Here is a 56879-nt window from a genome sequence, read left to right as displayed (position 1 = left end):
TTTTTTGGAGCTGACTGCGCCGATTGTCGTCAGAACGTATACTCCGTTTTCATTTAACTCCGCTGACAGCAATGGGGATGTTTTTGTCAGTTGCGAAATTTTTCAATGGGGAAAACTCGCATCCAGTGCTTTATTGAAAGGCAAGGCTTTCCCTGACAAGTCCAGATATGTCAATTACAGGATCAGGACTGAAAAAGTACAGGCTCGACACAAAAAACAGTACGATTCGAAAATCATGTCAGTGCAAAATACCGTGGGAGTTATCTGATGGCTGATATTGCTGTGATCGGGGGTGGGATATCTGGTATTGCGGCAGCATACTATTTGAATCAACAGAATATTGACGTTGATCTCATCGATGCTGCCCAATCAATCGGTGGGCGTATAGGTAGTGAAGTACTCGATGGGCGCATCGTTGATTTCGGGGGGAAAAACATCGGTAAAAATTACAGGCGATTTCGCTGTTTTGTGAAAGATTATGGTGATCTGCCTTTTGAACAGTTTGGCTTCAATACATCTCAAGTTGTCGGTGGGAGAGTGATCAAGATCAGTAAGGAAAAAGCCAAACTCCGTAATTTGATGCGCCTTGTTTATCTCAGTGGTTTGAAAGGTTTTTTCAAGTTGTCTCCACTTGTCAAGGCAGTTAAAAGTGATCATGAGCAAGGTGTTTTGAACAGTGACTTTTTCAACAGCATCGCCGAACAAAACGATCATGGTTCATTGTCGGTTTATTTTGGTGAGCGATGTTCACAGCATGTTATTCGTCCGGTTACCGTCAGGATGAATGGGGCTGAACCAGAAGAGTGCTACCCGGGGAATTTTGGCTCAAACCTTGCTTTGGCTCTTGATAGTTACGAGCAGCTGCAGGGAGGCATGTCAAGTCTTATACAAGCGTTTTATACCGGTACGCAGCGTACCCGTTTTTTTACCGGTTATGATGTAGAGCATCTCGCTTTTGAGCCTGCTTCTTCAAAGGTTATCATCAAAGGCTTCAATAAGGGTAAGTGCGAGGAGTTAACGTATAAGAAAGTTCTGCTCGCACTGCCCGCATCGAAAGCGGCTCCTCTTTTTGGGCACTCCAACCCGAAACTGTCAGAGTTACTTGAAAAGGTGACTTATTATCCGGTAGCGGTTGCGGTCGTTCAGTATCAGTACGACGTCTTCAAGCACGATCACCGTGCAATGGTTTTCGACCGAACTTCTCCACTGAGCAATGCCGGCGCTTACGGTATCAATGATCTGAGCCTTGTCCGGTATACGTTTAGTGGCGATAAAGCAAGAAAAATGATAGCACCGAGCACAAATCCTGAAAAAGTCATAGCAATTGCTGAAAAGACTATCGAAGACTATTTTAATGTAAAGGGAAATAGTAAACATAATTACGTTTATAAGTATCTTGATCCTGGATTATGTGCATATTCTCCTTATCATTATAAGCTTCTTCAAAAGATGCACGGTACCCTCGACGCATTTCATAACAGCATTGGTCTCACAGGTGATTACTGGAGAGGCGCTTCGATAGAGGCATGTTTCAGGTCTGCAGAGGAAGCGGTGCAAAAATTGATACACAAGTACCCCTAGTATGAATTTTGTCAGTTATATAAAATCTGCTGTTCATGAAGGAACACAGATTTCACGCTTTAACATTGTAACGGCAGTTTTTCTGGGAGCACCAGCACATTTTTTATACTATTTCCTTTTCAAATATGCATTTCATCTGCCATACGAGAGTTTCGCTCTTCGTATTACGGCGACACTGCTTTGCCTGATTGCGTTGGTGAAACTCAGATATCCGGATTTTCTCGGGGAGTATTTTGCTGTCTATTGGCATATCATGTTGATATTTGTGCTGCCGTTCATATTTACAGCATATCTGCTGAAAAATGATTTTCACGAGCTCTGGCTGTACTGGGAGATTTTCATGATTTTCATCCTCATCGCCTACGTTCCGAACTGGTTGGTTTTTTTGTTCGATCTTCTGGTTGGAGTTGTCGCAGCGGTTCTTTTTTTTCTCATAACATCTCCCGGTGTTCAACTCAATCCGGATTTCAATATCCCTCTCTACTCGATCGTAGTTTTTTTTACGATTGTGGCCGGATATGTTTTCAGTTACAGTAACAAGCAAGGGCAGATCGCTCAGGAAAAAAATTCCGCCACACAAGCACTTGCCGGTAGTATAGCCCATGAAATGCGCAATCCGCTCGGTCAGGTGAAATATAACCTCGAGGCTATTGAACAGAACCTGCCAGGTTATCAGCCTGGAAGACTTTCCGCCCCAATCAATGATTTTACCCTTGACAAGTTATATCGGCACGTTGCGCAAAGCAAGATGGCCGTGAAACGAGGGTCACAGGTCATCACCATGATTCTTGATGAAGTAAGGGAAAAACCCATAGATACAACCAGTTTCGTGTATGCTTCTGCGGCTGTGATAACCCAGAAAGCTATCGATGAGTATGGGTTTGAATCAATTGAGGAGCGGGAGAAGGTCGTCTTCGACAATAAAGAGGATTTTGTGTTCAAGGTTGGAGAGACCATGTATGTATTTGTTCTGTTCAATTTAATGATGAACGCATTATATTTTCTCAAGTCCTATCCGAAATCGAAGATTTACATTACTCTCGAGAAGGGGACACAGTTCAACAGGGTAAAAGTCATGGACACCGGTCCGGGAATCCCGCCTGAAAATCTTGACAAGCTTTTCAATGCCTATTTTACTTCAGGTAAAAAAGGTGGGACTGGACTTGGCCTTTCTTATTGCAAGCGGGTCATGCAGGCTTTTGGAGGTGATATCACCTGTAATTCCGTTGTGGGGCAGTACACCGAATTTGTTCTGGACTTTCCTGTGATTTCTACTGATGAATTGCAACGAAGGCGTGACGAACTTATCGCTGCGAACAAGTCGCTTTTCGAAAACAAGCGTATTCTCATAGTTGATGATGAACGCAAAGATAGAGAAGGGGTGAAAGAAATCCTCCTGGCACTTGGTGTTTTGGTGGAAGAAGCTGGCGATGGGGAAGAGGCTTTGCAAAAGCTATCGGAAAACCCGCATGATCTCGTTATCATGAATCTTAAGATGCCTTTGATGGATGGCTATAAGGCGGCTGAAATGATTAGAAGAGGGGAGGTGGGCAGCAAAAACGCCATTGTTCCGATAGTGGCCTACACGGCAATACCGTATTATATCGCACGTAGCAAGACAAAGAAAGCCGGGATGCAGGGGATTATTACAAAGCCTTGTTTGCAGTCGGAACTCATCAGGCAGCTTGCCGGTATTTTTCAACAGAAATTGTCTTTACAAAGTCTTAAGGGGAAATCACTGCTTATAGCAGATGATTCTTCTTTCAATCGAGTTGCACTGAAAACCGTTCTTGAGAAACAAGGTATTGTAATCGATGAAGCCGTCGATGGAATAGAAGCGCTGAAAAAACTCGAGAAAGGTTCTTTCGATCTTGTCTTGATGGATCTTAGAATGCCATTGTCTGATGGTATCAACGCAACAGCTCACATTCGTCAGTCTGAGAATCAGGAGCTGGCGTCTTTACCCGTAATCGGCCTCAGCGGTGACTCGGATGAGGCTTCGATAGAAGAAGCCATGCATGCGGGTATGAATGACTATCTCATCAAACCGGTTGATACGAGGGTGTTATTGATGAAAATCAGCCAATGGATTCGGTAGTCGGGGCCTGCCTTTGAAATGCTTTCCGTATATTGGAAAGAGTGGCTTTATTCGACCCTTTTCGGGAGTGACTGCTTATTTCGTTGCAGGTATAAAGAATAACACTGTTATACAATGGTAAAGGACCATAGTGGTATGACCGAAGACATGCAACTGGCTCTGAGGCTGGCGGAAGAAGCAGGGAATTTGACTCTCTCGTTCTACCGGAGCAAATCTCTCAAGGTCGATGCCAAAAGGGATGATTCTCCGGTCACCGAAGCGGATAGAAAAGCGGAGGAGCTGATAAGAGATGGAATTACCGATGTTTTTCCAGATGACGGGATATTCGGTGAAGAGTTTGAAGAGAAGATTTCCGCTAACGGGCGTCGTTGGATTCTCGACCCGATCGATGGTACACGATCCTTTATACATGGGGTGCCTCTTTATGGTGTCATGATAGGTCTGGAAATCGACCGTGAGATGAAGATAGGAGTTGTCAATTTTCCTGCTCTCGACGAGATGTATTACGCTGAAACAGGTTCGGGTGCGTTTTTGAACGGCGATTCAATACATGTTTCGGGAATATCGAATTATCGGGAGGCAACGGTGGTTTTTACCGAGAAAGAGTACCTCCTCGAGCCTGTTTCCGAGCATCCTGTAGACAGTCTTCGTCATGATGCCGGGCTGGTTCGGGGGTGGGGTGACTGTTACGGTCACATGCTTGTTGCGTCCGGAAGAGCCGAGGTGGCTGTCGACAAGATTATGAGTCCTTGGGATTGTGCCGCTCTTATTCCGATAGTGCAGGAGGCCGGGGGCTGTTGTTTTGACTATACCGGCCAAACTACAATTTACGGTCAGGGATTGGTAAGTGCCAACCGGTTAATCGGGAGCAAGCTCGTCGCTGCCATTGTCTGATTTCCCCTTTTGTCCCTTGATAAATGTTATTGTCCGTTTTTCGATATCGGAGATCGGATTTTGACCTATTCCGTTCATCATCCGCTTTGGATTCATTTTCATAATGAGGTGACTGTGCTTTATGACAATTTATTTTCTTATCGCTATTATCGTTCTTCTTTTCATCGTGTTGCTCATCCTTTTTTGGGGCAGTACAAGAGCTGCTTCAAAAGAGGCTGTGCAGCAAAGTGAGGCTATGCTGCGTACTGATTTGGATCGGGTACGCAATGATCAGAAAAACGAATTTCAGCGCAATAGGTTAGAGCTTGCACGATTGTTTCAAGAGGGACGTACCGAACAATCGGCGTCTTTGAAATCTTTTGAAGACAGCATGAGGATGCATGTTATGCAGCAGGATGAGCTGCAGCGGAGAAATTTCGGTGAACTTTTATCAAGGCAGGATGCGCTGAAAGATGAGACATCACGGACCTTGGATAGTATACGTGACACTGTGGAAAAACGGCTTCAGGTTTTACAGGAAAAAAATGAGGTAAAACTCGATGAGATGCGACGGATCGTGGATGAAAAGTTACAGTCGACCCTTGAAAAACGATTGACCGAATCTTTCAGTCAGGTCAGTGACCGGCTTCGTCAAGTACATGAAGGTTTGGGGGAAATGAAGACACTTGCAGCCGGTGTTGGAGATCTGAAAAAAGTGCTTGCAAACGTCAAAGTCAGAGGTGTTTTCGGTGAAATGCAGCTTGGGCATTTACTGGCGAATCTGCTTTCACCCGAACAATATGCGGAAAATGTCATGCTCGGAAAAAGGCAGCGCGAACAGGTGGAGTTTGCAGTGAAGCTTCCGGGGAAAAACGATGGGGAAGGTGTGGTATATCTTCCTGTAGACTCGAAATTTCCACTCGAAGCTTATTATCGACTTCTCGAAGCTGCGGAAACAGGTGACAAAAAGAAAATAGCGGTTGCAACAAAAGCAATTGAGGGAGAGATGCTGAGATGTGCCAAAGATATTAGTGATAAATACTTGAACCCTCCAGAAACTACCGATTTCGGGATATTGTTTCTCCCGACCGAAGGTCTTTTCGCCGAGGTTGTTCGTAATACGGTTCTTCTTGAAACCCTGCAAAACAAGTTCAATGTCATTGTCGCCGGCCCTACTACCTTTGCTGCTTTATTGAACAGTCTGCAGATGGGATTCAGAACGCTTGCGATACAGAAAAGGACCGGGGAAGTCTGGAGAGTTCTCGCTCAGGTCAAGAGTGAGTTTGCTTCTTTCGGAGAGGTTCTCGTTAAAGCCCAGAACAGGATCACGCAAGCTGGAACGGAACTGGATCGGCTTGTAGGTGTGAGAACTCGAGCTATTCAAAAACGGTTGCGCCAGGTGGAAGAAGCATCGGGCGGGAAACGTCCGCTAATTGACGAAAATACAACAGAAGGCAAGGATTCAGATATGGGAGGGAAGGGTTGAACCGATCATGACTCACTACTGTTCAATGCGTTCGCTATTGCTTTCGCAAAATGAGGACCGTCATAGTATTCAGGAACGATATCGACGGTTACTCCCAGTTCCTTTAGTGCGTTGGCCGTTGTATTACCGATTGCCGCTACCAGGACATCGGGAGGCAGGGTTGTCGAACCGATTGCCTTGAAATAGTTTTGAGCTGTAGACGGGCTGGTGAACGACAAACATGCGATGTCACCATCATTGACCATCTTTTTCACTTTTTCCGTGGCTCTGAGGTCCGGAGGGTGGTTTTCATAGACGGTTAAAGAATCACATGCCCCCCCTCGCTCGGCAATAGCTGCTGGTATGATGCCGAGTGAAAGACTGCCGCGAAGAAAAAGAAACGATTTCCCGAAGATTTCGTTTGCGTCGATTTCCTTCATTAGATTAACAGCATCTGCTACTTTTGGCACCGGCTCCGTTATGATATCGTAGCCTGCGAGATCCTTTGCCGTTGTTTTTCCTACTGCGAAAATCTTGATTTTCTTCAGTTCCTCGAGCTTTTCAGGTGCTTCGTCTTCGAGTCTTTCGAGAAAATAATGGACACTGTTCGGGCTGGTGAAAAAGGCACCGTTATATGCCGAAACATCGGGTATTGTCCACCCGAGAGTTGGCCTGATCTCGATTGTCGGAAAAACAACCGAGGTCAGGTTATATTTTTTCAGTTCCTCTACAAATGAGCCTGCCTGATGTTTGGGTCTTGTGACAAGAACGGATTTCATCAGCAGGTTTTTCTGATTTCAGCGAGGATTTCATTGGCACCGAGCTTGAGCAGTTCTTCTGCCAGGTTAATTCCGGCTTGCTCTGCCTGTTCTGGTTGTGTGCAGTTTTTCAGGGTGATTTCATCACGAATTGCTCGTTTGCCGTCAACCGATCCAACGTATGCAAACAGGTGAAGCGTTCCGTTTTTCAGGCTCGCGTAAGAGCCGATCGGGATTTGGCAACCACCCTGCAAGTGTCGGAGAAGTGCGCGTTCAGCCTTGGTACAGAACTCGGTGTTCGAGTTATTCATGACTTTCACGATTTCTTTCGTCTCCTCGTCATCGGAGCGTGTTTCAATTCCCAATGCACCTTGGCCGACTGCAGGCAACATGGTTTCATGAGGCAGGATTTCTGAAATGCGGTCGCCGAAATTGAGTCGGTGAACACCAGCGTATGCAAGTAACATGGCGTCGAAATCACTCTCATCGAACTTTTTGAACCGTGTGTTCAGATTGCCTCGTATGTCTCCGATTTGAAAATCAGGTCGCATGCTCAGAAGCTGAGATGTTCTGCGGAGGCTGCTGGTTGCTATTTTAGCGTCTTGACGGAGAGTCTTGAGACTTTCACCGTTTTTGGAAATGATCACGTCTCTGGTGTCTTCCCTTTCAGTGAAGGCAGAAAGCATGAGTCCTTCCGGTGTTTCGGTCGGAACGTCTTTCAGGCTGTGAACAGCGAGATCGATCTCGTTCGCTATAAGGTGCTTCTCGATGTCTTTTGTGAAAAGTCCCATATCGCCGATTTTGGAAAGCGGGGAGTCAAGCAATACATCTCCGGTTGTTTTAACCAGCTTGAGCTCTATGTCGAGTTCTGGATAATGCTTCGAAAGTTCGGCTTTGGTGAATTCGGCCTGCCACAAAGCCAGGGGGCTGGATCTGGTACCAATAATTAATTTCTTTTTCAATGCGATTACTGATTAACGTTTAACTGATTACTTTGTTCGTTGGTTTTGTTCTTCAAGGTCGAAAATGTTCCTTACAAGATTTACTCTGCTTGGGATTGTATCGGCTGTATCAACCGGTGCTTTAAGCATTTTAATTGGGTGGTGCAGGATCTTCTTGAGAATCCTGTCTGTCAAACGTTCCATTCGTTTAAGCTCTTCTTCGCTGACTTTATAACGGAACCGCTCAAGTTCTTTTTCTTTGATTTCAATGAACTTTGATTGCAGGTCTACAATGGTAGGACGAACTTTCAGGGTATTGATCCACTGTCCGAACCCGACAAGCTCCTCATCGATGATTTTTTGAACCTTTGGTAGTTCTGCTCTTCTCAGTTCGAGGTTTTTATCGATGATATGTTTCAGAGCATCGATATCCTTGAGGAACATGTTTTTGAGTTTGCCGATTTCAGGATCGACATTACGAGGGAGGCCAAGATCGAGGATTATAACAGGTTTGAGCCGCCTTTTCTGCATGCTCTGCTGCAGTTCCGGCTCGGTAAGCACATAGTCTTTTATACTTACCGCAGTGATGATAATATCGAATTCATGAAGGTGCTCCTTGTATGATTCATAAGGAAGTACCTGGTTGGTGCCGAGTTCTTCTGCAAGGGCTTCGGCTTTTGAAAGCGTTCTGTTCGTGATTACAATGTTCCGCGCATTTTTTTGGAACATATGTCTGGCTGCAAGTTCACCCGTTTCTCCTGCTCCAATCAGAAGTATCTTCTTCATGGAAAGATTGGAGAAAATTTTCTGAGCAAGTTCGACTGCGGCGTAGCTTACGGAAACTGCGCCTTCCATTATCTTGGTTTTGGTCTTGACTTTTTTTGCTACACTGAACGCAGTATGGCAGAGACGAGTGAGAAGAATGCCGGCTGATTGCACTTCGACGGCTATTCTGTAGCCGTCTTTTACCTGTCCGAGGATCTGGCCTTCACCGAGAATCAGCGAATCAATGGCACTGGCAACCTCGAAAAGGTGTCTTGCCGTGTTACAGTAGAAACGGTTGAAGAAGTGTTCGGGCCGAACCTCGTTATGAGCATTTCTGAACGCGATGAGGTATTCCTTCAGATATCTGCCATCAACCTCCGCCATGCCTGGGACAACATACAACTCCGTCCTGTTGCAGGTCGAAAGCACCATGGCTTCCAGCGCTATGTTATCGTCGATCAGGTTTGTCAGGAATTCTTTGGCTTGAACTTCCGAAAGAGAGACTCTTTCACGGATTTCAATAGGTGCAGTTTTGTGATTTACACCAACTGAAATAATGTTCATGATGTGATGATTTAGTTACTTGCCCGAAATCGATGTGATATTGCTGGCCTTTTATCAAAAGGTAATGACAATCAATATACCTCAAAGCTGAAAAATTATCAAGTTGGAAACGCTAAAAGCTCAGGCCGTGAAACGTTGGTGAAAAAATACTCATTAGCAGAATGAGCGTTGTCGTCAAAACGAAAAGAAAAATAAGCAAATACGCCATGTGAATTGTATCCCAGCCAAAAAGCTTTTTTATGAAAAGGCTGAAACCGTAAAACATCCATATTATGACGAGGGCTATAAGTCTTGTGTCGAAAAGGTTGATGATTTCCGACGTTTGAATCGAGCCTATGACGCCTGCGAGAAGTGTGATGGTAAGAAACAGGAAGCCGAATGCGACAGCATGTTTGATTAGTAGTTCAAGAACCTCGAGGTTCGGTAGATTCTCGAAAAGAAAGCCGAATTTGTTGTTTTTGATCTGGCGAAACAAAAGGAGATAAAGGAAGCTGTAAAGACCCGCTATGGCAATGGAGCTGAAACTGAATATCGCGGCAAGAAGGTGAATGCCTATTCCCAGACCACTGAAGCTCGGGCCATCTCCTGAGGATGTGAAAAGCAGTATCGAGGCGAGAATTTCTGCCCCTGCGGAAAAAGAGAGGATAAAAAAACCGGTTTTTTCTGTTTTCGTTGAGAACTCGATAAACATATAGATCACAGCGAGTGTCAGCGCAACCATGGTCATGAGCATCGAGATGGAATAATTCAGTCTGTAGCCTTCGGGTGCAGTGAGAAAACCTATATACGCGATGTGCGTGACAATGGTGACAATGAGTGCCGGCTGTTTATAGGTTTTTGCGAAAGTGTTTCCTTTGAAGAAATCAGAACCGTAAAGGCTTACCGATACGACGTAGAATAGTGATACCAGACTGGTAAGTACGACAAGTAGAGTATTGTTCAGTAGTTCGTTGTCCATAGATGTCAATGAGGGGTATTTATGAATATTCCGATAGTTTCCGGTGAAGTGACTGTTTGGAAAAGACCTTGTACAGAGTCAAGAAAAAAAGTGTATATTCGCCCGAATCGAAATAAAATATAAATATTTGCCTCGAAAAAGATGAGTATGAAACAGAATATTCGCAACATCGCCATAATCGCTCATGTTGATCACGGGAAGACAACCCTTGTTGATGCAATTTTTCGCCACACAGGAGCTTTTAGAGAAAACCAGCAAGTCGATGCACGTGTACTCGACTCCAATCCCCAGGAAAAAGAACGTGGTATCACCATTTTATCAAAAAATGCCGCAACGGTATACAATGGGTGTAAGATAAACATCGTCGATACACCCGGTCATGCTGATTTTGGCGGTGAAGTTGAACGAATATTGAAAATGGTCGATGGTGTACTGTTACTTGTCGACGCGTTCGAGGGACCTATGCCGCAGACAAAATTTGTTCTCCGCAAAGCTCTTGAGCTGAAACTCAAGCCGGTCGTCGTTATCAACAAGATAGATCGTCCTCAGGCCGATCCCGATAAGGTTCACGATCAGGTGCTCGACCTTTTCATCGCGCTCGGAGCCGATGAGGATCAGTTGGATTTCCCTTACATATTCACTTCGGCTAAATTCGGTATAGCGAAAGCCTCCATGCAGGATTCTGACGGTGACATGAGCCTGTTGCTCGATATGATTATCGGAGAAATACCGTCACCGGAAAACAGTGATGAAGATGATTTTCAGATGCTGGTGACCACTCTGGATTACAGCGACTATTTGGGGAAAATAGCTGTTGGAAGGATCCACAGAGGAAAGGTTCATCCCGGTGATTCTCTCGCTGTCGTTACCGATGAAGGTATTGTCGGCAAGGGTAGCGTCGCCAAACTCTTTACTTTTAATATGACGCAGCGAGTTGAGGTGAAAGAGGCGACTTCAGGTGATATCATAGCTATTTCGGGTATTGCTGGTGTCAATGTCGGTCAGACTCTTGCTTTCGAAACATGCCCTGAAGCGATCGAGTCGTTTGAAATCAGTAAACCGACCCTTTCCATGCTTTTTTCGGTGAATGATTCCCCCTTTGCCGGTCAGGAAGGCAAGGAAGTCACAAGCCGCAAAATACGCGAACGGCTCATGAAGGAGGTGATGACCAATGTCGCTCTGCAGGTCGAGGAGACTGACAGTGCCGATACGTTTCGTGTTTCGGGACGTGGAGAGCTGCATCTTTCCGTGTTGATAGAAAACATGCGTCGTGAAGGGTTCGAACTGGCTATTTCAAGGCCTCAGGTGATAACTCGGACAGCTGAGGACGGTACACTTCTCGAACCGGTCGAACATGTGACGATCGATGTGCCTGATGAATACAACGGTGTTGTCATCGAAAAAATGGGACGGCGTAAGGCTGAAATGAAACACATGGAGACTTTGAGAGGTGGTATGGTCAGACTCGAGTTTGAGATTCCTACCAGAGGATTGATAGGGTACAGCCAGGAGTTTACTACCGATACCAAGGGTGAAGGGATGCTTTCGCATGTGTTTCATGACTATCAACCGTTCAGAGGGAAGCTTCCTGCAAGAGAAACAGGGGCACTGGTCAGTGGGGAAAACGGTCAGTCGGTTGCCTATGCGATTGCCGGTCTCGAAGACCGAGGTACCTTTTTCATAGGACCGAATATCAGGGTTTATGAAGGTATGGTGGTCGGCGAGTCGACCAGAGAGTTCGATATTACCCTGAATGTATGCAAGACCAAGAAGCTCACCAATATGAGGTCTTCAGGTGCTGACGATGCGGTTCGTCTTACTCCACCTAAAAAAATGACACTCGAGCAGGCTCTTGATTTTATCAATGACGACGAGCTTGTCGAAGTGACGCCGGAAAATATCAGAATCCGTAAAAGAATTCTGGATTCGAATCAGAGAGCCAAGGCAGCCAAGCGGGCGAAAGTGGGATAGAGGGACAAGTAACGAGTGACGGGTTGTATATTACTTGCCACTCGTCACTGTTTATAGAGAGAAGAACAGTTTTCTCAGACGGGTTCTGGCGGCTGAAAGTGTTTTCTCGGTTTCCGATTCACTGATACCTTGCAGTCGGGCTGTTTCCGTGACGCTTTTTTTATCAATTTCAATCATGCGGTAGATTTCTCGTTCGGCATCAGGGAGTTTATCGACGCAGGATAACAGCTTTTCGTTGTCAGATGAGCCAGGATCATCGTATTCCTGTGCTGAAAGGTCGGGACTTGTTTGTGTTTGTTGTCCGATTAGCTCTGTTGCCGAGGCAGGGGTTGGATGAGCTTCGTTCACCTCTCCGAACAAGCGGACAAATGTTTGAAAATCAAGCCCGGCCGACTCACAGGATTCGATATTTCTTTCAATGATATCAGCGGCGAGTTTGCGAAACTTTTCTCCGATTTCAGGAACCTGAATTGCGAAATTGAAGCTGTCATCCTTATCCCTTGCCGCCGGATCGTATGGCAATTTCATGAGGATGTTTATCTCTGCACAAGCCGCATACTTTTCTGCAATACCGCTACCGTCATCTCGATTGATAATGAGTCCGAGGAGTTTTGATTGTCCTCCTACGGTTCGAAAATAGTTGTTTGCCTGGCAAATGTTGTTGGCAGTAAATATCGACTGGCGGTCATTGGTTGTCAAAAGAATGACTTCTTCACTCAAAGAGCGTGCCAAAGGTGTCGCGAACCCTCCGCAAACGACATCACCGAGAAAATCCATCAGAATGATATCGAGATCCCAGGTAAAGAGCCCCAGCTTTTCAAGTACATCAAAGCCGGAAATAATGCCTCTACCACCACACCCTCTGCCGACTTGTGGGCCGCCCAGCTCAACACCGTAAATTGGCTGTGGAAAATCAGGGACATCTCTTCTGAAAACGATATCGCTGATTTGCACTTTTTCATTGCAGGCATTTTTTTCTGCAAAAACTTCAGTCACGGTTGGCAATGATACTCCGCCGAAAAGCGATGTTGTCGAATCATGTTTCGGATCACAACCCAACTGCAGTACTTTTTTTCCCATAAGCGCAAACGTCGCGCTGAGGTTGGTTGTCGTGAAGCTTTTTCCAATGCCTCCTTTTCCGTATATGGCTATGGTACGTGGTGTCATACAGATATGATATTCCTATTCTGAAAGGGTTTCGGTATCTGGCTCTTTCCAGTTGAGAATCATCTTTAAACAGTCCGGGTCATTGAATGCTTGATGGTACGCTTCGGCAAGATCGGTATCAACGGAGTGGCTATGGGTGAATATCTTTTTTGCGTTCAGTTTGCCGGTTCTGAGAAGCTCTCTGACACGAAGCAGGTCTCCTTTGGCCCATTGACGTGCAGCGACAAATGACAGTTCCTTTTCGAAAGCCTGTGAGTAATCGATATTCATTCGTTGGTAGTAGCCCCCGAAAATTACTTTGCCGTGGAATTTCAGGAAGCGCAGGCCTGTTTCGATAGCGTTCATGACGCCGGTACTGTCTATCATGACATCGAATTCGTTTCCAGCGAGTGCTGCTGAAACATCCTGTGTTGATGGGTTAACTTTCAGGTCTGCAGAAGAGAAGTTAAGGCGGTTCTGGTATGGTTCTGTAGCCGCAACAAGTTTTGCCCCCATGTGTTTGGCAAGCTGGACGGCAAGAATGCCTACGGCACCCTGACCCAGAACAAGAACTTTCTTTCCTGTTATGTCTGCAAGATCCATAAAATGGAGAGCAGTTGCTCCAAGCGGTAAAGCAATGCCGCATTTCGGGTCGTCAATACCTTCAAGTACCGTAATACTCTCGACCGGACAGACTACAAACTGTGATGCTCCTCCAAAAGCGGCATTGACGTTTTCGTATCCGAAAGATCCGGCTATGTATGCATACTTGCCAATGAGGCTTTCATTGACATGGGCTCCGACCTTTGTGATTTTTCCTACGGTTTCATAGCCGGGGATAAACGGAAAGATGAACGGCGGTGAAGGAATAAGGCCGTCGAAAGCCATTTTTTCGGTACCTGTACTAATTGAAGACCAATAGGTTTCAATGAGTACATCGGTCGACGAGACCGGTTTGAGCGTTACGTTTTTAACTTCTATCTGGCGAACACCAGTAAAAACGATTGCTTTTGCTTTCATGGCGGTTCTGCTGGCTTCAGTTTGCTGTTTGAGTTTTTTTCGCATGCTGTTTTTCTATGATCAAGCGGAACAAAAACTGTGCGGCGTTGATCAAGTAACTCAGATAGGCGAGGAGAGCAGTCCAGATAAGGACATTTTCATCCAGGCCCATGTAAAATAAAATAAAGTAGGCAAGGTGAATGATTATTGCTATGGTGCTACCGATATCTTCCCAGAAAAACTCCGGTGCAAAAACGTATTTGTCGAAGACATCTTTTTCGAAAAACGCTCCTGTGATAAAAATGAGGAGAAAAATAGCGGTTTTCAGAATGATAAAAGCGGTTACCCATGTAAAGTTGTCGATACCCATGCCTAGTTTGTACAGAACGGTCACGGCAAAGCCGGCTATGAACGCAACGAACTGTATGGGCGCAAGGATGCCCTGCACTTTAGTCCAGACGGAGAGATTTCTTTTTTCAAGCTGTTCGGGAGTATAACGAGGCATACCTGTTGATCTTGACCTGTGGAAGATGATAGACGATCGCAACAAAAAGCTCAAGAATATAGCAAAAATACGGAATGCCCCAATGTGAGTATACGCTAATTCAGCTCCCATTCATATGCGTTATAAAGAGTCGAAAGGAGATTGACTTCCACGTTTTTAACCCTTTCGCTGAATCCCTCGAGTTCATCGTAGTAGTAAAGGAAGGTTCTCGGCTGCTCTTCATGGAGTATTGTTTGGTACTCTTGCCATAAGAGAATGCTCTCGTTTTCCCGAAGGGGAGTGCTGAGTCGGCTTATTACCCTGTCAAGCTTTGCATTCTGAAATGCCGAAGAGTTAAAAGGCCGGTTCTTGAAATCCGACCCCCAGATGATAAGCTGAAACGGCAGGGTTTCGGCAGCAAGGCCCGATAATGCGGCATCGTAGCGGAATTCGTTCTGGCTTTTGTTGAAAATAAGCTTTTCGTCGATTCTAAGCTCACACTCTATGCCGATCTCGCGGAGGTTTTGCTGGATAATTGTTGCCGCATAGTTTCTGCGCGGGTTCCCGGCCTGAGCTGCAAGGGAAAAAGAAAACTGTTTACCGTTTTTCTGCATGATGCCGTCAGGTCCGGGTTCCCATCCGGCCTCTTTGAGCAATGACTGCGCTTTTTGGGGATCATATGCATAGGCATCGAGGGACCGGTTGGCGATCGTTTCATAGGCAGGGGATAGTGATGTATTGACTATTACAGCATGTTCTGGGCCCATGAAGCCATCAATTATGGCTTGGCGGTCAATTGCATGGGTCATGGCTTGGCGTACCTTTTTATCCCCGAAGAAAAAATTCGGTTTGATTTTCTCATGCTTTCTATAGGACTCCCCGTCAATGGTCAGCCATACGATACTGTCGAAATATCGATTCTTGACGGGTGTTATCATGATCTCGGGGTTTGTCTTTTGCAGTTCCGGAAGGTCTTTCGGGTTGATTCCGCCAGCAGATATGAGTGCATCGAGCTGGCCTGATTTCAGCATGGCAAGGCGCGTGGTGTACTCGGGAACGATGATGAAGCTCATCGTGGAGGTAAGTCCCGGATGAGGTAATATCGATTTCTCGTTCGATACGAGGACAAGTTGTTGCTGCCGAGTCCATTCTTTCACCTTGAAAGGGCCTGCACCGACAATCGGTGTTTCTGCTGCTCGCATGCGGATTTCTTCGGGAGGAATCGAATCGAAAATATGCTTAGCGACCGGCATGAGATCATTGAAATGATCGAGGATTATGGCTGGAGCCATCGGTTTGTCGAACTTCAGAACCAGCGTGTGATCGTCAGGTGTTTCGACGCTGTTTTCAAAATCGATGCTGCCATCATCGAGCCTCAAAAGGTCGTTGAGATAGTGTTGGCGAGTGCTGGCAATTTCAGGATTTGCATAGAGCCGGTACGAAAACTTGTAGTCTTCGGAAGTTAATGGTTCGCCGTCTTGCCAAACCGCATCTTTTTTGAGATGAAACACCGCTTTTTTGCCATCGTCGCTGAATTCCCAGTTTTCAGCAGCGTTAGGTTTGAATTCGATAGTTCCTTTTTGCCGATCGTAGGAAGGTTTTGTCAAAGACGGGAAGAGAAGTGTACAGACTTCTCGAGAGAGAGAGAGTTGTATCAGTAAGGGATTCAGGTGGTCGAAGTCGCCATCGATACCAATGGTAATGTGATCTGAACGATATTCCTGCGGATCGCTGCAAGAGGGTAATGCGCAGCACAGAAAAAAAAATGATAACCAGACTACTATTTTTTGCATGGCCTGTGTTTTTTGCAAGGAAATGATAGCTTTGAGGAATTTAGAGAATTCTTGACAATATGAAACCATTAAGAGAAAAGTTACAAACAGGTGATGTCTCATGAATACAGAACACTATGATGTTGTGATTATCGGGGGAGGGCCTGCAGGTTCGTCCGCAGCTATTTATACTGCAAGAGCTGAATTGCGGACGGTTGTCCTCGATAAGGATCCCCATGCCGGTGCTTTGGGTATGGCTCACATTATTGCCAACTATCCCGGGGTTCGTTCGGACGTTTCCGGTATCGAACTACTCGACTCGATGAGAGGTCAAGCTGAATCGTTCGGCGCAAAGTTTTTCAGAGAAAAAGTGACCGGCCTTGATTTGAGCGAACACGAAAAAAAAGTTTTTACCGCGAGCGGCAAGGTTTTCAGGGCAAAAGCTTTGATTCTCGCTACCGGTTCGATGGGAAAAAACAGGAAGATAAAGGGTGAGCAGGAACTCTTGGGGGCTGGTGTCAGCTACTGTGCTACCTGCGATGCTGCATTTTACAAGGGGCAAGTCGTTGCCGTTGCCGGCCGAACAGGAGAAGCGATAGAAGAGGCGAAGGTGCTCTCACGCTTTGCTGGGAAAGTGTATTTGCTCTGTCCGACATCATCGTTTTCGGTGCCGTCGGAAATGGTCGAGGAGCTCGATTTTCAACCGAATATTGACGTGCGGTATAACCAACGCATTGCTGCGATTAACGGGGAAAAAGCTGTCGAGTCTCTTGCAATCGAAGGAGAGAATACTCCTCTCGAGGTAGATGGTGTTTTTCTTTATCTGAGCGGTTCTTCTCCTATCATCGACTATGCGGGAGGTCAGCTTGATTGTGTCGAAGAAAGTTGTTTGAAGATAGGGGTGGATTTTTCTACATCCGTGCCCGGTGTTTTTGCTGCAGGAGATATATTGTGCAAGGATATCAAGCAGGCTATAATTGTTGCTTCAGAAGGATGTCGTGCCGCTCTGTATGTAGATAAGTTTCTGAGAGGAAGAAATACGGCGAAGGTGGATTACAATTGATGTGGAAATGACGGTTTGGTTGGCGGATGACGTGCCAAGAGGGTTGCAATGTGGGTACTGAGACGTTCGGTTGAAACTGACGTCACTGTCATTTTTCTGGAAATAAAGCAGTGAACGTTGTTACTTTCAAGGGACCTGGTTCAGTAAAGCCTTCTCCATATTCGGTCCCAATCTGTTCTCCGAGATATCGGGCTCGGGCTTCGAGTCCACTGAGAAATTCTTTTCGCTGGATCAAGGTTTCCGGTTCATTCGTCTCACCTTCCTTGTAGAATTGTGAGCCGAAAGCGAGGATACCTTTTCTGGATCGTTCGAACGTTGTTGTGACGTCGACGATGAGAGACGGATCGATGTGCTTGAACTGCATATAGTAGAGAAGATGTGGCGGCCTGTAAGGTTCCTGTTGCTCACCGTTGTGCACCGTGGTGATTTTTTTGAGTCCGGCATAGAAAATCGCATCATTGACCAGGCGTGACGCTTTGATATGATCAGGGTGCCGCTCGTCCGGAGGGTTGGCGAACACCACACAGGGTTGAAAATGACGAATGACCCGAATGATTTCTTTTTGTGCCTCTTCGGTGTAGTAAAGTTTCGAGTCTCCGAGATCGAGCGTTACGCGTTTTGTGTAACCCATAACTTTTGTTGCCCTGTCGGATTCTTTTTTTCTCGTTTCCGGTGAACCAAGGGTTCCCATTTCGCCCTGGGTGAGATCGCATACGGCAACTGTTTGGCCTTCGTCGATGAGTTTCAACAATGTTGCCCCGCAGGAAAGCTCTACATCATCAGGATGAGCACCGAAAGCGAGAGCGTACACCTTTTCTGTTTTATTATTCACTGTCAATGCTTATTGTGCGAATGAGTTATCTTGAGTAAAAACCAATATAAACCACTTTCTGCAATGTCTACGGTAAAGATAGTCCGTATCGAGAAAAAAGCCATTCTTCCCCGGTATGCAACGGCGAATGCTGCCGGCATGGATCTGGCTGCATGTCTGGATGCTCCGGTGGAAATCGATCCTTTTACAACCGCGCTCATTCCTACAGGGTTGTGTATCGAGCTGCCTGAAGGTTTTGAAGCTCAGCTCAGGCCACGCAGCGGTTTGGCGCTCAAGCACTTGATCTCACTACCCAACAGCCCAGCAACCATCGATGCAGATTACAGGGGGGAAGTCAAGGTGATTCTTGTCAATTATGGAAAAAAGCCGTTCAGGGTTCAGCATGGTGATCGAATTGCTCAAATGGTCGTTTCCCGTTACGAACATGTGACACTCGAGGAAGTAAACTCGCTATCACAGACAGTTCGTGGCGAGGGAGGTTTTGGACATACGGGAATCAGCACCGCGGCAAGCCAGCTTCGATAGTGAATGACGAGTGAGAAGCTGTGGCGTTGTGTTACCTGTCGCTTTTTTAGTTGAGTCCGAATTTCTTGAGTTTACGATAGAGTGTTGCTCTTCCGATGCCGAGGGCTTGAGCTGTTTTTGTCGGGTTGCCTTCACAGGCTTTATATGCTTCTTCGATTGCCCTGCGTTCGATTTCTTCGAGGCTCTGAATTTTTTCTTTTTTACATGCTGTTTCTATGTGGGTACAGTTGTTCGGAGTTATGATCTTTTGATCATTTTTTCTGATATGTCCTCCTCTGTGCCGGAGTATCGATGTTATTTCTCCGATGTGCTTGCTGCTGATCGCTGTTCGCTGAATGGCATTTTTAAGTTCGCGAATATTGCCGGGCCAATGGTATTCCACCATCTCCTCGACAGCTTCAGGTGTAAAACTCAACTGTTTGATGTTATTGGCGCTACAGAACTCCTCGAGGAAATGTTTCGCCAGAAAAGGAATATCTTCTTTTCGCTCCCGTAGCGGCGGGATGTAAAGCGGATACTCTTCGAGTCTATAATAAAGGTCGTCTCTGAAAGAGTTGCTGTCGAGCGCATGAGCGAAGTTCCAGTGGGTTGCTGAAATGACCCGGAAGTTGATGCTTCGTTCGATTTTTTCTCCGACCCTTCGAATCTTCTTTTCCTGAATGGCTCTGAGTACTTTTGCCTGTATATCTGCGTTCATATCCCCAATTTCATCAAGGAAAAGCGTTCCCTGATCAGCCTGCTCAAAAAATCCTTCATGGTCATTGTTTGCACCGGTAAATGAGCCTTTGGAGTGTCCGAAAAGAAGACTTTCTGCAAGTTCATGAGAAATAGCAGCACAATTGACAGAGATAAAAGGACCGTTTTTTCTTTTACTGCCTTCATGAATGGCCTGAGCGAAAAGCTCCTTGCCAGTTCCGCTTTCTCCAATTATCAGGACATTGAGGTCTGTTTCCATGACCTGCAGAGCCTGTTCCATTGTTTGTTTGATCGAAGAACTCTCTCCGATGATTTGTTTGAAAATTTCCTTGGTTTTCAGCTCTTTTTTCAATTGGGAAACTGCATCGTGAAGCTCCGATTCACTGATTGCATTTCTCATGACGATCTGAAGTCGATCAACATCCAGTGGTTTGGTAAGATATTCATACGCTCCCATTTTTATGCATTTCACCGTGTTAGGGATGTCATTGAGAGCGGTAATCATGATGACCGGTATCGGGATGTCTTTTTTTCGGAGGTACGACATAACTCCAAAACCGTCTTTTTTCGGCATGTTGATATCCAAGAGGAGGATATCTATTTTTTCTTTTTCAAGGATCGAAATACATTCCTCTCCATCGATTGCGTCGACAGGCTGATAGCCCATTTTTTTTAAAAAATGGTTCAACAGAATTCGGGTTGATTTATCGTCGTCAGCGATTAAAACCCGATACTGTTTTGCTGTACTGGAACTTGATGAGGGTTTCCTTTGGCTGTTGTCTGAACGTAACACAAACTTTTCCTGTCTTGGGGGCAAATGGGGAAACTGATAACTCTTTAGAGTAGAGAAATGAACTCCAACTTGGCCCTGCTATTATTCCTTGATTGTTTCTATACATTTTCCTGCAGGGGCTGATTTGTATGGTTTTTTTCCGTATCAGCCGAGGTTTTTTTACTTTCGTGCCCGCAACAGGAATCCTTATGAGTGAACGGTATTTCGACAGCTTTGGGATGTTTTGTATCCGAATGTTGTTGAAACACCATCCCGCCGACGTTTCCGGTGACCTGACCGATTCCGGCACTGACATTTTCTATGATTTCCTGGACGGGTACGGCCTGTACCACTGAATCAAAACTTTCAGTTACTGTATTCCATAACTGTCCCAAGCTGTCAAAGGTTTCCTTCAGTTCCTTGGATTCGAGTGCGGTGTTGACTCCTTCAATTGTAGAATTGACACTTGATAACAACGATTGCGAAGCCGTATTCAAGCCCTCGATGACATTCTGAACGGATTCGGAATTTACTGTACTGCTGACGTTGTCTGTGATCTGTCCGGTCAGGGAATTCACTGAATCAACCATTTCAGCTAGTGAACTGAATGCGGAATCGAAAAGTGTGCCAATATTTTCCATAAGCAGAGGGATACTGGCTTCATTGCTGCCGGCAATGTCATCTTGAGATGTTGCGTTTTGAATCGCTTGTGGTTCTTTTCTCTCTTGGGTCATGGTTGGATTCAGGTTTGATCGGTGTATGGCTAGTGACGTTTTATTTCCTCGAGAACAAGGTGTTTACACAGGCAATATAATACATAACGCCTTAAAAAGATGGCGCATAAAGTTTATGCTTATTTTTTACTTTGCCGGATAAGGCGGTTTCAGGAGATGTTTCGAGAATAGAAATCTGCCAAAATATCTAAATCGAATCCCATCGCATAGAGCAAGTGGATCGTTCCGAAAATTATCTGTAACCTGATTCTACCGTTTACAGTATATTTTCTTGAGGACGTTATTACAGCATCGTCAAGTATGGCAAAGGTGGAGTGTTTGTTGATGCGTTCAATTATCTCGATATCTTCCATTATACGCATTTTTTCATTGAAACCGCCTATCCGGTTGAAAAGATCACGAGTGATGAAAAGAGACTGATCGCCTCCTCTGCAAAACATCAGGGGGAGTCGTGTAAACCACCCATAGGTTTGCATCAGCCAATGGGGATCGTCAAAACACATCTGAAAGCAGCCGGCAGGTCTGCCCTGCTCGACAGTGTTAACGATACTTTCTGTGAACCCATGAGGTGGTAGAGTGTCGGCATGAAGGAAATAAAGTATTGTACCGGTTGCGATATCTGCTCCGCGGTTCATCTGTATCGAGCGGCCTTTAGGTGAACGGCAGGTCCTGACAGGGAAATTCTCTGCAATGCCGAGTGTGCTGTCATCGCTCGCGTCACTGATAATGATTTCGATGTCGTTTTGCTTTTCGGTAGCGTTACAGATGTTCGAAAGTGTTTCGGCAATGGTTTCTTCCTCATTGAAGGTTGGAATGATAATGCTTATGTTCACGATCAATCCGGTTTAAAATTTCCGATATCTTCAAGGGTATCTATATCTGAAAGGGTTTGCAGTAAAGCATAATCGATATGGTGACGATCGAGTTCATTCTTCGCTTCGCGGCAGACAGTACTGGTACTCCATTGCTTGTCGATAAAAAGTTCAGAGAGGAGTACACGCAACCCTATGAGATAATAACCACCGTCTTTTGCCGGTCCAAGTACCGCATGGTGTTGCTCCAAGGCGTCGAAAGCGTTTGTGATTATTGTTCCTGTCAGTTCGGGACAGTCGGTTCCAATCAGGACTACGCGCCGGTAGTTTTCTGAAAAACCCTGTTTGAAAGCGTTGAACATGCGGGTGCCGAGATCACTTCCTTTTTGTAAAAAAGTCCGGGTTTTCGTTTCCTGGAATATGTCAGCATCGGGCAAGTGGTCATCATAGTAGACTGCGATGTCGGCTCCACTTGCTGATGCCGCTTTTTGAGTGATGCCCCGTAGTTTGTTGTAAACTTTCAGTGCAAAGTCATCACTTGTCGAAGCAGCAAGGCGCGTTTTAACGTTTCCTTTTACAGGATTTCTCGTAAAAATGATAAGCAGGGGAGTGTCCATAGGCTCTGAAAAGTGACACTGCAAAGTTATAATGAAAGACGATGCCTATCGAAATAACAGAACTTGCCTGTAAACGAACGCTTTCGCCCTGCCGTAGGGTTTTTTCCGGTAACGATGCTGTTCCTCTGGTTTTTTGCTGGATTTTCGGATGTTACCTTCCGGCTCTCGCGTGCAGTTTTTCAGCGACATGGCGTCCACTGAGAGCTGCTCCTTCCATCGATGCGAGGTATCGCTGATAGGTATAATCACCCGCAAGATAGAAATTGTCGATCGGACTGATCTGATCCGGCCTGAACTTGTCTACATCAGGAACTGCTTTATAGACGGACTCGGGTATTTTTACTATCGTTGATTTCAGCAACTTGGCGTGCCTTGATTTCGGGAAACGATCGTGAATGTCTTTCATGACCATTTCTGTAATGACCTCGTTTGGCATATCCATGAGATGATGTGCCGGTGCAAGTACCAGACTCATCACGCTGCCACCTGTTGCACTACCGTTTCCCTGCTGGAAATCACCCGGACAGGTTATGGATACATCGGCGAAGGTCGCAAAAATCGTTCCCTGAGAAAACATCAGGTTGTCGGTATCGGTTATTTTTTTATCGAACCATAACTGACAGTTGGCAACGGGGCTACCTGTAAACTGGTAAAGGTTGGAGAAATAGTTATGATGCAACCACTGTTTCGGTAATATTTTTTTGACATTGTGCACCGGGAGAGCCGAGATAAAAGCATCGGCTTCAACCGGATGGCCATCGCTGAGTACAGCACGTTCAATGGTGCCGCTTTCATCGATGTCGAAATGGGAAAGCTTGGCATCGATAAAGATTCTACCCCCTTTGCTCTGGATATACCGGCGCATGGGTTCGATCATGGAATCGCCCGGGTTTTCACGGAAAAAGGCGAATTTTGTCGCAGCGTAATCTGTGCCGAAGTACTTGAATATTGTCAGCATCGGGCGTGCGCTGATGACATTCGGTTCTATAAAATTCATGGCAAGTGCAATTGCTCGCCAGAGTTTTTGCAGTGAGTTTTCGGAGGCACCTCTTAACCGGTGCCATTCCGAATATGTCATATGATCCTGGCTTCGAAAGTACTCTTCATTTCCGGCGAGAGCTGGATAGAGGCCTTTGATGAGAGAGATTTTATCCCACATCGTGAGGAAATCAGCCTGCAGGCCGCCAACGACTTCAGCCCAGGGGCTCGGAAGGTTGGCTTTTTTGAAAAAAGACTGTTTCCCATCAGGTTCGGCATAGATGAGAGAGTGTTCTTTCCAAAGATAGTTGTCGCCTGCTCCAACTCTGTCAAGATAGGTCTGCAATTGTTCGTAGCCGCCGAAAACTATGTGCAACCCCGATTCAATCGAATCGCCGTCGCTGTCTTTCCAAACAGAAACCTTGCCGCCGAGAATTTTTCGTTTCTCATAGATTTCAACGTCATATCCGAGGTCAACTAACTCGATGGCCGCACTCAAGCCGGCAACTCCAGCTCCGAAAATAGCTACTTTCACTGTTTGATGCAGTTGTAGGTTATACGCTCGAGAAAATTATCAAGAGCGGTAAAAATTCATGAGCTGAATATAATGATAATTTGTTTTCCAGTACAGCATTTGATCGAGGCAAATTCATATTACTTCAAGATTTGTCATTCGATTTGATTTTTGTTAAAAGCCAATCGATGTCGTGGACAAATTTTGCCAAAAGGGTGAGGGAGCCTTTTACGAAAAACCGTAAATCATCGATCGCAGGAGGACGTACGGTTTCGGTATCGTTTTTTTCCGGGATTTGAGAGGATCTGTCGTGGTGGTTGTATTTTTCGTCAGGTTTTAGTTCAATCATGATCGATGGTTTGTCGGGCGTTCTGTAGAATCCCCTGATATTTCGAATGCGCACTGTTTTGATGAAGATTTATAAGTGCGAAGCCAGAAAATAGTTACGCATTTTTCTGGAAATCCTGAAAGAAATGTAAGATCTTGCAGTGTTATCGAAATCAGCAGGACAGAAATATCATGTCCTTATTTTTTTAGGTTTACTGCGGCTTGTTGGTGATAATTTTAGATTAAGTTTGTAATAATCTTATTATTTTTGTAATGTTGTGGTGAACAAATACAAAATTGTAGGTTTATGTCGGGTCACATTGATCTTATCGATTTGAAAATTGTTGAGGCGCTCGGTGATAACGGTCGTATAAGGCTGAGCGAGCTCGCAGAAATTGTCGGTTTGTCGATCCCTTCAGTCAGTGAGCGTCTCGATAAACTTCAGAAAAAGGGAATTATCAAGAAGTTTACTACCCAGGTGGATGAGAGACGTTTGGGGTTTGATATCCAGGCGTTTGTATGGGCGAGAGTTGATTCGTCCAAGCATTACAAGTCATTCATGGAGCATGTGCTCCGTGAGGAAGAGATTATGGAATGCTATGCCGTAACTGGAGAAGGCTCCCATATTTTACGGGTCATGACACATAATACCAAATCACTTGAGCAACTTCTTTCAAGGGTACAGAGCTGGCCCGGAGTGCTCGGGACCAACACAAGTTTTGTTTTATCACAGATAAAGAGGAATACAAAGATCAGTTCCGATATCGTCCGCAAGAACCTGCAGGACAGGCAGGTTCTGGCTGTATTTGATGAAAAAAAATCAAGAAAGTGAAAACAGAAACCATAAAAACCATAAAGGAGGAGCTGTTGGAAAACAATAATAAAAATGCGGTATCATCGTATTTCGGTGCTTTGACGTTCGATCATAAGGCGATGCGAAAAAAACTTCCAAAAGAGGTTTATCGAGCGTTGCAGAAAACCATACAAACCGGTAACAAGCTTTCCGAAGAAATTGCCGGGGTTGTCGCTCATGGCATGAAAGAATGGGCTATGGAAAATGGGGCTACTCACTATACCCATTGGTTTCAGCCAATGACGGGTGCGACAGCGGAGAAACATGACGCATTTCTGACTTTTGACAAGGACGGAACACCTATCGAGCGTTTTTCAGGCGGGCAGCTCATTCAGGGTGAGCCCGATGCATCGAGTTTTCCTTCCGGCGGTATGAGAACAACTTTCGAAGCGCGGGGATATACAGCCTGGGATCCGACAAGTCCGGCTTTTCTCATGAAAGGCGGTAAAGGACTGACGCTTTGTATTCCAACGGTCTTTATCTCTTACCATGGTGAAGCACTTGATGAAAAAACACCGCTGCTTCGTTCAATGGATGCCGTCAGCAAATCAGCAATCAAACTGCTCGGTATTCTTGGTGTAGACGGTGTCAGCCGTGTCAATACCTATGCCGGGGCGGAGCAGGAGTATTTCCTGGTTGACCGCAAATTTTACTCTATGCGCCCCGATCTGGTTATGAGCGGGCGTACGCTTCTTGGTGCTATGCCTCCGAAAGGCCAGCAGCTCGAAGATCACTATTTTGGTGCCATTCCAAACAGGGTGCTCGAGTTCATGCAAGAGGTTGAGGAAGAACTATACCTTCTGGGAATTCCAGCAAAAACCCGCCACAACGAAGTTGCTCCGCATCAGTTTGAAATCGCCCCGATTTTCGAGCGAGCAAACATTGCTGCAGATCATAACCTGCTTGTCATGGAGGTGATGCGAAGAGTTGCTGAAAGGAAAGGTTTCGCACTTCTCATGCATGAAAAGCCTTTTGCCGGTATAAACGGTTCAGGTAAACACAACAACTGGTCGATCGGAACGGCCGGGGGCGTTAATCTGCTCGAACCTGGTGATACTCCTGAATCGAACATACAGTTCCTTGTGTTCCTTGTTGCTGTTCTGAAAGGTGTTTACAAGCGTTCAGGTGTTCTGAGAGCGTCTATTGCCAGTATAGGCAATGACCACCGTCTTGGGGCAAACGAAGCTCCTCCGGCAGTCGTTACGGTTTTCCTCGGTGAACTGCTTGAAAAGGTTCTCGACGCTATCGAGAGCGGTAAGGTCGATTTCGCGACCGAAAAACAGGTACTAAACCTCGGTCTTGCTCACCTGCCGGTTCTGAACAAGGATTATACCGACCGTAACCGTACATCACCGTTCGCGTTTACCGGGAACAAATTCGAGTTTCGGGCAGTAGGTTCTTCCCAGCCTATTTCAGTTCCGAACATGGTGCTGAACACGCTTATGGCTGAAGCGATGGATGAACTTGCAGATGAGATCCAAAGCAAAATCGACTCCGGAGTCGATAAAGATGCAGCGATTCAGGATGTTCTTCGTGCTGAGATCGCAGCAACCAAACCTGTTCGCTATCAGGGTGACAACTACAGTGAAAATCTCCAGAAAGCTGCATCCGACAGGGGGCTTCCGAATCTTAAAAACACACCCCAGGCTATGCGGGTACTCCGTGACAGCGATACTCGTGAGATGTTTGTCAAATATTCCGTATTGTCACAGGAAGAACTCGATGCAAGGCTCAACACCCGTCTCGAGCGTTACGTCAAAGGTATCGATATCGAAGCAAGGACGTTACAACTGATGCTCAAAACCTTTGTTATTCCGAACGTTTCGGAATATCAGGGTGAAATCGCTAGTTCTTTCAACGCTCTGGTAGATGCTGCCGAGAGGGTCGGGGTATCTGGTAAAACACTTAAAAGCCAGGGTGATCACCTCAAGGAACTCGCCGAAAGTCTTGGAGACGTTATCGATTTGACTGCCGAACTTGACGGGGTCATTGAAAAGATGGATACTCTTGAAGAAGGGTTTGAGATGGCAGATTACTCTGCCGATGTCGTTCTTCCGGCTATGGACAAGGTCCGCGAGGTTGCTGACAAACTCGAGTTTATGGTGGACAGGGATAAATGGGAACTACCGACCTATTCGGAAATGCTTTTCGAACACTGAAAAACGAGGTTGTCTCACTCGTCATTCAATTATTTTCACATAGTCATCCCCGGGCTTGACCCGGGGATCCATCTTCCAAAGAAAGTCAGTATGGATGCCGCATCGAGTGCGGCATGACTCTCTACCGGAAACGTGTGCATAGTGATCGATAGCCGTGAAGCAGTGCTTTTGAGACAGCCTCTTGTTTTGCTTGACTCCTTGTTCGCCGGAAAGCATTTCTGTCAACTGGCAGTGCTGTCAGCCGAGGCAGTCTCTTTTCATTCTCCGATAATCTTTATCAATAGTCTTTTTCTTCTTTTTCCGTCGAACTCGCCATAAAAAATCTGTTCCCAGGGGCCAAAATGCAGTTTTCCCCGGGTTACAGCAATAACAACCTCTCTTCCCATAATCTGGCGCTTGTGATGTGCGTCACCGTTGTCTTCGCCTGTCAGGTTATGCCGGTAAAGGCTGAGCGGTTCATGAGGAGCCAGTTCTTCGAGCCATCGTTTGTAGTCACTGTGAAGTCCGGGTTCATCGTCATTGATGAATACCGAAGCGGTAATATGCATTGCGTTGACAAGGCAAAGCCCTTCACTGATATCACTTTCTGCAAGTGCTTCTTCGACGTTCCGGGTGATGTTTACGAATTCCATCCGGTCAGGTACGTTCATCCAGAGCTCTTTGTGGAATGATTTCATGGTTGTACATGCTTTTGTTTGAGAGAATTGGCGAAATATCGTTTTATTGTAAACTAAAGGTTAAAAAGCTTTATTTTCATGGCTTTCATAACAGGTTTCAGAAACAGAATATAATGCAGCAGGTTTTTCAATATCCATTGACCTACCCTACGTGGTGGCTTGACAATTATTATTTTTTTACCTGGCTTGTAGGGCTTTCGTTGCTTGCTGTCAGTTGGGGTGTTTTTTTCAGGTTCGGCAAGTTCAGTTATGGTATCGATCTGGGCTGTTTGTGGAAAAGTACGGTTCTTCTTTTATTGACAACAGTTTCATTCGCCATTCCCCAGGCGTACAACACACGTTTCATTGCCGAGCATGGACAGGAAGGGGACGTTATAACGCTCGACGAGAATTCTCTTTCGTACAACTATCGGAGAGGTGCTGACAAGACTTTTGTCCTAAACGATATCGTCAGGATCTACAAAGAACCTGTCACCTTCAATCCTCCATCGAAATATTTTGTGGTTGCCGAGGCAGGTCAAGCGAAGGATTCCGTTTTTGTTACAAAAAACCTGCCGGGTTTCGAGAAAATGCTCGACGAGTTGTCCGTTCTTACCAACGTTCCGTTCGAGCGCTGAGCAGCCTCCTTCGGTGGTATCTTTGTCAATGATGGTCGTTTTGATTATAGAAATAGGCAATTCTGTTACAGACTGTGCGGTTTTTGAAGGAGAGCGGTGTCTCGCGACTTATACAATCCAGACAGAAAAACTCAAGGGCGGTAAAAAGGTACTGGACCTGACCAGAAGGATTTTCAACAATCATCCTTCCATTTTACATGCCGCTGTCTGTAGTGTCGTTCCCTCTGTCGGTGAACAGTTTCTGCATATCCTGGCGAACACCCTCTCTGGAAAGGTTGTGGAGATCAACAGTACGTTATCCTTGCCGTTTGCGCTTGATTACGATCCCCCACATACTCTTGGTGCCGACCGGCTGGCTCTTTGCTCATTGAGTTGTAGAAGCTGGCCTGATCGAGCTATTATCGCTCTTGATATCGGAACAGCCATTACCTTCGATGTTGTGAGCTCACGGGGTGTTTATCTTGGCGGGATGATTTTACCCGGGTTCGACCTGATGACTGCTGTGTTACACGATCGTACGGCGAAGCTTCCTTTGATAGAAATAACGGAGGAGCCGATACCGCTTCTTGGAAAGTCAACAGCCGATTGTATGCAAAGCGGGGTGTTCTGGGGGTGTGTCAAACAGATAGAAGGGCTGCTTACGCGTGTGCATCATTTCCTCATTGATGAGTTACAGGAGAATGCGGTTAAGATTATCGGAACAGGAGGAAACAGCAGACTTGTTGCTTCGGTCATGGAAAATCCGCCGGTAATAGACGAGCGGGCCGTATTGAAAGGGGCGAAGGTATTGTTGGATATGAATCTCTAGATGGTTTTGAGAAAGGCCATTTGCCCAATTTCTGCACTTTGTCCTGACTTCCGAAGCTTCTGTATTCATACATACACTCAGCTCCGGCGTCTGGACACTCCCTGAACTTGAACAACAATTCTCTTTTTCAGCGCTATCTGTGTTTGATGATGCTCTTTGATGGCAATTTGTAACGTACTCTCACAATGTTCAAAAGCTTTTCTTTGCTTCCTCGATCGCTTCGATGACGATGCCGTCTTCGAGAGGTTCCGGGTGGAGGTAGGCTTTGCCAAGTCCTTCCAGTAAAACGTAGCGGAGCTGTTTGTCCACCTTCTTCTTATCTGAAAGCATACTTTCCAGAATGGCTTCAGCAGGAATATCTTTGAATCTTTTCTGAACCAGGCCCCTGCGGAACTTGAATTTGTTCAAGAGTGTCAGTCCCCGCTGCAAATCCTCCTGGTTTATTTTTTCAAGCTTATGTGAGAGGTGGAGTGCACAAACCATACCTATCGCGACGGCTTCTCCATGACGGATATGTCGATAGTCGGCAAGCTTTTCAAATCCGTGAGCGAAAGTATGTCCGAAGTTCAGAGTCGCCCGTAAACCGCTTTGTTCCTTGAAATCCTGTTCTACAATATCCGCTTTGATGCTTGTGCTTTTGCGGACAGCTTCCGACACGTAAGGATCTTTAATGGCAACAATTTCATCGAAATGCTTTTCTATATATCGTAAGAATTCCATGTCGGCGATGAACCCGTATTTCACCACTTCAGCCATGCCTGCATATACTTCCCGCTCTGGAAGCGATTTCAGATATGACGGGTCTATCAGTATCAGTTCTGGCATGTGAAAAAAGCCGATGAGGTTTTTTCCTAATGGATGATTGATTGCAACCTTGCCGCCGATGGAACTGTCAGTCATAGCCAGCAGTGTTGTCGGTAACTGAACAATTGGTATTCCTCTGTAGTAACTGGCGGCAATATAGCCACCAAGGTCGCCTACCACGCCTCCTCCTACAGCAAGGATGTTCCAGCTTCGGTCGACATCGGCCTCGATCAGGTTTCCGTAAAGACGGTATGCTGTACGAAAACTTTTGGAGGTTTCCCTGGCGGGCACGACAAGATCGATAAACGTGAAACCCTGACTCTTCAATGCTGACAGAATGTCTCGCCCGAACAGTTCTTTTGTGTTTTCATCAAACAGTACGACAGTTTTTTTAGACAGGTCGTGCTTGAGAAACAGTTGCTCCAGTCGGGTGTGGACAGGGGTGCTGACGATAATTTCACTCACTTTTTGTATGCTTTTTTTGATTGTTTACAAAATGGCGTTTTTCTGCTCTGCGGACGTACCGTTCGATTTTTCTCGTTAGCTCCTCTACCGTTGAGCCTATTCTTTTTGTATCGGTTTCAATGATGATCTGGGCAGTTTTATAACGGGGTTCTCGCTTTTCAAGCAGGGTGAATATTTTTTTTTCGATCTGTTCTTTTGAAAGACGTTCACCATTGTCACCTTTCATCAATGGCCGGTCGGTTTTGTGGCTCAACCGTTTAGCGAGAATTTCAGGACTCGAGTGGAGGTAAACCAGAGTCCCTGATGCGATTATCAGTGAAAAGCACGAATTGTGCTGCAAGGCTCCACCACCCAGCGAAACAACCAGTTCGGTTCTGCCAACAAGCTTTTCGAGGACTTTATATTCGAGGTCCCTGAAATGTGTTTCACCCTCTTCGGCAAATATCCTGTTGATGGATTTGGCGGCAAGCAGCTCGATTTCTTTATCGAGATCCAGGAAGTCGTAACCCAGCGAATTGGCGAGCAACGGTCCTATAGTCGATTTGCCGGAACCACTGAAACCAGTGAGGAATATAAGTGAAGGCTGTTTCATTTCTTGCTCTGCTTGACCATTGAATCGAGCGTTTTAAAGTGTCGTTGATCTCCATAACAGAATAAAAATACTTTCTCCTCAAACCTGCAACGTTTTCGCCTGAACAGATTGCGGAAGGGGTGGGTTATATGGGCGGAATATACGTTAAATTAGCACGAGGTAACCTATATTGGATTTCAATCATGAACAAAAACAGAACTACAATGGAGAAACATAAAAGGCAAAACGATGGAAAAGGAGGCAATGCTACCTGTCCGGTATGTGGAACTGCTTTTGATTGCAAACTCTCGGCGGAATGCTGGTGTTCTTCGGTAAACGTTCCATCGGAAGTCAGAGAGTACCTTGCCGATCGTTATGACAGCTGTTTATGCAAGAACTGTCTAGAAGAGCTTGCAAAAAAAGCTGAAGCAGGGGAATTATCCTGAAATCTTTTAACGATGTTGGATGTGGTATGAGTATTCTCGCAATAGATCAGGGAACAACCGGAACGAGGTCGGTACTTTACGATTCGAGTGGCAAAATCATTGCCGACAGTTACCGGGAGATAAACCAGATCTATCCCCAAGAAGGATGGGTTGAGCATGATCCGGTTGAAATTTGGAAGACCGTTGTCGATACGGCTGTTGAGCTGACAGCTGCATGTCGCGGAGAGGTGACGGCGATAGGGATTACGAATCAGCGGGAAACTGTTATTGTATGGGATAAAACAACCGGCCATCCAATTTGTAATGCGATTGTATGGCAGTGTAGGCGGACCATTGGTTTATGCGCCAGGTATGTCGATGAAGCCGAGATGATTGCAGAAAAAACAGGTCTGCCTCTCGACCCTTATTTCAGCGCGACAAAAATCCGCTGGATTCTCGAACACAGTTCGATTGAAAACATTGAAAACCTGTTGTTCGGTACTGTCGATAGTTGGCTTTTATGGAAGCTGACAGGGGGAGAGGTCCATGCGACCGATTATACCAATGCTTCCAGAACGCTTCTTTATAACATCAGGGAAAAAAAGTGGGATGATGATCTCTTGAATGTTTTCGATATACCCTGTTCATTATTGCCGGATGTAAGAAATCCGATGGATGATTTCGGAACTGTAGAGTCCATTGGTGAACTTCGTGGCGTTCCGATAAGAGCGGTAGCCGGTGATCAGCAGTCTGCTTTGTTCGGGCAGTGCTGTTTTACGGAAGGCGAGGTCAAGAATACCTATGGGACAGGCTGTTTTATGGTCATGAACACTGGAGATCGCTTCATTCGCTCGAAGAATGGTCTATTGACGACGCTTGCAATCGATGCTGCGGGAAAGCCCTGTTATGCACTTGAAGGTTCAATTTTTATCGGCGGTGCAGTGATACAATGGCTCAGGGATGAAATAGGCATTATTGGAAATGCTGCGGAATCGGAAGCGATTGCAGGAGAGGTTGCATCCAACGCGGGGGTCTATATCGTTCCGGCTTTTACCGGTCTTGGAGCGCCGCATTGGCATGCTGATGCAAAAGGGAGCATCGTCGGTCTGACACGAGGAGCCAATAAAAGGCATATAGTTCGTGCAGCACTCGAGTCGATCGCTTATCAGTCCTATGATGTCTTCCTCGCCATGGTTACGGATACAGGTGTAACGCCGCAATCGCTTATCGTGGACGGGGGAGCGGTGGAGAACGGCTTTCTCATGCAGTTTCAGGCGGATATGCTCGGTGTTGCCGTACATAAACCACACAATACCGAATCGACATCGCTCGGGGCCGCTTTTCTTGCAGGACTGAAATCGGGCGTCTGGGATTCAACGGAAGAACTTTTGTCATTGCGTCATCTCCAGCACAGCTATGAGCCTGCAATGGATGAGGAAAGAAAGCTGGTATATCTCGAAGGCTGGAACCGCGCGGTGCGGCAGACGCTTGCGGGGTGATGTACAATACGGCTTTCTCGACTTGTATTGTATGATGTTAACAGGGCAAATGGAAATACCGGGTGGCGGTCTATTTGCGAAAGGTGTGCAGGATGCCGACTTCAGTGAAGCCGTCTTTTTTATAAAGTTCTTTGACGAATCCATCGTCGTGGGTGATAGCGTAGAGGTGACCGGCTCCGTTTCGATATGCTTTCGATAGGGCGAAGTGCTGAAGCTTTTTACCGAATCCCCGGCGGCGGAAATCCTCGTGCACCTTGAAGTCGTCGAATTTTGTGATGCCATTGTCGCTATAGAGTTCCACAGTTCCTACAACCCGGTTTCCAAGTGAATAAAGGATGATTTCGAATTCTTCACTGTTTGTGTATGTATCGAGTTTGATTTCTGTCTGGTGTCTCGCATAGTCGACTCCTTTCGGTTCATACATGTGGAATTCGAAGTCATACAGGGCTTCCAACTCGCTTTTGCCAAGTACCCGGCAATTCTCATCCGATACGGCGTTTGCGGGTTTGGACAGAGAAAGGACCATGATAAACCTGGCGGTATAAGTAAAGGGTTCGAGCTCTTCAATCCTTTGCCAGTGCTGATTCTGTGGGTGAAAAACTATTTTGATATGCGGCGCATTCGATTGCCGGAACCGGTTCAATTCCTCGGTCACAATGTTTGTTGCCTCTTCAAAAGAGGCGTTCCGCGAAATAAAGACGTAGTTATATGCATCCCTTTCCGGAATGCGATCATCGCTTACTCGAACCGAGTTCGACATTATTCGGATTCCGGCACCCATTGCCGAACCGTAACGGAATTCAGTTTCAACAATTGGATCGAGGATGTTCATGGTCTCGAATTCATATCATACTAATAAAATGCCGTGCATTGCTTATAATCTGAAGGAATACCAGTACCTTCTGAGAAAACGAAGACCTACCAATGAAACTACTGCTCTTTTAAGACCGAAAAAAATAAATCATAACAGGAGCTGAAATGACACTGATCATCAGGATCCTGTTCGAAATGATGGAGGTTTCCCTGGCATAACCGCTTAATCTGAGCAATGGAGAAGCGAGTTGCAGGACGGAGTTAACAGCGGTGCCGATCAAAATAAGATATAACCAATTCTTAATTATCGACAGGTTCAAGAAAAGCAATATTATGACCTGGTATTCGTTGATGGTAGTGTTGAAAAACAGCCAGATAGAGACACTTGCCAGAAACAAGAGCCGCTTTAACAGTTCCGTGGTCAGGCTCGATGCATATTGGCGATGAATGGCAATGAGTGATTCGCTCAGGATGGCAAATACGGCAAGAGCCGGAGTCAGAATCATCGCGAAGTATGATTCGTGAAGAAGTTTTTCAAACTGATAATAGACAAGGAAAAAATCAGCTAGGAGAGAAAAGACGCAGAAACAAAATGATATGATGAGGGTCAGTTTCAGGTAATAGACTATATAGCTTTTTCTCTTTGTATAGTCTTTGTTTTCAAGATATATCGGGAAGAAGCGGCTGAGGCCGGAATCTCCTCCTGGAAGGAATATCACTGAACATATGGCGGCGAGACTGACCACCACGTGGAAATCACCGAGATTGTCGAGATCAAGATTCTCGGTAAGAAATATATGTACTGCGTTTTTGGGTATAAACCAGGCATACAGTATTGACAGCAGGATGATGTTTGCCATCTCGGCTTCGGATTTTTAGGGCACTTCTATTAATGTGCTACGCACCATGATTACTTTGTTGATCGGTGCTCGAAATCTTCATGTGCTCTATGTACACTCCGGTTTCTGTGTTCCGTCCGCTTCGTACTCAAGGCGCTCGCGACAATGTATAGAGATGCCCTTTATCAGCAGGTCACGACATTATACGGCTGACGGATGTTCAGCGTGTATTTCGCGTGCTGATCGTCATCCTTCTTTTTGCTCGATCGGGTGAAAATCAGTCCAGTCGGGAGGTATTGCAGCGTCTCGGTCATATAGTTGGAACTGCTTTCCGTATCGATGATGATCGAGTCGTTTTTTCGCACGTCATCCAGGATATGGGTATACAGCAGCATCTCCCGCAGGGCGGCCGAAACAATGGGTTCGGTGAATTCTATAATGACGTTTTGCCGATAGATTTTTTCCTGTTTCACGAAAGAATGAATGAGTGGGCCGCATTTGCAGACATCATTCAGCCACGACTCCACATACTTCGGGTTTGTGATTTTTCCCAACTGGTCGGGAAATGTTGTTGAAAAGGCGTCCCGGATTTCGCGAATGACTGCTCCGAATTTCAGGTCCAGGGAGCAGGTAGAGGCAGTAATGTTACAACGGTGCATTTCTTCCTGAAGCTGCTCGTTCATATCCTGTGCAGCCCTGCTCAGAGTGTCAAATAACAGCTGCGGATCATCCCGGTAATGCTGGTGTACGAAACGAGCCATATCGATCAGGTGTTCCGGATCGCCTGTTTCGCCTGTGTAGCCCCAGAACTCCCAGTCAATTTCAACAGCGTGCTCCGTAAGGGGTGAGAAAACCCGGGCCAAGGTAGCGGCTACCCTTCTGAAACGCGCTCCTGTCGTGGGCAGTAACTCACCCGAGGAGTGCCAGAGCCTGCCTTTGGAATCACGTCGGTACTGGTAGCTGGGGCAAACAAGGCTTACCAGCCGCACCGACCCTTTCCCTGCTTGTTCCGCGAGCCGGCCTAAGGCAAGGCTGACAAGCAAGGGGTCATTGTCCCGCTTGTGCATGGAGGTGATGCCCAGTAAGGCAGGGATAACCTCTCTGAGCAGGGTGTCTGCGAGGGAGTCGTTCCAGCTTTTCCAACGGCTCATGGCCTCGAACGCCGACAGAAACACCCGCTCGGACAGGGCCAGGGCCTTGAGCTGGGTGCCGAAAATAGTAGGAGAGACAATCTGGCTGAGGAAGCTGTTTCCCAGGAGTGACGGAACAGCCTGGAAATATCCTCTCAAGCTGCCTTTGAGTGTGGAAGACGGTTTGCCCGTAATTTGGCCCAGCAGTCCGAGGAGCGATTCACTCTGGTCAACTCCGTTTTTCGCAAGGCTGGAAATCGATGTATTCATACTTTTTGTTTTCGAAATTTCGAAACGTGTATTTTCCGTCTTGTTTATCGATTATGTGGTCGGGTGACAACGCTACCTTACCGCCGCCGTTTTCCAGGTCTATGACCAGTTGTGGCGTTGCCATGCCGCTCATCCGGCCCTGGATGGCATCGATGATCTCAAGCCCGGTTTCCAGGCTGGTTCGAAAATGGCCGGTTCCTTTTACCATGTCGGGAATAAACAAATAGTAGGGTTTTACTCTCATAGCCAGAAGCTTTCGTACCAGTTCCTTCATCACCTCGGGGGAGTCGTTCACTCCTCTGAGCAGTACCGACTGGTTGCCGAGCTGAATGCCAGCGTCGGCCAGCATGGTACAAGCCTGTTGCGACTGAGGGGTTATTTCAGCCGGGTTGTTGAACTGCACATTGATATAGAGAGGGTGGTACTTTTTCAACATACTGCAGAGTTCTTCGGTAACCTGTTTCGGATCGATGCAAGGTATGCGGGTGCCGATCCTGATAATGTCGATATGGGGAATGGTTCTTACGGACTTGATAATTTTCTCCAACTTTTTCTGGGGCAGGGTTAACGGGTCACCGCCTGAAATAAGCACATCGCAAACCTCTTCATGATCGCTCAGGTATTCCACTGCATTTGCAAGCTCTTCGGCGGTGATTGCCGTGGTCCTGTCGCCGATATTGCGTTTTCTGGTACAAAAACGGCAGTACATGGCACAATTGTTGGTCGCCATCAGGAGAACCCTGTCCGGGTACCGATGATGCAGACGCGGGACAGGGGAGTGGGCATCCTCTTTCAGGGGATCAGGCTGGCCTGAGGCATTGGTCAATTCCTCTTCCGAGGGGATACACTGCCTGTAAATCGCGTCACCAGGTTCCCTGATCAGCCCCAGATAATAATCCGTAACCCGCATAGGGTATTTCCGGGTGACCCTTGTAATTGCTTCACGTTGTTTTGCCGTGAATAGCGGTATGTCGTCAAGGGCCGTTTGACTGCACATTGTGTTCATCTTAAAACGCTGCCTCCATGAAAGCGGGATCGAAATTCGGGAATCGATGCCCGAGTTGTTCCGTTACCTGTTCTCTGGTACCGATGGTGTCTTCCATAACCGAGCAATATTCATCCATAGCCCGGTGGAAGAGGTATTCCAGATCACGGCTTGTCAGGTGTGTTGTTTCAAAGGTGGGGCGGTTGCGCCCATCGTAATTACTGAAATCCGGCTCGACCCATGTAATGTCGAAGTGACGCCTGTTCTCGTATAATTCTGTGCCGGGATAACCCACAAGCATGTTGATTTCAGCGGTGCTGGACAGGCCGGAGCGTATCCAGCTGCTCATGGTGGCTATGGTTTGACGGGCCGTCTCATAGGTTTCGAATGGTGATCCGATGAGCCAGTAGGTATGGGTTTCTATCCCTTCTTCCCTAGCGTATTCCAGCATGCGCATGACCTCGGGAATCCGGATGTTTTTGCCCATGATTCCGAGAAGATCCTGGTTGGCGCTTTCGACGCCTACATGCAGACAGCGGCAATCGGCCTCGCGCAGTTTGCGGAAATGATCCCTGGTAGCTTTTGGGTTGGCTCTGGTCTGGGCTTCCCAGTGCATTTCCGATTGTAACGAACCCATCTGCTCGGCAATTTCCATGGCTCGGCCGATTTGATGAAGAAAATCATGGGTGCCCAGGTAGAAGAAACGGCTGTTGCGGTTTTCCATCAGGTAACGAACCTCTTCCTTGAACCGATCGAGGTTTTGGCCGGTAACCTCCGGTTTCCAGAAATCAGCACACCAGACGCAGTCGTTGGTGCAGCCGGTCAGAGGCGTCACCCTGGATATCGGTATGGATAGCCGGTCGTCTCCGCCAAGTTCTTCGCCGGCAAAATTGTCTTCCAGGTGTTCATAGCCGATCAGGGGCAATGCAGAGCGATCCATGCGAGGACGATCGGGGGTCTTGAAGAGTTTACCGTTCTCTATAAAACTGATTCCCGCTATGCCGTGAAGCGGTTCTTTTCGTTCCATGGTCCGGAGCAGCTCCAGGGTGGTTGCTTCGCCCTCCTTGTGCACCAGGATGTCGAAAGCCGACTCCCGCAGGACTTCACCGTATCGTACCCATGCATGGTTGCCGCCCAGGAGCAGGGGGATGCCAGGGTGTTCCTGCCTGATGCGCCCTGCCATGCGTGCAGCGGTTCTGTAGCTGGCGGTAATCGAGCTGAAGCCTATGGCGTCGAACTCATCTGCCCGTTTGAGGATTTTCTGCAGAAGAATTTCTTCCCGGTCCACATGCTTGCCTTCCGGGCTTATCGGACCGAAAAAAGAGCACTCGATGCCGTGCTGCTCGAGGTAGGAAATAAGTTGCAGCAATCCCAGGTGGACGGGTTCGAGCATCCAGAAGCGGTAGAAATCCTGTTGCGTTAAATGATTGAATACCGTGAAGGCGCGGGACGAGAACAGGTAAAAATAATAGAGCCGTTGCATCTGGCTCAGAGGAACCGCAGGGACAGGCGGGGCGACAAATGCTACTTTCACTCTGTTTCTCCTTGTTGAGCGTTGAATTGTGCATCTCCACTAAACCTGAAGCAGCCCGGATCGGGAGCGGTCAGGGATCCCCAGGTTGCATAAGCTACAGCCCGGCAGCCGTAGCAGCGGCTGCGTTCCGGGCAGGTTCCACAGGAGCCTTCGAGATGGTCGTCAATGGTGCGGCATCGCTCGAGGATTTCTGATTCCCGCCATATCGTGGTGATGGACTCCTTGCAGAGGTCGCCCACCTCGATGTCAATGGATGAGCAGGGGCGAACTTTTGCGTCGGAGCCGATATAGCAGCCTGCCTTGAGGCGGTTGCAGGGAGTGTCTCCGGAAAAGGGCACCGACGCAGGATAATCGCTGGACTCGTTGTCCAGAAACAGTCTCAGATCATTCGCTGACGGCACATTGTCCGCCTGCAGACCGCCGACCGGGATGGCCCGGTTCAACACAAACCCGCAGCCTTTTTGCGCTGCAAACGTGCGCAAGCGTTCCAGTTCGCTGAAATTTTTCCTGGAGCCCAGGGAATGTATGGCAAACATGGGATAGGTATCCGCACGGTAACCGGAGACTTTGAGGTGTTCCAGCGTTTCGACGATCGTTCGGTGTTCACCCTGGCCGCCGGTCAGAGAGAAGAATTCTTCCGGGTCAAGGGTGGTGAGGCTGATAGCCACATTTATTCGGGCAGCCGCCAGTTTTCCGGCAAGCTCCCTGTCGATAAGGGAACCGTTGGTGACAAGCTGCACCATCACATCGTTTTCTCTCAGGTAAGCGACGACATCCCAGAAATGCGGATAGAGCAGTGCTTCGCCTCCGGTCAGCTCGACTTTCCGCAAACCCAGAAGCAGCGATTCGGAAAGGGCTTTTTTAAGTATGCCGTAATCGAGGTCGGTTACCGCATGGTCTTTTTTTGAACAGAAGACGCATTTGAAATTGCACCGGGTTGTGCAGGAAACGGTGAGGTAGGCGAGCTGCCCGGAAAACTCCAGCTCGGTATATTCCCACGGATTGAGGTTGTTCATAACGGTCTTCTGTTTGCGGCATCGGTAATTGCCTTGCATGTAAGGTCATAGGCAAAGGATGTGAACGAGCCGGTACTGCGGTGGACAATCGAGAAGCAGGTGTTGTGGCAGCGGTCGGGACCTTCCCAGTGTTGACAGCCCTCACAGTTTTCAGGAATTTCGGTCATGGCCCGTCGGCGCAGTTCGCTTTTCTCCCAGATTTCCCTCAGGGATGCATCGTTCAGGTTGCCGATGGTCCTGGTATGATCCCAGAACCCGCAGAGCAGCACGTCACCTGTAGCATTCACATGGACGTAATCGAAGCCGCAACTGCATTCTACCCAAATGATGTTCGGGTGCGGTTCGTAGAGCGCGGGAGATTTGCAGCGAACCATCGGCGAGCAGCAGATACGCAGGGGAATCCTGCCGTTTTTCGCTTTTTCGGTCAGCCGGATGAACGCTTCGTTCATCTCGTCCATCTTCGGGTATAACCCGAAAGCTTCGTCGTAAGTCGCAACAAGGCATTGTGCGCCCATGATAATGTTTCGGCCGTTCGTTGCCACGCTTTCAGCGTAGTCATATAACGCTTCGAGCTCGTGGATGTTGTGCCGGGTCACCGTTGCCTCCAGATCGACGGTTACCCCCCGGTCTGCCAGACAGAGTGCGTTTGCCTTGAGTTGCTCCAGGTTTTCTGCCCCTGTTCCTTCCGCAAAGCCGCGCAGAAGCTCTAATCGTTCAGGATCCAGTGTGTCGAAGGAGACGCAGGCAAACTGCAGGCCTCCATCGGCAAGCCGTCCGGCCCATTGCGGATCGATGTTCCTGCAGTTTGTGTTGATACGATTTTTGACGCCATATTTATTGCCTATTTCCATTGCCCGAAGCAGGTATTCTTTCGACTTGTCCGATATGGTGACCTCGCCACCCTCGAACCAGACCCACTCGGGCTTTTCTTCCGCCAGGGTTTTTTCCACGATTTCGAGAGGGAGCCACTTGTTAAACTTCGGAAGATTTTGATTGTATGCACAGTACATGCAACTGGCATTGCAAGCCTGAAGCAACTGGAATTCTATAACCCTGAACCTGCTCATGGTTTTTGCCTCCTTCCGACGGGTATTTGTTGTATATATTTTTTGGCGGAAAAGATATATCGGATAAAAAAGTTTTTACCCGTAGTTTGAAAAAAGGTACTCTATAAAAACACGAGACGCTTGGAGCATACTGCGTATTATGCTTTATCGAAAGCAAAGTAGAACCCGTATGGGAATAAAAACCGGCGAGACGTTTTTTGAGAAAAAGCGGTTTTGAGCTGTATGATTTTACAGGGATACATGAAACAGTCATTGTATAGTCGCTATTGCTGGGGGAAACGATTTGATTCACTCTCTGTTTTCAATAAAAAGTACGTAATTTTTGAGAAAAAGATAAGTTATTTTATTGTCGAAGCATTCTTATATGCAAAAGCTGCGGGCATTTACAGGCTTCTCTATTAATTTGTTCCGCGTCGTGATTGCTTCGTTCACCGGTGCACCACATAAGGGGGATCTACCTTTGTCAAAACAGTTGTCAGTCGAGCAAGTGTTTAATGTCGGGCGTTCTGGCAATGCAGGGTTTGGCGAAAATATTCGGTGCAATCGCCTTCCCGCCATAGTGCGGACGGTGGGGGCAGATAAGGCTTTTTTCTTTTGAGCCGGGCGCATACGGAAAAGAGACGAAGAAAAACGTAAGAGATAGGAAGTGGTCGTTTCATGAGGGTAATTCGGGCTACTGACAGTTCCTTGAATACCGGCACCGAGAATACAATATTTACAAGGCTGTCAGAGTCCCTTTTCCGTTACGATCCTTCCATACAACTCGTACGCTGAACTCTCATCGATACGTGCGATATGGAACGCTCCAGGTTCGATGTCGCTGCCGCCGGTCTCGATAATACATTCGTTATCCACTTCGGGGGCGTCGTATTGTGTTCTGGCATAGGCGGTCGAGCCGTCAACTTCATCAATCAGAACTTCTGTCGTTTTTCCTTCGAACATAAAGTTTTTCTCTGCAGAGATGCCTTCCTGCAGTTCCATCAGTTCGCGTACACGATCCTGCTTTTCCTCTCCTGGTACGTCGTCTTCGAGAGTTGCATAGGCTGTGGTATGCTCTTCATGGCTGTAGGGGAAGCAGCCGAGCCGGTCGAAGCGGAACTCCCGGACGAAGTCAAGCAGTTCCTCGAACTCCTCCCTTGTTTCGCCGGGGTAGCCGGTGATCATCGTGGTGCGTAAGCTGATGTCGGGGTTGTGTTCCCGGATCGATTCCAGCAGGTGAATAGTGTCGTCCCTGCCGATACCCCGTTTCATCGAGGTGAGGATGCGGTCGTTGATATGCTGAACCGGCATGTCGAGATAATTACAGATGTTTTTACGCTCACGCATGATATCGACAACCTCGATCGGGAAGTTCTGCGGATAGGCATAGAGAAGCCTGATCCAGGGGAAGTCAAGGTCTGAGAGTTCAAGCAAAAGGTCGTTCAGTCGGAATGAACCGTAGCGGTCGTAACCATAGACGCTGATGTCTTGAGCAATCAGGTTGATTTCCTTTACCCCTTTGTCTCTGAGCAGTACGGCTTCTTCGAGCAGGTTTTCGACAGATTCACTGCTATACCTACCACGCATCTTCGGGATTGCACAGAATGAACAGGTACGGTTACACCCTTCTGCAATTTTCAGCCAGGCGTAGTGAGGAGGTGTGAGCAAGGTTCGTTCGTGCAGATGCTGTGGGGAAAAGGTGCCACCGAGAATTGTAATGATTTTCTCCAAATCGGAAGTACCGAAGAAGTGATCGACTTCAGGCAGCTCGGCTCTGAGTTCCAGTGCATACAATGCACTGAGGCAGCCCATGACATAAAGTGCCGCTATTTCGCCTTGCTTGCGTTTTTGCGCAGCAGCAAGTATTTCGTCTATCGATTCGGTTTTTGCATCGGCGATGAACCCGCAAGTGTTGATGATGACAATATCGGCATCGTCAGCATTTTCCACGAAGCGTAACCCGTTTTTTTCTGCCTGATTAATCAGCTTTTCGGAATCGACAGTGTTCTTGGAGCAACCGAGGCTCAGGAGAAAGATCGATCTGTTGTTGCGGAGCATGGTATCAGGATTGTTTGCCGGTGTTGAATGTCTGAAGGAAACTGTCTTTCCACTCTCTGAAACTTCCCTGGATAATCTGTTCCCTTGCAGTACGGGTGAGCCACATGAAAAAGGAGATGTTGTGCAGGGTGCAGAGCTTGAGCCCGAGTATCTCTCCGACGTTGAGCAGATGGCGTATGTAGGCTCTCGAATAGTTTCTGCAGACGTGGTTGTCGAATCCCTCGTCGATTGGCGTGAAATCCTCGGCAAACCGCGCGGAACGCAAATTGATATGGCCGTTTCTTGTATAAACGCGTCCGTTTCGAGCTTCACGGGTGGGAATGACGCAGTCGAACATGTCGACACCCCGTTCGATGGCGTTGAGGATATTCTCTGGTGTACCGACCCCCATCAGGTAGCGGGGCTTGTTTTCAGGTAGAATCGAATGGGAAAGATCGAGTATACGGTACATCTCTTCGGCGGGCTCGCCAACGGCAAGACCACCGATGGAGTAGCCGTCGAAATCCAGGTCGACGAGTTCTTCGCTCACCTGTGTTCGCAAGTCAGCATAGGTGCCGCCCTGGGTGATGCCGAAAAGAGCCTGACTATGTCCATAGCGGGGTTGTGTCGATATAAAATGCTTTTTTGCCCGCTCTGCCCATCGCACCGTCATGTCACCCGATTCCTGCACATATGTTTTTTCTGCCGGCCACGGCGGACACTCGTCAAGAGGCATCATGATGTCACTACCGATAGTTCTCTGTGTATCGATGACGTTTTCAGGTGTAAAGTACAGCATGGAGCCGTCGATATGCGACTTGAAGCGGACGCCCTCTTCATCGATGGTTCTGAGTTCGGAGAGAGAATAAACCTGGTATCCTCCGCTGTCGGTCAAAAGGGGCTTCTGCCAGTTCATGAATCGATGTACACCGCCAGCCTTGCCGATGATATCGTTACCGGGCCTGAGATAAAGGTGATACGTGTTGGCGAGGATGATACGAACCTGCTGAGCTTCGAGCTCTTCAGGTTCAACCGATTTTACACTTGCCCGTGTCCCGACCGGCATAAAGACCGGAGTCGGTATCTCTCCATGATCGGTTTGCAGGAGCCCGCTGCGAGCCGAGGTGCGGGAATCTTTGTGGAAAACGCTAAAATTCATTATATGTGAATAGAATGATGCAGTTTTACCTTTTGAAATCTACGATATGCAGCACAGTGTATCGAATTCGGTTGAGAAGTAAAAATTATTAGTTCTTACGCTATGAATGGTCAAGAGGGCCAATACTGGTATGCTGTCTACGTACGCTCGCGATTTGAAAAAAAAGTTCACCAGTTTTTTCTTGAAAAAGGAATAACCAGTTATTTGCCGCTTGTCGAGACATGGCGACAGTGGAGTGACCGGAAGAAAAAAGTGAGCTTACCACTTTTCAAAGGTTATGTTTTTGTGAGAATTGCCTATAAAAGTGATCATTACAAGGTTCTCGATACCGATGGTGTCGTGAAGTTCGTCGGTATACGAAACGTTCCTTCGGTTATTATCGACAGGGATATTGAATGGATTAAGATTCTTGCAGGCGAGCCCGATGCTCTCAAGGATGTTTTTCCGGGGATGCCTTACGGTCAGAAAGTCAAGGTGATTACCGGTCCATTTCTCGGTCTTGAAGGTGTTGTCCGAAAAGAGGGAAGAGGGGCGAAACTTGTCGTATATTTCGACAGCATTATGCAGGGGATCGAAGTACTCATCAACCCGGAGTTCCTTCAGCCCATACAAAATCACTGACGTCCTAATTCCATCAACCCCATTTGACATTTATGAAACTATTGGTAACCGGAGCTGCCGGTTTTATTGGCTTTCATGTGAGCCGTAGCCTTGTCGAACGCGGAGACGAGGTCGTAGGTATCGACAACATGAACAGTTATTATGATCCTGCATTGAAAAACGCTCGTCTCGAACTGTTACAGGAATCGGAAAACTTCCGTTTCATCAAGCTCGATCTTGCCGACAGAGAGGGGATGGAGGAGCTTTTTGCCGTTGAGAAATTCAACAGGGTCGTGAACTTGGCGGCACAGGCCGGTGTCCGCTATTCGCTTGAAAATCCTCACTCCTATATCGACAGCAATATTGTCGGCTTCACACATATCCTCGAAGGGTGCAGGAATCATCACGTCGAGCATCTTGTCTATGCCTCGTCGAGTTCAGTGTACGGAGCGAACGAGACTATGCCGTTCTCCGTTCACGATAATGTCGACCATCCTCTTTCATTGTATGCAGCCACTAAGAAATCAAATGAACTCATGGCACATACATATAGCTACCTTTACGGAATCCCGACGACAGGTTTGCGTTTTTTTACAGTATATGGGCCATGGGGAAGGCCCGATATGGCGCTTTTCCTTTTTACCAAAGCTATTCTTGACGGCAAGCCGATCAAGGTGTTCAACTATGGAAAGCACCGCAGGGATTTTACCTATATCGATGATATTACCGAAGGAGTGATTCGTACCCTCGATCATGTAGCCGTTGCGAACCCTGACTGGTCTGGGCTGAAACCGGATCCTGGATCGAGCAAGGCTCCCTGGCGGGTATACAATATAGGCAACAGTGAGCCTGTTGAGCTTATGGATTACATAGCGGCTCTCGAGAAGGCTTTGGGGAAGACAGCGGAAAAGGAATTTCTTCCTTTACAGCCGGGTGACGTACCGGATACGTACGCCGATGTTGCACAACTGATTCAGGATGTGAGCTATCATCCTCAGACTCCTGTCGAGGAAGGGATACAAAAGTTTGTTGACTGGTATCGGGAGTATTATGGGATTAGTGACAAGTGACCAGAGAAGAAAGTGATTCGGAAAACCGTTTATTTCTTTTTTTCGCTCCAGCAAAAGCCAAAGGTCTAATGGAGATTACCCTCTCTCTTTTCTCGTTACTTGTTATTCGTCACGAACATCACGCATCCTGCAGGCAATAGTAGCTCTCCTGTCCGTCAGTGCAGAGTTTGATGGCCCCCGACCGTACCAAGGCAACGAGTGTCTGCATGGCTTTCTGAAAAGAAATTTCCGCAAGTGAACTGAATTCCTGGGCTGTGATTGTTGCGTTTTTCGTCAGGTAACCCAGCAACATTTTTTCATGTGTACCAAAAGACAGTTTCAAGGGATCGCCTGCAGATTCCATGAGAAATACCCTGTCGGGAGACGCAACTTTGTTATGACTTTCTTCTCGCAGGTACACTTTCTTTGTTTGTACTTTACTTAATGTATGGTTGTCATCGTGTTCGGTTGAAATGTGGTAGTGGGGTTTATCACTGCTTTCGGGAACGATGACCATGAGCACCAGCCGCTTTTTGTACTCGACCACTTCCGTTTCAATTCGAAGTACCGGTTCGACATGCCACTTTACCGCATCATGTACGATCTCGAGCATCTCCTTTTCGCTGTGAATACCCGTAATCCTTTTATCATCGTCCACACCGATAAGAATAATGCCACCCTCGGTGTTGGCGAAAGCGACGATGGATTTGGCGATTTTTTTCGGGGAGTGTACCAGCCGTTTGAATTCGATGTGTCTCGTTTCCCCCTGCCCGACGATGTCGAGCAGAGGCATATCTTCAAGCTGAGACCAGGTGAGTGACATGGTGCTTGAATCTTAAAGTTAAAAGAGCACAAAAGTTTCCCGGAACAGGCTTTTCCGGAGTACTTCTGAAAAACGAAATAAGCCGACTCATTCCGGTTTCATGTGGGGGAAAAATATCAAATACCTGTAATAGAAAATGCCAAGTGCCGTTTATATTATATAAAACAATAAGTTACAGGTATTGAGTTCTTGCAGAAATGTCTTCATGGATCGTATATTTTGTATGTTTCGATCCATAGACGGTCCATGAATTAACATTTCGCGTATGAAAGTTTCCATTTTGAAGCGTCCGCATGCTGATAACAAGATCGGTCTTTACCTGCAATATTCAAAACCTGTGCTGTTGCCGTCCGGCAAAACAACCAGGCGGGAACCTCTTGGACTGTTTTTGTACGGCAAAAAACGGCTTAACCCGAACGAGAGGCAGCACAACCGGGAGACGGAGAAAGTTGCGGAAACCGTCAGGGCACAGCGTCAGATCGAGGTGCAGGCCGGTACGTTTGGCCTGTTGAAAGAGGGTTCCGGCATAATGCTCTCGGGTTACCTGACAAAAGCTTCCGGAATGGACGGCAGGGCATACTCGACCAAAATGGCGTGGAAAATGATGATTGATTGCGTCAAAGAAGCCGGGATCGATATGCCGATCGGTAACCTCGAAGCAGGTCACTGCTCGGAATTCAAACGGTGGATGCTGGCGCGGGTCAAGTCCGGCAAGTGGAAACAATCGACAGCATCGCACGAAATGAGCTATTTTCGCGCCGGTTTGCGCCGGGCCTATCGTGAAGGGTTGATACAGGTTAATCTTGTCGAGCGGTTCGACACGATACCCATGGGTCCCCGGGCAAAAATCGAGTTTTTGACCATTGAGGAGCTTACCCGACTCATGCAGACCCCGACGAAGTACCAGGGTACGCGGAAAGTTGCGTTTTTTGCTGCACTGACGGGGCTCCGCACTTCCGAAATCAGGGATCTTGAATGGAGCGATATCAAAGACTTTGCTGACGGATCGGCGGTAATGACCTACTATCAGCGCAAGACGAAAAAGACGAAAACAAGATATATGCCCTCTCAGGCACGCGAACTCATCGGGAACCGCTGCACCGGCAAAGTCTTTCCGCACATTATCCCGCAGCACCACCTCAACACACAGTTGAGGCGTTGGGCTCTTGATGCTCGTATCGACAAGCACTTGACCATGCACTGTATGCGCCACACGTTCGCAACCTTGCAGCTTGCTGCGGGCACTCCGCTGCATGTTGTTTCCGACATGCTGGATCACAGCTCGATCAAAATGACCGAGGTATACGCCAAGATTCTCGATGAGGCCGTTGCCGAGGCAACCGAGCGAATCAGGATCGATGCTCCAATTGAGCAGCCTGCTCCGTTGAGGCTGGTCAAGTCTTGATATACAGAGGTAATGCGTTTATTTAAAATGTTTGTTTAAATGCTTTTCTTTAAGAGAAATAGTTTAAATGAAATTTTTTCCTTTGCTGACGTCTCTTAATTTTTTGGCCTATATTTATTTGTTTATCTTTTTTTGTAAATGAATATATGATGCAAGGTTATAGAATTAATGTTCCTCTTTATGACTTTATTTCATATCTAAAAGAGGTTGATGATAAAAAACAGGAGCTCATAGAAAGAGATATGGGATTGTATTTTCCAAAAGGTTTTTATGAGGCTTTTGCTATAGATGATGATTTTTTTTCAACTTATCCGATAAAAAATCTATCTATATTGTGTCGTGGGCAAAATGAATTTTATGAAAAGTCTTTCGCTTCTATATATAGGAATAATGTTTCAGCACTTGAATGTTTTATAGAAAGGATGAAAGTGGAGGAGTTTATTAATCTATTAAAAGAGCATCCTGTTGTGCTGGATTTGAAAAAACCAATAGAAGGAACTTTGCCACCAAAGAAGTTTTATATTGATTTCGAGGGTTTAGCGCAACACTATGAATTAAAAACAGAATTGATGGATTTTTCAGGCGATCCATTTGTTGCTGCTTTTTTTGCTGTCACAAAATATGATAAAAAATTAAATAAATATCTTCCTATAATAAGACCAAGTTCTAAGCCAGGAATTATTTACATTTATAAAATAGGGCAAAGTATAGAGGAATTTACACAGCCCTATATGTTGCAAAAAATAAAGCCAATTAGTTTGCAGCCATTTTCTAGGCCGGGTGAGCAGGCGGCTTATTTATATAGATTAGGTGGTAAGAATTTAAATGAGGTGAGTTGCATAGAAAAATATTTTTTTTACCATCGTAAAGAAGATTCTTTAAAAATATATGACATGTTTGATGGTGGGGATAAACTTTTTCCTTATGATTCCATTCAGAAGAAAGTTTCTTTTATAAAGAAACAATTTTGTTTCAGTGAAGAGGTTTTTTTTTCCACATATAGGAAGTATGGAAATAATAATGTTAAGAAAATAAAGAAATATTTAAACAAAATTGGTGTGGTGATAAAAAAAGATAAAAAAAGATATTTTACAGAAGACGAAATAATCCATTTGAAAAAGCAATGGAAAATGGAGAAAAAAGAATTTATATCAAAAATAAGGATACGCTTGCAAGATTGTGATAGCAATATTCGTTAAAGGCCAAAACCTGATCACTGAGCTTTCGCTCATGGACCCGTTCGAGCTGGCCGTCTTGGAATTGTGGTCTAAAGGATTTTGGGAACAGGAAGCCGGCGGGAAGTCGCTCGAGGAGTACGCTGGTGAATTGGCGAAACGTAACAAAAAATAAGTATATTTGAGGTGTTTCATCAATCATTTATTTTTTGATCATGAAAATTGTATCCGCTTTGCGTTTTTCCTTGTTGGTGTGCTTGCTTGTTGTTGCGACCGCACCGCATGCATTTGCACAATCGGCCAAGTCTGAGGTTGTTATTCCAGAGGGTTACACCAATGACGACATTGTTGCCGTGTACAACGATTTGAAGAAAAACTACGGTCCGAAAGGCGAGTTTGAAACTCAAGCTGCTTACAAAAAACGTATTCAATCCGGTTACAAGGGCCAGGTAAAATTCTTTTTCACGAAAGAGATTTATGCAGTCATGCCTCCTGCAGGTATCGGATATATCTACTCAGAATATGATGCTGATAAACAGATTGTCACGTTCAAACGTATTTTGAAAATGTTTGACAACAAGGTAAAAATAAGACGTACACAATACAGTAATAAAGAATATACGGCTTCAAACGCTTACGGGGGAAAGGCTCTTGTTACCTCACACGAGGGGACTGACTACGGAATTCTCATTGAAAACGGATCGAAGTTCAATGGGAAAATTGAAATACAGTTACCACCTCGTGACGCTGAGGCTTTGAAAAATAACTTCGGGATTATGTTTGTTTGTGAGCTTAAACCTGATTCCAAAAAGGGCTATCTCAAAGATGATAGGACTTCTTTCGAAGCCAGCTTCAGCTTTCCGGAAAGTTATTATTTTTCAGAACATTACATCCGGGTGAATGTTACTGAGGTTGTTTTCTTCAACAGCCAAACAGGTGTCGTTTACTCGACACAAAAAATCAAGACATAAGAGATCTTTATTATGAAAAAAATACTATGTCTATCGGTTATTTTTGTGGCTTTTGCTGTTCCTCTGTTTGCCGGGCCGATCAGTGATGTTTTTTCTGATTCGGTTTTTGGTGTGAAATGGACTGATGATTTAGAGACGGTCAAGCGCAAGTTTCCCGGCGGTAAGGTTGATACCGACCATGGTTATTTAACCTACGAGGCCCGGGACGGCCGGGAAATATTGAAAACAGCAAGAACCGATAAAAATAAAATCATTTTTACCTTTAATGCAATTGGAACATTTAGAGGCGTTGGTGTAGAGTTTCCTTATGACGGTCCCGAAAGTTTTGCCCAGTTGTTAAATACAATGAATACATATTTTGGCGCACACACCAATAACGAAAGCGATGTTGCTACTGTTGATGTCTTTTGGCCAACTGACAACGGAATAAATGTTAAGCTTATTGTTATACCAGAAGTATTTGGGCTTGGCTTCAATATTCTTATGAGCATTGATAGAGTTGTGCCGGTCGAAGCTTCAAAAGAGGAGTTGGGATTTTGATTTTTTGTTTGTCAACTGAAATACAAAATTGAATTGCCTTGTTTTGTCTCAGACTTTATTCTTTCTCCCCATGAATTTCATTATTAACATATTCAATTAAAAAATTTCTTTTATCTCTTTTGAACGCTTCAAACTCCGCATTAAATTTTTTAAGATCTTTTGTGTACATCTCAATTTCTTCTTTAACAAGTTCAATTTCGGCTTTGATTTCCTCTTGTTCCCATTCTTCTTTAACTATTTTGGCTTTATTTTCTAATCTTTTTATTTCTTTTTTATGATCAGATATAGATTTTTTACATTCGTTACATTCATTTTTAGAGCCATTTTCATATGCTTTCATCGCTTCAGCAAAATATCCAACATAGCTTGATATTTCAAGCTTATCGGATTTGTCTAAATAGCCTATTTGAACCATAAAAGACTTATACGCTTTTTTTGCATCGGTTGCTGTTAATAGCGCATCTGTTGGCTCGATCATACCAGACGTCAACACTGGATATTTCGGTTTTTTTTTGAAAAAGTTAAACATGTTTTTTCCCGTTTTTTATTCCCTATTCAATTAGTTTTTCTAATTACCCACGTTACGACCCCCTGCGTCCGAAAGTCTATATCTTTACCTATTTCTATCGGCTCATAATTGTGATTTTCCGGCATAAGCTTGATATTTTCCCCGTCGATCAGTAAGCGCTTTACTGTTTGCTCACCATTTATCGAGGCAATTACAATATTTTTGCTTATTGGCTCGATTGCTCGGTCAACAATCAAAATGTCTCCTTCCTCGATTCCAGCCAATATCATGCTATTACCTTGCGCTTTAACAGCGTAAGTCTGTTTCGGGTGCGGTATCATGTGTCGTGGTAATTCAAGGTATTGTTCAACTTGGCATGTCGAGTCTGCAGGTTGACCTGCCGCTATTGCATGCCCATACAAAGGAATGCTTTTTGTGTTTGACTTATAGATTTCAGGTGATTCGGCCACTTTATGCTCAGGATATTTTTCTTTTTCCTTTTGTACTACTTCAGATAAAAGCTCCTGTACTGCTTTACCTAATTTTTCATGATAAGACTCTTCTTTCGTTTTTGTTTTCACATTTGATACAAGCATTTCACCATTTCCGGTAAGGTACCAGTCAGATGAAAACCCTAAGTCAACCAATTTTGGTGTTATTCTTGATGGGGTTCTTTTGCCTGATATATATTCCATTAAATGTTGTTTTTGTAAGCCGATAGCAGCTGCAAAAGATTTTTCATCCATTGCAGAAGCTTTAATGGCTTTAACAAGATTCCTTGAAATTTCTGATTCAGGCAAAACTTTTTTCATAAAAAGTCCATTTTTGGTTTGGTTTTTCACCATTATTGGTTATTATGCAGTTGACGACACTATAACAAGAATATAACACTCTAAAATGACCGAACGCACTCGTGACATTGATTGCTCAAAGTACCCGTACCGAAACGTTTGGTCATCGGTACATCAAGAACTATGCCAGAGAGGTCGGGTAATAAAGCGGGAGGCTGTTTACCGTGCTTTTGAAAGAGGAGATAAAGAGGTACAAGAGCTTTACTGGAAACACGTTAGGATTGCCGAGGCTGAGGCCGAAGAGAGGCAACACCGCCTCGACGTATTAAAAAAGCAGATAGCCAGTTCGTCTCAAAATCGACATCTCATAATTAAGTAACACGTTTTTACAAAACGATTTATACGTCAAAACAACAGCAAGCGGAGGTTATCATGACAGATTTAAACGGATGTTCAACATGCCAGACCGGGCAGGAGCAAATAGAGTATTTCACTGTTGATCTTGGGCGAAAAGGAGTGAAAGAAAAGGTCCAATACGATTACCGCCATACTGACGGGGAGCTTTTTTCCTGCATTGCGGACAACATCGCTCTCGCCAGGTCTCGCCGTGACGTTTGGCTACAGAAAAAAGCAGGATAAGGGAGTGGAGAGATGAGTTTAACATGCGGATGGCCGACAGGTGATTATGATAGCTGGTTTTTCGAGCCTGCAGAAGAGTACTCTTTTATGCCGTACAGGACGAGACGAACACGATGTTGTTCTTGCGGTTCGATGCTTAATTCTGGCGACATCGTGACGGAGCATATCTGTTATCGGAACGCGAGGACAGCATTCGAAGAGAGGATATGGGGGGATCAAGTTTTCTTGGCAAACAAATATCTGTGTGAGTCGTGCAGTGACATTTATTTCAGCCTTGTCGAGCTTGGGTACGGGTTTAACCTTGGTGACGACATGCGCGATTTGCTCAGAGACTTTCAGGATATAGAAAACGCAAGAAAGGTAGAAACATGAAGAACTGGCTGAAGATTATCGACAGAGAAAGATGGGTTGATCCTAAAATTTTGGCGACAAGATACCCGAAGGGTAAGGGGATGGCAATTTTTGCTATGCCGTGCAAGGAAAATGAGCAAGTGCGAAAACTGCACAACGATTCCCTCGACCGCCTTGAAAAGGCTGTGCGTGAATACCTGCGTGATCTCGAAGTTGATAACAGCTATTTGAAGAAAATCATACAACGCAGAAACGGGGAGTCAGCAGGATGATTGATGAATCAGCATACATGATTATTCAGGAGATCCGACACCTGAAAGACGAGGTGGCGAGGCTTGGTAACCAGGTGGTGTATACCACTTCCGAGGCCGCTGCGTACATGCGGTGCACGGAAGACTGGCTTCGCCGGGCTGCTCATGCCGGCAAGATCGAGCATTTCCTTGTTGGTCGTGATATGCGGTTTCGAAAGGTTGATCTCGATGCCTTCCGGGTAACGCCGGTCGGCGAAAAGGCGATGGAGAAGTTACGACAGATGGCGGCTGCACGAATAGGGTTATAACGATTGGGAGGCTTTTATGGCTGTGGAATTCGCAAGAGTAAACGAAGCGTTTGATGCCTGGACCGGTTACGACCACCGATCAGGCTCGTTCTGGGCGGTTATGCCGACTGCCTGGTTTTACAACCGCGAACGGCATTCGATGATGCCGGCTGAGTGGACGCTGTATCATAACGGCGAGGCTTGCTTCACCGACGGTCAGCCTCTTGCGCTGCTGGAGCGCGCCGCGCAGTTTCGCTTTTCTCACAATAGTTCTTTTGTAGTACCGCGTCCGGCGGTTCCGGGCAAAAAACAACACTAACCTAAACACTTGAATTATGAAAAAGCTCTTTGCAATCATGTTTCTTGCCGCTGCGATTTTAGGCGGCGATCCTACTTATCTCCAAGCCGGTAACCCTTACGTCAAGGGCGGTATTGGCTATTTCGGGTCTGACGACACCGTTGACGCTGTATGGAACAGCGGTCAGGAGGTTTACAATTTCGAGGCCGGTTATGATTTTGGCCGTCTCGGGGTCGGGCTCGAGTATCTCTACAGCCCGAACGATGTTGTTGACCTGCATGCTCTGATGATCAACGGGTATTACTACTTCCCGAAATCTGATCTCTTTGTGTCTGCCGGGTTCGGCGGTGTGCATCCGAAAAACGACATGATCGATTTCGATACGTCGAACATCACGACCGCGTACCAGGTTGGTGCCGGCGCCGAGATTCAGTTGTACAAAAACATCGAGATTTGCCCGACTGTGGGGTATTTCAACACGATCACGGATATCCACGAGGGCGATGTGCCGGTTGATATCGAGACTTTTTACGCCAAGCTTGGCCTCAAAATCAATCTGTAAAGCACGTAAAAGCCTCTGAACGTTTTGGCGTTGCCCGGATCGTTACCGGCAGGGGCTCTCTATCGATAACCAAACGGGAGACTTGACATGCTGTTTATCAACACTATTGCACGGTTCGTCAAGAAGCACGTTTTCGGGCAGCCGACGACACTCGATGTTATCAAAAAAGCCGAGGACGCGACGAGATGGAACAAGGATTTGTTTGTGACGTATCCCGGCGGGTTGCCAAGAACGGGAGGTGAACTATGAGAGGGCTGACGTTGATCGCTTTCGGGTTGTTCTGGGCTCTGTGCCGGTTTTCACGGATTCCGGATTTTGAAGATGTCGCGCTGAACGAAGCTTTACATGTGATTTTTGCTGCGTTCTGCGCGGTCGGGATGGTTTCCATTGCGGAGATGTTCCGCTCGAAGACGTTTCCGAGGGATTATAAACGCTGACGCACCAGGAATGCCAGCGAAGCCCGCCGAGTGGCAAGGCGACACGCCCGGCTCATAACCGGGAGAGCGGTTCGATTCCGCAGGCGGGCCCAAAGTTCGACAACAATAAAACCACACAATCATGGAAAAATGGTGGGCGCATAACCGGGAGGTGTATAAGGAGTCTGATAAACAGTTCATCGAGAAAGGCGATATCCTCGAACCGTTGTTTATCGCACACTCGAGAACCATGGCGCTGAAAGCCGTGCTCGTGCATAATGTCGATGTGCACACCGCGCATATGTCTATCATGTCTTTGACGGATGACGTGATAGTGCATGAGCCGCACATGGAGGACCGGATTGATTTTTTGGATGAACTTGACGGAGGTGATGCATGACGCACAAAAAACGCAAAAACATTTTTGCACGCGTACATCAGGCGGTCAAGGATTGGATCGACACCCTCAAAGCTATGAGCAATTGGGATTCTGGGGGGTGGATATGACGGATCATGATTTTCTTAAGCTAATGCTGCAAGAATACAAGCAACTATTTCACGAGGTGCAAGATCTCAACAAGGAGATTATAGCGCTGAACAAAATGCTTATACGGGAAAACGCAGCTTTGAGAGCGCAGGGGCTGGAAGTGGAAGAACCAGACGCAAACAAGGAGCAGGGATGATATGGGTTCAAATAGCAAAATAGAGTGGACGGATGCGACGTGGAACCCGATAATCGGGTGCAGTAAGGTCAGTTCGGGGTGTGATAACTGCTATGCTGAACGCATGGCGGGCAGGTTTTGCAAGACTGGTGGGTATTACAACGGTGTTGTCATTCCGATGACGATACCCCGCAAACCCATGTGGACAGGCAAGCCGGAATTCAAAGCGCACAAGCTTTATGAGCCGCTCAGGTGGCGAAAGCCTCGGACAGTATTTGTCTGCAGCATGGGGGATTTGTTCCACGAGTCTGTTCCGGCCGAGTGGATCGATAAGGTGATGGCTGTGATTGCTATGGCGGAACAACACCGGTTTATGATTCTTACAAAGAGACCGAAAAGGATGCTTGAGTACTTTGAGTACAGCAACCTGCCGGCCCATATCATGACACAACTAGACATGTGGCATGAGCATGATCCAAAACATGACGATTTGGCAATTGAGGCAGCCGCCAAGATTGGCTGTTATAAAAATTGGCCACTTGATAACCTCGCCATCGGCGTGTCGGTTGAGGACCAGCAGACCGCCGATGAGCGCATTCATTCGTTGCTGCGGACGCCAGCGTCACATTACCGGTTTGTGAGTTATGAACCGGCTTTGGGGCTGGTTGATTTTACGACGTTCTGTTACATGCTCGAACAACAGTCGTATGACTTAAATACGTTGACCGGAAAAGTGGTTACCAATGGTGGGTATTTTGCCATTCCCGGTATCGACCTCGTCATCATGGGCGGAGAGTCCGGCCCGAACGCTCGACCGATGCACCTCGATTGGGCGCGGTCGGTCCGGGATCAGTGCAGTCAAGCGGGTGTGCCGTTTTTCTTCAAGCAGTGGGGCGAATGGCTGCCTTTTGATCAGCGGGGAGACGAGATGTTTGCTAATAGTACGGGACAGAAAAGATGCGATTTTGCCTGGAAAACCGGCAAAATACCCGCCGGCCGTCTCCTCGACGGGCAAGAGCACACAGGAACGATCAACTGGAAAATTTAAGATTGTAGAGCATGAATAAAACGCTTTGTAAACGCTGTTTGCAATACACCAATCAACCGATTACGCACATACAGCGCGGGAATATTGTTATCGATGGTCCGTTGTGTGCCGATTGCTGGAGAGATATAAGCGCAAGCTATGAAAGTAGTGAATTCACAACACGAAATAATGATTACAAACGCGGTCACAAAAATGGCCATCAAGGCGGCAGGCAATACATCAGTAAAGGTTGGTTTTGCCTGAAAGACAAGCAATACTTTTCCGGATCTGTTTCGAAAAACGGTAAACGGGATCACGTTATCCGTCATCGCGACAGAATAGAGGTGATACGAATAACTATAAAAGCAGCCAAACAAGCCGGCACATACAACCACACCGCATCGGTCCGGTGGTTGAGTAAGCACGGTATACGGTTAGGCGAAGTGGTTGGATAAAACAACAGAGCATGTATGCAGTTGAGACTTGACATAGACGATGAGATCATCGTCGATAACTTTGCCGGCGGAGGTGGCGCGTCATTGGGTATCGAAATGGCTCTTGGTCGACGGGTC

The 56879-nt window shown here is 46.5% G+C and carries 63 protein-coding genes (1 of these 63 running past the window's edge); 34 read left to right on the top strand and 29 right to left on the bottom strand.

Annotated features, from left to right (window positions below):
- The 5 genes from QZ209_RS08715 to rmuC form a co-directional block, all read left to right on the top strand.
- Nucleotides 1–268, top strand: partial view of an AfsA-related hotdog domain-containing protein gene (locus QZ209_RS08715; protein ID WP_294347009.1) — the 3' end only. 740 nt of this gene lie to the left of the window's left edge; 268 of the gene's 1008 nt are visible here — the last part of the coding sequence; the start codon falls outside the window, past its left edge; the stop codon is at nt 266–268.
- Entirely contained in the window at nt 268–1581 is a 1314-nt protein-coding gene (locus tag QZ209_RS08710) for an FAD-dependent oxidoreductase (RefSeq protein WP_294347007.1), read from the top strand. Before QZ209_RS08715 ends, QZ209_RS08710 begins: the two co-directional genes overlap by 1 nt.
- 1 nt (nt 1582) lies before the next feature.
- Complete coding sequence (locus QZ209_RS08705) at nt 1583–3679, top strand: hybrid sensor histidine kinase/response regulator (protein WP_294347006.1); 2097 nt, start codon at nt 1583–1585, stop codon at nt 3677–3679.
- 135 nt (nt 3680–3814) lie between these two features.
- Nucleotides 3815–4573: a histidinol-phosphatase gene (hisN, locus tag QZ209_RS08700; protein ID WP_294347005.1), complete on the top strand. Its 759-nt coding sequence runs from the start codon at nt 3815–3817 to the stop codon at nt 4571–4573.
- 121 nt (nt 4574–4694) lie between these two features.
- Nucleotides 4695–6038, top strand: a complete 1344-nt coding sequence (gene rmuC / locus QZ209_RS08695; protein ID WP_294347004.1) for a DNA recombination protein RmuC — start codon at nt 4695–4697, stop codon at nt 6036–6038.
- 5 nt (nt 6039–6043) lie between these two features.
- Here the strand turns inward: rmuC and QZ209_RS08690 are convergent, their stop codons facing one another.
- The 4 genes from QZ209_RS08690 to ccsA form a co-directional block, all read right to left on the bottom strand.
- A complete protein-coding gene (locus QZ209_RS08690) occupies nt 6044–6796 on the bottom strand; it encodes a uroporphyrinogen-III synthase (RefSeq protein ID WP_294347002.1) in 753 nt (250 codons plus the stop codon).
- A complete protein-coding gene (gene hemC, locus QZ209_RS08685) occupies nt 6796–7737 on the bottom strand; it encodes a hydroxymethylbilane synthase (RefSeq protein WP_294347000.1) in 942 nt (313 codons plus the stop codon). The genes QZ209_RS08690 and hemC overlap by 1 nt, the downstream gene beginning before the upstream one ends.
- Before the next feature lie 27 nt (nt 7738–7764).
- On the bottom strand, nt 7765–9045 hold the full coding sequence (hemA, locus tag QZ209_RS08680) for a glutamyl-tRNA reductase (RefSeq protein WP_294346999.1): 1281 nt from the start codon (nt 9043–9045) through the stop codon (nt 7765–7767).
- Between the two features lie 112 nt (nt 9046–9157).
- Nucleotides 9158–10003 (bottom strand): cytochrome c biogenesis protein CcsA, encoded by an 846-nt coding sequence (ccsA, locus tag QZ209_RS08675; RefSeq protein ID WP_294346997.1) that lies wholly within the window; start codon nt 10001–10003, stop codon nt 9158–9160.
- Nucleotides 10004–10144: 141 nt separating this feature from the next.
- On the opposite strand from ccsA, the gene typA reads away from it, so the two are divergent.
- Nucleotides 10145–11974 carry a translational GTPase TypA gene (typA, locus tag QZ209_RS08670; RefSeq protein ID WP_294346995.1) on the top strand — a complete coding sequence of 610 codons (1830 nt, stop codon included), beginning with the start codon at nt 10145–10147 and terminating at the stop codon, nt 11972–11974.
- A 51-nt stretch (nt 11975–12025) separates the two neighbouring features.
- Here the strand turns inward: typA and QZ209_RS08665 are convergent, their stop codons facing one another.
- From QZ209_RS08665 to QZ209_RS08650, 4 genes are all read right to left on the bottom strand, one after another.
- Nucleotides 12026–13141 (bottom strand): chlorophyllide a reductase iron protein subunit X, encoded by a 1116-nt coding sequence (locus tag QZ209_RS08665; protein WP_294346993.1) that lies wholly within the window; start codon nt 13139–13141, stop codon nt 12026–12028.
- Between the two features lie 15 nt (nt 13142–13156).
- A complete protein-coding gene (bchC, locus tag QZ209_RS08660; protein ID WP_294347060.1) occupies nt 13157–14140 on the bottom strand; it encodes a chlorophyll synthesis pathway protein BchC in 984 nt (327 codons plus the stop codon).
- Nucleotides 14141–14156: 16 nt separating this feature from the next.
- A complete protein-coding gene (gene bchF, locus QZ209_RS08655) occupies nt 14157–14624 on the bottom strand; it encodes a 2-vinyl bacteriochlorophyllide hydratase (RefSeq protein ID WP_294346992.1) in 468 nt (155 codons plus the stop codon).
- A gap of 95 nt (nt 14625–14719) precedes the next feature.
- Entirely contained in the window at nt 14720–16396 is a 1677-nt protein-coding gene (locus QZ209_RS08650) for a peptide-binding protein (protein ID WP_294346991.1), read from the bottom strand.
- Nucleotides 16397–16496: 100 nt separating this feature from the next.
- On the opposite strand from QZ209_RS08650, the gene QZ209_RS08645 reads away from it, so the two are divergent.
- Nucleotides 16497–17438 (top strand): FAD-dependent oxidoreductase, encoded by a 942-nt coding sequence (locus tag QZ209_RS08645; protein WP_294346989.1) that lies wholly within the window; start codon nt 16497–16499, stop codon nt 17436–17438.
- A gap of 88 nt (nt 17439–17526) precedes the next feature.
- Here QZ209_RS08645 and bshB1 read toward each other — a convergent pair whose 3' ends face one another.
- Nucleotides 17527–18270: a bacillithiol biosynthesis deacetylase BshB1 gene (bshB1, locus tag QZ209_RS08640; RefSeq protein WP_294346988.1), complete on the bottom strand. Its 744-nt coding sequence runs from the start codon at nt 18268–18270 to the stop codon at nt 17527–17529.
- A 63-nt stretch (nt 18271–18333) separates the two neighbouring features.
- Between bshB1 and dut the strand changes: the two genes are divergently transcribed.
- Complete coding sequence (dut, locus tag QZ209_RS08635; protein WP_294346986.1) at nt 18334–18795, top strand: dUTP diphosphatase; 462 nt, start codon at nt 18334–18336, stop codon at nt 18793–18795.
- 46 nt (nt 18796–18841) lie between these two features.
- Here the strand turns inward: dut and QZ209_RS08630 are convergent, their stop codons facing one another.
- The 5 genes from QZ209_RS08630 to QZ209_RS08610 all read right to left on the bottom strand — a co-directional run bounded on the left by QZ209_RS08630 (nt 18842) and on the right by QZ209_RS08610 (nt 23939).
- Nucleotides 18842–20284: a sigma-54 dependent transcriptional regulator gene (locus QZ209_RS08630; RefSeq protein ID WP_294346985.1), complete on the bottom strand. Its 1443-nt coding sequence runs from the start codon at nt 20282–20284 to the stop codon at nt 18842–18844.
- Nucleotides 20285–20382: 98 nt separating this feature from the next.
- Nucleotides 20383–20997: a hypothetical protein gene (locus QZ209_RS08625; RefSeq protein ID WP_294346984.1), complete on the bottom strand. Its 615-nt coding sequence runs from the start codon at nt 20995–20997 to the stop codon at nt 20383–20385.
- A 149-nt stretch (nt 20998–21146) separates the two neighbouring features.
- Nucleotides 21147–21830, bottom strand: coding sequence for a TIGR04283 family arsenosugar biosynthesis glycosyltransferase (locus QZ209_RS08620; protein WP_294346983.1), 684 nt, complete (start codon nt 21828–21830; stop codon nt 21147–21149).
- A gap of 2 nt (nt 21831–21832) precedes the next feature.
- Nucleotides 21833–22426: a TIGR04282 family arsenosugar biosynthesis glycosyltransferase gene (locus tag QZ209_RS08615; RefSeq protein ID WP_294346980.1), complete on the bottom strand. Its 594-nt coding sequence runs from the start codon at nt 22424–22426 to the stop codon at nt 21833–21835.
- Between the two features lie 151 nt (nt 22427–22577).
- Entirely contained in the window at nt 22578–23939 is a 1362-nt protein-coding gene (locus QZ209_RS08610; RefSeq protein ID WP_294346978.1) for an FAD-dependent oxidoreductase, read from the bottom strand.
- Between the two features lie 613 nt (nt 23940–24552).
- On the opposite strand from QZ209_RS08610, the gene QZ209_RS08605 reads away from it, so the two are divergent.
- Both QZ209_RS08605 and QZ209_RS08600 read left to right on the top strand, forming a co-directional pair.
- Nucleotides 24553–25077: an Lrp/AsnC family transcriptional regulator gene (locus QZ209_RS08605; RefSeq protein ID WP_294346976.1), complete on the top strand. Its 525-nt coding sequence runs from the start codon at nt 24553–24555 to the stop codon at nt 25075–25077.
- Nucleotides 25078–25112: 35 nt separating this feature from the next.
- Nucleotides 25113–27257 carry a glutamine synthetase III gene (locus tag QZ209_RS08600; protein WP_294347058.1) on the top strand — a complete coding sequence of 715 codons (2145 nt, stop codon included), beginning with the start codon at nt 25113–25115 and terminating at the stop codon, nt 27255–27257.
- 257 nt (nt 27258–27514) lie between these two features.
- Here the strand turns inward: QZ209_RS08600 and QZ209_RS08595 are convergent, their stop codons facing one another.
- Nucleotides 27515–27934: a secondary thiamine-phosphate synthase enzyme YjbQ gene (locus QZ209_RS08595; protein ID WP_294346974.1), complete on the bottom strand. Its 420-nt coding sequence runs from the start codon at nt 27932–27934 to the stop codon at nt 27515–27517.
- Nucleotides 27935–28047: 113 nt separating this feature from the next.
- On the opposite strand from QZ209_RS08595, the gene QZ209_RS08590 reads away from it, so the two are divergent.
- Nucleotides 28048–28551: a hypothetical protein gene (locus QZ209_RS08590; RefSeq protein ID WP_294346972.1), complete on the top strand. Its 504-nt coding sequence runs from the start codon at nt 28048–28050 to the stop codon at nt 28549–28551.
- A gap of 13 nt (nt 28552–28564) precedes the next feature.
- Nucleotides 28565–29359 carry a type III pantothenate kinase gene (locus tag QZ209_RS08585; protein ID WP_294346971.1) on the top strand — a complete coding sequence of 265 codons (795 nt, stop codon included), beginning with the start codon at nt 28565–28567 and terminating at the stop codon, nt 29357–29359.
- A 189-nt stretch (nt 29360–29548) separates the two neighbouring features.
- Here the strand turns inward: QZ209_RS08585 and aroB are convergent, their stop codons facing one another.
- Together aroB and QZ209_RS08575 are read right to left on the bottom strand one after the other, a co-directional pair.
- A complete protein-coding gene (aroB, locus tag QZ209_RS08580) occupies nt 29549–30628 on the bottom strand; it encodes a 3-dehydroquinate synthase (RefSeq protein ID WP_294346969.1) in 1080 nt (359 codons plus the stop codon).
- On the bottom strand, nt 30621–31220 hold the full coding sequence (locus QZ209_RS08575; RefSeq protein WP_294346968.1) for a shikimate kinase: 600 nt from the start codon (nt 31218–31220) through the stop codon (nt 30621–30623). The genes aroB and QZ209_RS08575 overlap by 8 nt, the downstream gene beginning before the upstream one ends.
- A gap of 203 nt (nt 31221–31423) precedes the next feature.
- Between QZ209_RS08575 and QZ209_RS08570 the strand changes: the two genes are divergently transcribed.
- Nucleotides 31424–31645 carry a cysteine-rich CWC family protein gene (locus tag QZ209_RS08570; protein WP_294346967.1) on the top strand — a complete coding sequence of 74 codons (222 nt, stop codon included), beginning with the start codon at nt 31424–31426 and terminating at the stop codon, nt 31643–31645.
- Between the two features lie 26 nt (nt 31646–31671).
- Nucleotides 31672–33123, top strand: coding sequence for a glycerol kinase GlpK (gene glpK, locus QZ209_RS08565; protein WP_294346965.1), 1452 nt, complete (start codon nt 31672–31674; stop codon nt 33121–33123).
- A 70-nt stretch (nt 33124–33193) separates the two neighbouring features.
- On the opposite strand, the gene QZ209_RS08560 is transcribed toward glpK, so the two are convergent.
- From QZ209_RS08560 to QZ209_RS08530, 7 genes are all read right to left on the bottom strand, one after another.
- Nucleotides 33194–33955 carry a GNAT family N-acetyltransferase gene (locus QZ209_RS08560; protein ID WP_294346963.1) on the bottom strand — a complete coding sequence of 254 codons (762 nt, stop codon included), beginning with the start codon at nt 33953–33955 and terminating at the stop codon, nt 33194–33196.
- A 109-nt stretch (nt 33956–34064) separates the two neighbouring features.
- Entirely contained in the window at nt 34065–34796 is a 732-nt protein-coding gene (locus QZ209_RS08555) for a hypothetical protein (protein ID WP_294346961.1), read from the bottom strand.
- A 164-nt stretch (nt 34797–34960) separates the two neighbouring features.
- Nucleotides 34961–36175: a hypothetical protein gene (locus QZ209_RS08550; RefSeq protein WP_294346959.1), complete on the bottom strand. Its 1215-nt coding sequence runs from the start codon at nt 36173–36175 to the stop codon at nt 34961–34963.
- Nucleotides 36135–37172, bottom strand: coding sequence for a KamA family radical SAM protein (locus QZ209_RS08545; protein WP_294346957.1), 1038 nt, complete (start codon nt 37170–37172; stop codon nt 36135–36137). Before QZ209_RS08545 ends, QZ209_RS08550 begins: the two co-directional genes overlap by 41 nt.
- A 10-nt stretch (nt 37173–37182) precedes the next feature.
- A complete protein-coding gene (locus QZ209_RS08540; protein WP_294346954.1) occupies nt 37183–38694 on the bottom strand; it encodes a radical SAM protein in 1512 nt (503 codons plus the stop codon).
- The gene (locus QZ209_RS08535) at nt 38691–39710 is read right to left on the bottom strand and encodes a radical SAM protein (protein WP_294346952.1); all 1020 of its coding nucleotides are present in this window, start codon (nt 39708–39710) and stop codon (nt 38691–38693) included. The genes QZ209_RS08540 and QZ209_RS08535 overlap by 4 nt, the downstream gene beginning before the upstream one ends.
- Nucleotides 39707–40777 (bottom strand): radical SAM protein, encoded by a 1071-nt coding sequence (locus QZ209_RS08530; protein WP_294346950.1) that lies wholly within the window; start codon nt 40775–40777, stop codon nt 39707–39709. The genes QZ209_RS08535 and QZ209_RS08530 overlap by 4 nt, the downstream gene beginning before the upstream one ends.
- A 364-nt stretch (nt 40778–41141) precedes the next feature.
- Between QZ209_RS08530 and QZ209_RS08525 the strand changes: the two genes are divergently transcribed.
- Complete coding sequence (locus QZ209_RS08525) at nt 41142–41375, top strand: hypothetical protein (protein WP_294346948.1); 234 nt, start codon at nt 41142–41144, stop codon at nt 41373–41375.
- A 128-nt stretch (nt 41376–41503) separates the two neighbouring features.
- On the opposite strand, the gene rimO is transcribed toward QZ209_RS08525, so the two are convergent.
- Entirely contained in the window at nt 41504–42814 is a 1311-nt protein-coding gene (gene rimO / locus QZ209_RS08520) for a 30S ribosomal protein S12 methylthiotransferase RimO (RefSeq protein ID WP_294346946.1), read from the bottom strand.
- 4 nt (nt 42815–42818) lie between these two features.
- Complete coding sequence (tgt, locus tag QZ209_RS08515; protein ID WP_294346944.1) at nt 42819–43952, bottom strand: tRNA guanosine(34) transglycosylase Tgt; 1134 nt, start codon at nt 43950–43952, stop codon at nt 42819–42821.
- Between the two features lie 102 nt (nt 43953–44054).
- On the opposite strand from tgt, the gene QZ209_RS08510 reads away from it, so the two are divergent.
- Complete coding sequence (locus QZ209_RS08510) at nt 44055–44573, top strand: UpxY family transcription antiterminator (protein ID WP_294346942.1); 519 nt, start codon at nt 44055–44057, stop codon at nt 44571–44573.
- A 32-nt stretch (nt 44574–44605) separates the two neighbouring features.
- The gene (locus QZ209_RS08505) at nt 44606–45622 is read left to right on the top strand and encodes an NAD-dependent epimerase (RefSeq protein WP_294346940.1); all 1017 of its coding nucleotides are present in this window, start codon (nt 44606–44608) and stop codon (nt 45620–45622) included.
- A 118-nt stretch (nt 45623–45740) separates the two neighbouring features.
- Here the strand turns inward: QZ209_RS08505 and QZ209_RS08500 are convergent, their stop codons facing one another.
- Complete coding sequence (locus tag QZ209_RS08500) at nt 45741–46424, bottom strand: ATP-binding protein (RefSeq protein WP_294346938.1); 684 nt, start codon at nt 46422–46424, stop codon at nt 45741–45743.
- A 265-nt stretch (nt 46425–46689) separates the two neighbouring features.
- Here QZ209_RS08500 and QZ209_RS08495 point away from each other — a divergent pair, with 265 nt between their 5' ends.
- The 5 genes from QZ209_RS08495 to QZ209_RS08475 all read left to right on the top strand — a co-directional run bounded on the left by QZ209_RS08495 (nt 46690) and on the right by QZ209_RS08475 (nt 50515).
- Nucleotides 46690–47829 (top strand): site-specific integrase, encoded by a 1140-nt coding sequence (locus QZ209_RS08495; protein ID WP_294346936.1) that lies wholly within the window; start codon nt 46690–46692, stop codon nt 47827–47829.
- A 146-nt stretch (nt 47830–47975) separates the two neighbouring features.
- Entirely contained in the window at nt 47976–49028 is a 1053-nt protein-coding gene (locus QZ209_RS08490; protein WP_294346934.1) for an FRG domain-containing protein, read from the top strand.
- Nucleotides 49009–49179 (top strand): hypothetical protein, encoded by a 171-nt coding sequence (locus QZ209_RS08485; protein WP_294346932.1) that lies wholly within the window; start codon nt 49009–49011, stop codon nt 49177–49179. The genes QZ209_RS08490 and QZ209_RS08485 overlap by 20 nt, the downstream gene beginning before the upstream one ends.
- Before the next feature lie 40 nt (nt 49180–49219).
- The gene (locus tag QZ209_RS08480; protein ID WP_294346931.1) at nt 49220–49975 is read left to right on the top strand and encodes a hypothetical protein; all 756 of its coding nucleotides are present in this window, start codon (nt 49220–49222) and stop codon (nt 49973–49975) included.
- Between the two features lie 12 nt (nt 49976–49987).
- Nucleotides 49988–50515 (top strand): hypothetical protein, encoded by a 528-nt coding sequence (locus QZ209_RS08475; protein WP_294346929.1) that lies wholly within the window; start codon nt 49988–49990, stop codon nt 50513–50515.
- Between the two features lie 55 nt (nt 50516–50570).
- Here the strand turns inward: QZ209_RS08475 and QZ209_RS08470 are convergent, their stop codons facing one another.
- Nucleotides 50571–51044 (bottom strand): hypothetical protein, encoded by a 474-nt coding sequence (locus tag QZ209_RS08470; protein WP_294346927.1) that lies wholly within the window; start codon nt 51042–51044, stop codon nt 50571–50573.
- 26 nt (nt 51045–51070) lie between these two features.
- Complete coding sequence (locus tag QZ209_RS08465; RefSeq protein ID WP_294346925.1) at nt 51071–51868, bottom strand: LexA family transcriptional regulator; 798 nt, start codon at nt 51866–51868, stop codon at nt 51071–51073.
- Between the two features lie 378 nt (nt 51869–52246).
- On the opposite strand from QZ209_RS08465, the gene QZ209_RS08460 reads away from it, so the two are divergent.
- The 12 genes from QZ209_RS08460 (at nt 52247) to QZ209_RS08405 (ending at nt 56762) form a co-directional block, all read left to right on the top strand.
- Complete coding sequence (locus QZ209_RS08460; RefSeq protein ID WP_294346924.1) at nt 52247–52453, top strand: DUF3873 family protein; 207 nt, start codon at nt 52247–52249, stop codon at nt 52451–52453.
- A 12-nt stretch (nt 52454–52465) separates the two neighbouring features.
- Nucleotides 52466–52825 (top strand): hypothetical protein, encoded by a 360-nt coding sequence (locus tag QZ209_RS08455; RefSeq protein ID WP_294346921.1) that lies wholly within the window; start codon nt 52466–52468, stop codon nt 52823–52825.
- Nucleotides 52822–53076, top strand: a complete 255-nt coding sequence (locus QZ209_RS08450) for a hypothetical protein (RefSeq protein ID WP_294346919.1) — start codon at nt 52822–52824, stop codon at nt 53074–53076. Before QZ209_RS08455 ends, QZ209_RS08450 begins: the two co-directional genes overlap by 4 nt.
- Nucleotides 53073–53363: a helix-turn-helix domain-containing protein gene (locus tag QZ209_RS08445; protein WP_294346918.1), complete on the top strand. Its 291-nt coding sequence runs from the start codon at nt 53073–53075 to the stop codon at nt 53361–53363. Before QZ209_RS08450 ends, QZ209_RS08445 begins: the two co-directional genes overlap by 4 nt.
- A gap of 16 nt (nt 53364–53379) precedes the next feature.
- Nucleotides 53380–53661 (top strand): hypothetical protein, encoded by a 282-nt coding sequence (locus tag QZ209_RS08440; protein WP_294346917.1) that lies wholly within the window; start codon nt 53380–53382, stop codon nt 53659–53661.
- Nucleotides 53662–53677: 16 nt separating this feature from the next.
- Complete coding sequence (locus QZ209_RS08435; RefSeq protein WP_294346915.1) at nt 53678–54202, top strand: outer membrane beta-barrel protein; 525 nt, start codon at nt 53678–53680, stop codon at nt 54200–54202.
- A gap of 87 nt (nt 54203–54289) precedes the next feature.
- On the top strand, nt 54290–54451 hold the full coding sequence (locus QZ209_RS08430) for a hypothetical protein (protein ID WP_294346913.1): 162 nt from the start codon (nt 54290–54292) through the stop codon (nt 54449–54451).
- Nucleotides 54448–54639 (top strand): hypothetical protein, encoded by a 192-nt coding sequence (locus QZ209_RS08425; protein ID WP_294346911.1) that lies wholly within the window; start codon nt 54448–54450, stop codon nt 54637–54639. The genes QZ209_RS08430 and QZ209_RS08425 overlap by 4 nt, the downstream gene beginning before the upstream one ends.
- 121 nt (nt 54640–54760) lie before the next feature.
- The gene (locus QZ209_RS08420; RefSeq protein ID WP_294346910.1) at nt 54761–55018 is read left to right on the top strand and encodes a hypothetical protein; all 258 of its coding nucleotides are present in this window, start codon (nt 54761–54763) and stop codon (nt 55016–55018) included.
- 52 nt (nt 55019–55070) lie between these two features.
- Nucleotides 55071–55301, top strand: a complete 231-nt coding sequence (locus QZ209_RS08415) for a hypothetical protein (protein ID WP_294346908.1) — start codon at nt 55071–55073, stop codon at nt 55299–55301.
- A 1-nt stretch (nt 55302) separates the two neighbouring features.
- On the top strand, nt 55303–56328 hold the full coding sequence (locus QZ209_RS08410; RefSeq protein ID WP_294346906.1) for a phage Gp37/Gp68 family protein: 1026 nt from the start codon (nt 55303–55305) through the stop codon (nt 56326–56328).
- A gap of 11 nt (nt 56329–56339) precedes the next feature.
- Entirely contained in the window at nt 56340–56762 is a 423-nt protein-coding gene (locus QZ209_RS08405) for a hypothetical protein (protein ID WP_294346904.1), read from the top strand.
- The last annotated feature ends 117 nt before the right edge of the window (nt 56763–56879 follow it).

Source organism: Prosthecochloris sp., assembly GCA_015482705.2.
Taxonomy (GTDB): domain Bacteria; phylum Bacteroidota; class Chlorobiia; order Chlorobiales; family Chlorobiaceae; genus Prosthecochloris.
This window is presented reverse-complemented; position numbering and strand designations above follow the sequence as displayed.

Bases quoted from the DNA above. Each gene is read 5' to 3' on its own strand.
- QZ209_RS08710 (WP_294347007.1), top strand. From the start codon at position 268: ATGGCTGATATTGCTGTGATCGGGGGTGGGATATCTGGTATTGCGGCA.
- QZ209_RS08705 (WP_294347006.1), top strand. From the start codon at position 1,583: ATGAATTTTGTCAGTTATATAAAATCTGCTGTTCATGAAGGAACACAG.
- hisN (WP_294347005.1), top strand. From the start codon at position 3,815: ATGACCGAAGACATGCAACTGGCTCTGAGGCTGGCGGAAGAAGCAGGG.
- rmuC (WP_294347004.1), top strand. From the start codon at position 4,695: ATGACAATTTATTTTCTTATCGCTATTATCGTTCTTCTTTTCATCGTG.
- QZ209_RS08690 (WP_294347002.1), bottom strand. From the start codon at position 6,796: ATGAAATCCGTTCTTGTCACAAGACCCAAACATCAGGCAGGCTCATTT.
- hemA (WP_294346999.1), bottom strand. From the start codon at position 9,045: ATGAACATTATTTCAGTTGGTGTAAATCACAAAACTGCACCTATTGAA.
- ccsA (WP_294346997.1), bottom strand. From the start codon at position 10,003: ATGGACAACGAACTACTGAACAATACTCTACTTGTCGTACTTACCAGT.
- typA (WP_294346995.1), top strand. From the start codon at position 10,145: ATGAGTATGAAACAGAATATTCGCAACATCGCCATAATCGCTCATGTT.
- QZ209_RS08665 (WP_294346993.1), bottom strand. From the start codon at position 13,141: ATGACACCACGTACCATAGCCATATACGGAAAAGGAGGCATTGGAAAA.
- bchC (WP_294347060.1), bottom strand. From the start codon at position 14,140: ATGAAAGCAAAAGCAATCGTTTTTACTGGTGTTCGCCAGATAGAAGTT.
- bchF (WP_294346992.1), bottom strand. From the start codon at position 14,624: ATGCCTCGTTATACTCCCGAACAGCTTGAAAAAAGAAATCTCTCCGTC.
- QZ209_RS08650 (WP_294346991.1), bottom strand. From the start codon at position 16,396: ATGCAAAAAATAGTAGTCTGGTTATCATTTTTTTTTCTGTGCTGCGCA.
- QZ209_RS08645 (WP_294346989.1), top strand. From the start codon at position 16,497: ATGAATACAGAACACTATGATGTTGTGATTATCGGGGGAGGGCCTGCA.
- dut (WP_294346986.1), top strand. From the start codon at position 18,334: ATGTCTACGGTAAAGATAGTCCGTATCGAGAAAAAAGCCATTCTTCCC.
- QZ209_RS08625 (WP_294346984.1), bottom strand. From the start codon at position 20,997: ATGACCCAAGAGAGAAAAGAACCACAAGCGATTCAAAACGCAACATCT.
- QZ209_RS08615 (WP_294346980.1), bottom strand. From the start codon at position 22,426: ATGGACACTCCCCTGCTTATCATTTTTACGAGAAATCCTGTAAAAGGA.
- QZ209_RS08605 (WP_294346976.1), top strand. From the start codon at position 24,553: ATGTCGGGTCACATTGATCTTATCGATTTGAAAATTGTTGAGGCGCTC.
- QZ209_RS08595 (WP_294346974.1), bottom strand. From the start codon at position 27,934: ATGAAATCATTCCACAAAGAGCTCTGGATGAACGTACCTGACCGGATG.
- QZ209_RS08590 (WP_294346972.1), top strand. From the start codon at position 28,048: ATGCAGCAGGTTTTTCAATATCCATTGACCTACCCTACGTGGTGGCTT.
- QZ209_RS08575 (WP_294346968.1), bottom strand. From the start codon at position 31,220: ATGAAACAGCCTTCACTTATATTCCTCACTGGTTTCAGTGGTTCCGGC.
- QZ209_RS08570 (WP_294346967.1), top strand. From the start codon at position 31,424: ATGGAGAAACATAAAAGGCAAAACGATGGAAAAGGAGGCAATGCTACC.
- glpK (WP_294346965.1), top strand. From the start codon at position 31,672: ATGAGTATTCTCGCAATAGATCAGGGAACAACCGGAACGAGGTCGGTA.
- QZ209_RS08560 (WP_294346963.1), bottom strand. From the start codon at position 33,955: ATGAACATCCTCGATCCAATTGTTGAAACTGAATTCCGTTACGGTTCG.
- QZ209_RS08555 (WP_294346961.1), bottom strand. From the start codon at position 34,796: ATGGCAAACATCATCCTGCTGTCAATACTGTATGCCTGGTTTATACCC.
- QZ209_RS08550 (WP_294346959.1), bottom strand. From the start codon at position 36,175: ATGAATACATCGATTTCCAGCCTTGCGAAAAACGGAGTTGACCAGAGT.
- QZ209_RS08545 (WP_294346957.1), bottom strand. From the start codon at position 37,172: ATGTGCAGTCAAACGGCCCTTGACGACATACCGCTATTCACGGCAAAA.
- QZ209_RS08535 (WP_294346952.1), bottom strand. From the start codon at position 39,710: ATGAACAACCTCAATCCGTGGGAATATACCGAGCTGGAGTTTTCCGGG.
- QZ209_RS08530 (WP_294346950.1), bottom strand. From the start codon at position 40,777: ATGAGCAGGTTCAGGGTTATAGAATTCCAGTTGCTTCAGGCTTGCAAT.
- QZ209_RS08525 (WP_294346948.1), top strand. From the start codon at position 41,142: ATGCAAAAGCTGCGGGCATTTACAGGCTTCTCTATTAATTTGTTCCGC.
- rimO (WP_294346946.1), bottom strand. From the start codon at position 42,814: ATGCTCCGCAACAACAGATCGATCTTTCTCCTGAGCCTCGGTTGCTCC.
- tgt (WP_294346944.1), bottom strand. From the start codon at position 43,952: ATGAATTTTAGCGTTTTCCACAAAGATTCCCGCACCTCGGCTCGCAGC.
- QZ209_RS08510 (WP_294346942.1), top strand. From the start codon at position 44,055: ATGAATGGTCAAGAGGGCCAATACTGGTATGCTGTCTACGTACGCTCG.
- QZ209_RS08505 (WP_294346940.1), top strand. From the start codon at position 44,606: ATGAAACTATTGGTAACCGGAGCTGCCGGTTTTATTGGCTTTCATGTG.
- QZ209_RS08500 (WP_294346938.1), bottom strand. From the start codon at position 46,424: ATGTCACTCACCTGGTCTCAGCTTGAAGATATGCCTCTGCTCGACATC.
- QZ209_RS08495 (WP_294346936.1), top strand. From the start codon at position 46,690: ATGAAAGTTTCCATTTTGAAGCGTCCGCATGCTGATAACAAGATCGGT.
- QZ209_RS08490 (WP_294346934.1), top strand. From the start codon at position 47,976: ATGATGCAAGGTTATAGAATTAATGTTCCTCTTTATGACTTTATTTCA.
- QZ209_RS08480 (WP_294346931.1), top strand. From the start codon at position 49,220: ATGAAAATTGTATCCGCTTTGCGTTTTTCCTTGTTGGTGTGCTTGCTT.
- QZ209_RS08475 (WP_294346929.1), top strand. From the start codon at position 49,988: ATGAAAAAAATACTATGTCTATCGGTTATTTTTGTGGCTTTTGCTGTT.
- QZ209_RS08470 (WP_294346927.1), bottom strand. From the start codon at position 51,044: ATGTTTAACTTTTTCAAAAAAAAACCGAAATATCCAGTGTTGACGTCT.
- QZ209_RS08465 (WP_294346925.1), bottom strand. From the start codon at position 51,868: ATGGTGAAAAACCAAACCAAAAATGGACTTTTTATGAAAAAAGTTTTG.
- QZ209_RS08460 (WP_294346924.1), top strand. From the start codon at position 52,247: ATGACAGATTTAAACGGATGTTCAACATGCCAGACCGGGCAGGAGCAA.
- QZ209_RS08455 (WP_294346921.1), top strand. From the start codon at position 52,466: ATGAGTTTAACATGCGGATGGCCGACAGGTGATTATGATAGCTGGTTT.
- QZ209_RS08450 (WP_294346919.1), top strand. From the start codon at position 52,822: ATGAAGAACTGGCTGAAGATTATCGACAGAGAAAGATGGGTTGATCCT.
- QZ209_RS08445 (WP_294346918.1), top strand. From the start codon at position 53,073: ATGATTGATGAATCAGCATACATGATTATTCAGGAGATCCGACACCTG.
- QZ209_RS08440 (WP_294346917.1), top strand. From the start codon at position 53,380: ATGGCTGTGGAATTCGCAAGAGTAAACGAAGCGTTTGATGCCTGGACC.
- QZ209_RS08435 (WP_294346915.1), top strand. From the start codon at position 53,678: ATGAAAAAGCTCTTTGCAATCATGTTTCTTGCCGCTGCGATTTTAGGC.
- QZ209_RS08430 (WP_294346913.1), top strand. From the start codon at position 54,290: ATGCTGTTTATCAACACTATTGCACGGTTCGTCAAGAAGCACGTTTTC.
- QZ209_RS08425 (WP_294346911.1), top strand. From the start codon at position 54,448: ATGAGAGGGCTGACGTTGATCGCTTTCGGGTTGTTCTGGGCTCTGTGC.
- QZ209_RS08420 (WP_294346910.1), top strand. From the start codon at position 54,761: ATGGAAAAATGGTGGGCGCATAACCGGGAGGTGTATAAGGAGTCTGAT.
- QZ209_RS08410 (WP_294346906.1), top strand. From the start codon at position 55,303: ATGGGTTCAAATAGCAAAATAGAGTGGACGGATGCGACGTGGAACCCG.
- QZ209_RS08405 (WP_294346904.1), top strand. From the start codon at position 56,340: ATGAATAAAACGCTTTGTAAACGCTGTTTGCAATACACCAATCAACCG.